We start from the raw sequence: 57,671 nt of genomic DNA on the forward strand, positions 1-57,671 counted from the left end.
TTCCCGCAAGATCCGCCCTTCCTGTGCCGTCGATTCCAGCTTCTGAGCGACGGCACAGGCCTCGCTGACAATGTGCACGAGTTCCTCACGCTGAAGAAATGAAATGTCTTCGCCCACAAAATCGATTCCTGCCTCTACATGGGCCAATACCGTCAAGAGAGAGGCTCGAGTCTGTTCCACTTCACGCGCAAGATCGCCTCGCAGATGGCGCTGAGCGATGTTCAGACCGGCCGTCGATGTCGCCCTGATGGTGTCGAGCACCGCTTCTGCTTGTGAGAGGTCTAATCGTCCGTTGAGAAAGGCTCGCTTCGTAAATTCGCCAGGCTCCGCCATCCTTGCACCGGACTCTACGCAGACCTTGCAGACCAGCCCGAGTACCAATGCGCCGCCATGAGACTGGATTTCTACGACATCTTCTGCGGTAAAGGACCGCGGAGCCTTCATATAGACTACGAGTGCTTCGTCGAGGAGGTTTATTGCGGTCGTCCGTACCTGACCGAGTCTGAGGTCTTTCCGTTCGACCGTTGCAGGGATCACAAGATCGGCAAGATGAAGCGCATGAGAGGAAACCGATGAGAGGGGATGACCGGAACGTAATTGAACAATTCGAGAGGCTACGTGGAGGGCTTGAGGACCACTGAGGCGAACGATCCCTATGCCGCCTTCTCCTGCGGGAGTTGCAATGGCACAGATGGTATCCTCGAGTCCTCCCTGCATGGCGACTCTTTCAAAGTGTGACCGCTCCTACGCCGCGGCCCGTGGTGAGGATGTTATGTTAGGACTTTGTCCCGCTGCTCAGCTCCGGGCCTGTCGTAATGAGTGTCTTATTACGAAATAAAAACCGATCCGTGAATACTTGCTGGGAGATGGTCAGGACATTGTTTGTCAGCCAATACAACACAAGGCCGGCAGGAAAGTTCACGAACAGAAAAGTCATAAACACCGGGAGCACCAACATGATCTTCGCCTGTGTCGGGTCCATCGTGGTGGGCGTAATCTTCTGTTGAATGACCATCGTCACTCCCATGATTACCGGCAGCACATAGTAGGGATCCTGCACCGACAAATCGGTAATCCAAAGCACGAAAGGGGCTTGGCGCAAATCGATCGTCATATAGAGAATGTTAAACAGCGCCACGAAGACAGGCATCTGTAAAATCATCGGCAGACAGCCGCCAACAGGATTTACCTTCTGGTCTCGATAGAGCTTGATCAACTCTTTGTTCAGTCGGTCTCGGTCGTCTTTGTATTTTTCCTGCACGGCAGCGACCTTTGGTTGGATCAGCTGCATCATTTTCATCGACTTGTAGCTCTTGTACTGTAACGGGACAAACAACAGTTTAATCGCCATCGTCAGCAGGATGATGGTGACCCCATAGTTGTAGGTATAGTCATGGATGAATCGCAGCACGTAGAAGATCGGTTTGGCGACGGACTTCACAACCGTCCAACTGCCGAAGATGAACCATCCGAAATCGATGGTATCTTCCAAACCCACATTTAAGGACCGAAGGGTGTCGTATTCCTTGGGGCCCGCATAGAGCTGAAGCGCGATCGAGGATCCTGCGCTTGGCGCCGGCATCCGGACACCGGCTGAGACAACCTTATCGCCTTCCTTCTTGGCCAAGGCAGATGTCGCCTGTTTTGGCATCAATACGGAAAGGAAGTACTTATCCTGTAATGCGACCCACTGTACTGAGCCTTTCCGTTCAAGCTCCGTATCCGGAGTTTCTTTTTCTGCTTTGTCGTCAACCAGCGAAGCCGACCCGATCAAACCGATGAACCCTTCGCCCCATTCCACGATGCCGAAGTTCGTCCCCAATCCCACATCGTAGGATTCGGTCACGCCCTCCAGGGCAACCGAGATATCCACGACGTAACTATCGTGATGAAAGGTCAACCGCTTCTCTACGCCGAGATGAGTGACGAGGTCGTGAAACTGCATCGTGACATGCCCGACGGGATGTGAGGCATCAAGGAGGGTGAAATCCTTTTCGATAGAATAGAGGCCTTCTCGAATCGTCTTTTCAATGTCCGCGTTCGCAACAGTAATGGAGAGAGGGCCTCTGAACTTCCCCACTTGATACACGAGTTGTACCGGCTTCTCTTCAGGCGCTGCGGTATGGTACCGCTTCAGTTCCCAGCTTCGAATGACGCCACCACGATTTGATAGACCGACTCGGACCAGGTCCGTTTCCACCGTGACCGTCTGTTCAGATGTAGCGAGCACCGCATCTGACGAAGTAGCACCAGGTTTTTGGCCTGATTGGGGTGGGACACTCACGTCGACCGAGTTGTTGCCCTGTCCCGTCGCGGGAGTTGATTCTGTTTCGATGGAAGACGAGGAACCCCGAACGGAAGAGTTCTGAATAGGAGGCGGCTCAGGGAGCCATCCCATCTGCTTGAGAAGCAGATCGTAACCCAAGATGATCGCTAACGACAGGACGAGAAAGATGACGACGCGTTTTTCCATGACCAATTAGTATCCGATGTGAACGACCAAGATCCTGTTACTTCACAGGATCCATTCCTCCGGGATGAAACGGGTGGCACTTCAGCAGACGGCAGGCCGCAAGCTTGAGGCCACGGAGCACTCCGTATCGACCGATCGCAGTAGTCGCATATTCAGAACAGGTTGGATCGAAGCGGCAGGCAGGACCCAGGAACGGCGAGACCCAATAGCGGTACCCAGCGAGCAGAGTCAGGCAGCACTGGCGCACACTAGTTCTCATGGGTCCGCAGCAGCCGTTGGCGTTGGAGTGTCGACAGCCATGCTTCTTTCAACACAGCAAATGGCTGCACAATCGAATCCCGCTTTGGGAAAACCACAAGAGCTTGTCCCTGAAGCAATTGACCTTGCACCTGGCGCGTGAGTTCTCGAAACAGGCGCTTGACCCGATTCCGGCTCACGGCTCCCCCAAATCGCTTCCCCACCACAATACCGACACGACTCCCACTGACATCAGTCGGGCAAATCATCATGTTAAAGAAGGCGGTCGAAATCCGACGACCGTTCTTCTTGGCATACTCGATGTCGCGGCTGCGTTTCAGGAATAGAGCCCTGTCACCTCCACCCTGTAACATCACGATCATCCTGGGAGAAGGCCACGGTGCACAAGAATTCCCTTTCGAGACCAGATCTCCGGACTCGATCATGACCGCCTACCGTCATCCTGTAGCGGGAACGTCAGTGTTGGGACACGTACCGAGGGGCAAGATTCCTCGCAAAGCCGAGCTGGAGCTCTAGTCAACCTATACGGTTAAGCGGGCTCGACCCTTCGCGCGACGACGAGCAATGACTCTACGGCCATTTTTTGTGCTCATCCGTTTACGGAATCCATGCTCACGTTTTCTTTTGAGGTTCGATGGCTGCGCAGATGTAAATGACATAACGATCACTCCTTGCCTAAGAAGACTCACAGATGAACGGGGCATTATAGAGATGGGGTTGCACCCTGTCAAACTCCTTGCCTATCAGAAACTGACGATTTTTTATCAAACCATAAATGAGGGCATGCGATCTCATTAAAAGGAAGCGTTGCCTTCCCCTTGTGTATTCGGGAGCTACATATTTTAACTGAGGCACTTTTGTTGAAGTACGGGCTAGACCGCCCCATAATTCGGCAATGATCTAACCATGTCATGTATAAGTCATTGTAAGAAATGAGCTTTTCAATATCTCTCTTCGCGACTTCACTGGCATTACCCTTGCGATTTCAACAAGGTTCTCAGCATCTTGTAGGCAAAGACCTAGACCGCAATCGAACATCATATGACCGCTGGCTATCAGTCGGCAATTTGAGGAGGAGAAAAACCATGAATTCACGATCCACGATGGTACCAGTCCTGTGCGCCCTTCTGATGCTCACGGCCTGTGCGAAGCCGCCGACGGAACAGATCGCGGCAGCAGAAAAAGCCGTGTCAGAGGCGCAACAGAGTGGCGCCTCAACCTATGTCGCCGACGAATATGCCAAAGTTCAAGGCACGCTCGCCGCGCTCAAGAAAGAAGTAAGCGATCAAGACGGCAAACTCGCAATATTCCGAGACTATGGCAAAGTCGAACAGCTTGCCGTGGCAGCGAAGAGCGATGCGGAACGACTCAAAGCGGAGGCGACGCAGAAAAAGGACGAGGCCAAAGCCGCTGCACTTCAGGCACAGCAAGTCGCCCAAGAGGCCGTCGCGGCCACACTCGCGTTAGTTGCCAAAGCGCCTACGGGAAAAGATCGCGCTGCATTGGAATCAATCAAGGCCGATGCTGAGGCTCTTAAGGCATCCCTCAATCAGGTGCAAATGGCCATCGACACCGCAGACTATCCGGTCGCACAAACGAAGGCGGTCGCCATTCACGAGAAGAGTCAGGCTGTCTCGCACGAAATCGAGGCGGCGCTTGCCAAGATTGGAAAAGGAAAGCCCTCTGCGGCGAAGAAGAAATAAGTTAGACTGATCATATGCCTGGTTACGGTCTGCGAATAACATCGATCGTCTTGGGGTGGGGAGCACTGGCATTAGCCGGTTCGCTTCCCGGCTGCGTAGAGGCCGTGCCCCAAGACGCGATCGAGGCGGTTGAAAATATTGATCGAGACTTAATGCAGCTGCGGGCGGCTGAGTTTTCGCCGAACGACTATGCTCAGTTTGCGCACCAATGGATGGCGCTAAAAAGTCGGGTTCAGGCCGACGAAGATCTGATCCGCTGGCCTTGGGAGCCCAATGACTTAGAAATTGCTCTTCGTCGGCTACAAGAAGAAGGGGCCCACACGGTTACTCGCCTCACAAAAGAGCGCGAAACATTGCGTCATTCAGCTGAAAACAAGATTGCTCAGGTTGAGGACCGGTCACGGATGATGACCATGCAGGTCAGCGGCATTGATAGCCGGCTCGTTCTGGGACAAAAACCCGTCGAAACCGATCTGCTTATGAAACAGGCCCATGCCTTCTATGAGCAAGGGCAATACGATCGCTCCCTCGACGCAGCGGACCGGGCTGCTCAGAATTTGGCTACCCAAGCGGTTTTGCTGAGCCATGAATTAGGGCGATATGCCAATCGAGATCAAATCGTTGGCTGGCAGCAGATGGCCAAGGACACCATCACCTGGTCACGCATCCATCGAACCTCGGCTATTGTGGTGAGCAAGGCCGATCGAGTCTTGACCCTCTACAGAAACGGGCAAAAAATCGTATCCTACCCAGTCCGCCTTGGATTTAATGGTATTCGAGAGAAACGATACCAGGGCGACGGTGCCACCCCGGAAGGTCGGTATCGGGTCAGCAGCAAGCGTGGACAGGGGCAGACACAGTTTTATCGCGCCTTGGTGCTCGACTATCCCAACGAAGAGGATCGACGCCGTTACCGGCTCGAACGGAAGACGGGACAGATCCCGGCATCGCGAGCTATCGGAGGGCAAATCGAAATCCACGGAGTCGAGAACGAATTGATGGCCCAAACTCTGGGGTGCGTCATGCTCGACAATCCGCAGATGGTTCTGCTCTTTGATCGGGTCGAGAAGGGAACGCCGGTGACCATCGTCGGTGCCTTACAGGAGCAGAACTCTGTGGCTCAAACCTTAGAGATGCTCGGTGTTCAAAGAAAAGAAACCTGAGGCAGATCCATGAAGCGCGTCCTCCTGTCTCTGTGGTATGTCGTGATGAGCCTCTTCCTCGTCACCCTTGTGCAGAGCAGTGGCCTGCCGCAGTCGGATGCGGTAACCATTCAACCCACCGCGGTAGATCATGCTGGATCTCAGGCACTCCACGCGCGCTATAAGTCGCTGGTCAAACAACTGACTCAGCTGATGCCGACGCAACCCTATATTCTTGTCGATACGGCCCGGAATCATCTCTACATCAAACGGGGTGATCAGGTGCTGCTGGATGCAGTGGCTTCCACCGGCAGCGGTACGATTCTCGATAAGCCTGGCGATTCAAAAGGACAGTGGATCTTCGATACCCCGCGGGGAGAATTTACCGTACAATTCAGATTGACCAATCCCGTCTGGGTGAAGCCGGACTGGGCTTTTATTGAAGAAGGGCTCGAGGTCCCCAAGAGTCAAGCCGACCGTCTCGAATCGGGAGTGCTCGGCGAATATGCTCTCGGATTCGGGAAGGGCTATTTTATCCACGGTACGCTCTATACCCGCCTCCTTGGTAAAAATGTGACGCATGGCTGTATCCGACTCAACGACGAGGATCTAAAAAGTGTGTATCGGCTTGCCAAGGTCGGCACACCGATCTTGATTTTCTAACCGGCCTCGCACTGGCGCAGTCCCCCTATGATTTTTCTCTGCGCAGTACTCTCCATTTTCCTCTCCCTTACGTCGGTAAGCTGGGCTGCTGAACCAGACGTAATCCCTACAGTAGACATAACCGATCCCGTCGCGCTCCAAGAAGCCACCCGCGTGTTAGAAGAAGAGATCAAGCTTGCGGCCCGGCCACAGACCTATGTGTTCATTGACCTCGCGTCCAACGTTATCCTGATCAAGGGCCGGGGCGTCGAACTCCACCGCATTCCAATCGAAAGTTGGTCGGCCTCACACCTCGATCAATTTATGACCGCATACCGACTACGCGAACGTCCTCCGGTGAATCGTCGAAAAATTGATCCCGCGGCCGGAGCGGAACAGGAGCCCATCTCACTTGGGGATATACCGACAACGTTTACACTGCTGTTCTCACCCCCGCTGAGGATCCTCGTGTTCTCGAATACCGATGGCGATCCCTGGCAATGGACCATGCAACGAGGGCGCGCATGGTGGCGGAGGCTCACAGTATGGGGAAACATGCTGAGGACGGGAGACCCAACTCTGTCTCCCCCGTCCCTTGACCTCACGGTGTCTCACGAGCATGCACAATCTCTCGCCTGGACGGTCGTAGAAGGCATGCCCTTTCTTATCCGTCGATCCACGACGCCATAGGTGAGGTCTTATGTTTGTGTTTCACTCATCCGATATCTAAGATGTACGGAAGGGTTATCATGAAGGTTAAGACTGATCGATCGTTTTCCTTGGAGCTGCTATCCCTGGTTGCCGCGGCACAGGTACGGCTCACTGCCGGCCATGCGGTCGAGCGGCTATGGGCGCGAGACCATCGACTATGGAAACAAGACCCTACCGACATCACCAATCGTCTCGGCTGGCTGACCGTCATCGACGATATGAAAGATCGAACCGAGGAATTGCGGGCCTTCGCAACCTCGGTGAAGAATCGCGGCATCCGCGATGTCGTCCTGCTGGGAATGGGCGGCAGCAGTTTGGGACCGGAAGTGCTGCGGGCTTCGTTTGGATCAGGCCGTGGCTTCCCGCGCCTGTGGGTCCTCGACTCCACGGTCCCGGGATGGGTTGGACAGGTCACGAAGGCGATCGACCCTGCTCGAAGTCTGTTCATCCTCGCGAGCAAGTCCGGCGGAACCATCGAGGTCATGTCCCTCTTCGCCCACTTTTGGGATCTTGTGCAGAACACCACAGGCCATCAAGGCGGGAAACAATTTATCGCCATTACCGATCCGGGCACGGGGTTAGAAACACTCGCAACGGAGCATCAGTTCTTGCGCATCTTTACCAGCCCTCCGGACATCGGTGGGAGGTACTCGGTTCTGTCCTATTTCGGATTAGTCCCGGCGGCGTTGATGGGTATCGATGTGGCAGAGTTGCTGGCACGCGCTGCAATGATGGCTCGAGTCTGCCATGTTCAGTCTCCGCTCGAACACAACCCCGGCGCCGACCTTGGCGCGACGATGGCCGCACTCGCCCAAGCGGGACGAAACAAAATCACACTCATTACCTCACCTCAGATCTCGGCATTTGGTTTGTGGGCGGAGCAGCTTCTCGCAGAAAGCACAGGCAAGGAAGGAACCGGCCTGATCCCCGTCGCACATGAACCAATCGTCTCGCCGACCGCCTATGGCACCGACCGGCTCTTTGTGTATCTCCGGCTCAAAAACGATCTCAATCGGCCGCTCGACCACCAGGTCGCCAAACTCGCGCGACAGGGACATCCGGTCCTGACCTTCACGCTCAAAGACCGCTACGATCTCGCGACAGAATTTTTCCGGTGGGAAGTTGCTACAGCCGTCGCAGGCCATCTGTTGGGAATTCACCCGTTCGATCAACCGAACGTCCAGGAAAGCAAAGACAACACCGCCCGCGTGCTGAAAACAATTGAGTCTACCGGCACGTTACCAAAACAGGTCACCGTCACTCCGGCGAAAGCTGCGGTACAGCTGCAGCGACAATGCCGTCCCGGTGTCTATGTCGCGATCTTGGCCTATACGACGCCTTCCCTCAAGATGGAGCAGGCCATTCGTTCGCTGCGGAGAATGCTTGTCTCCCGTCACCATGTGACCACGACGGCCGGTTATGGACCGCGCTATCTCCATTCGACAGGCCAGCTCCATAAAGGAGGCCCGAGTAGCGGAGTATTTCTGCAGCTCCTGGACCAGATGAGTCCCGATATGGCTATCCCGGGAGCAGCCGTGACCTTTGGCACCCTCGCTCGCGCGCAAGCAGCCGGCGACATACAGGCTCTACATGCGCACGATCGACAAGCCATCGTCCTGCCCCTGGGCAAGAACCCGATTGCCACGATACAGGCGCTTACGAAATCCCTTGCGCCTCATGCTCCAACAGGTCGTTCCGCCACGACCCGTACCGGAACCGGCCGCGCCCGTCAGAACTAGGATGCATGCCGTCCCCGACATCCGCATCTCACAGAACAACCACACCTGGGCTGTCGCAGCAGCAGAGTTTGTGCAGGCGGTGGGTCACGAGGCTATTCGCGCGAAGGGACAATTCCTCATCGCGCTCTCCGGCGGCAAGACGCCGGAAATTCTGTACCGGGCGCTTACCTCCCCTTCTTACGCCGGGCGATTCGATTGGTCCAGAACCGTATTTTTCTTTAGCGACGAACGGTGCGTCCTTCCAGATGACCCTCGGAGTAACTACGCGCTTGCGTACAACACGCTGTTCACTCCTCTGCACATTGCGCCCTCACAGGTCTATCGTATGGCAGGGGAATCACCTGACCCGCGGGCGGCGGCCTTTGAATATGAACAGCAGTTGAGGCGCGCTACCAAGACGACAGCCCTGACTCAGCCACGTCTGGATCTTATCCTCTTAGGGTTGGGAGAGGATGGCCATACGGCTTCCCTCTTTCCCGGAACACCACCTCTGCAGGACCGTCAATGTGCAATTGCAGTCACCCAATCTCCGAAAGATCCACCGACCAGATTAACCATGACCCTAGGTGTGATCAACCGGGCGAGTGTGATACTGTTTCTCGTCGCGGGAGTCGGCAAAGCCGGAGCCGTGAGAGCCATACTCGATCCGAAGACCGAGGCTGAACGACAGCTCCCGGCTGCGTTGGTCAGACCAGAGGACGGGCGCCTTGTCTGGCTTCTCGATCAAGCGGCTGCCGCGGAGCTTCCGATGGATCGATAGTGGACGATTCCACATGAGGACTCGATGATTGTTGCCGGTGATATTGGGGGCACGAAAACTCACTTAGCGCTGTACGACTGGAAGAAGGACCGCGTCGACCCTGTCCGACTAGAGTCGTTTCACAGTGCCGACTACACCTCCCTTGAGGACATGCTCACGGAATTTCTTGTCCCGCCGAAACCTCCGACACCGATCGACGAATACGAAGCCGGGAAGGACGGCGCTGCCGAACCAGAAGAAGAGCGTCCAGCGGAGGTCCCGCTGAAGATCGAGGCGGCCTGTTTCGGTATTGCCGGCCCCGTCATTCAGAACCATTGCCAAACGACCAACCTCCCTTGGGTAGTCGATGGCGCAGTGCTGGCGAAACGTTTCGAGATCCCGAACGTGCGGCTCCTCAACGATCTCGAAGCTATGGCCCACGGCATCTTGCTACTCCGAGCGGACGAAGTCGAAGTGCTGAATGCCGGAACTCCTCCGCCGCACAATCAGGCGCTTGCCCTGATTGCAGCGGGAACCGGATTGGGTGAAGCTATCCTCTTCTGGAACGGCTCCCGCTATCAACCGATGCCGTCGGAAGGCGGGCATGCGGACTTTGCGCCGAACAACGATAACGAGATCGGACTCTTGCATCATTTGCGTGGCCATTATATGCACGTCAGTTACGAGCGGGTGCTGTCAGGTCCAGGCCTGCATGCCATCTATGACTATGTTCGTGACAGCAGGAAGAATGAGCCCACCTGGCTTTCAGAGCAAATCAAAGCCGGTGACCCGGCGGCGGTGATTGCAGAAGCCGGGCTCAAAGGCCAGGCGGAGATCGCTAAGCAGGCACTCGATCTGTTTGCCTCTATCTACGGCGCCGAAGCCGGCAATCTTGCGTTGAAAGCGATGTCACTCAACGGCGTCTATCTGGGCGGCGGCATCGCACCGAAGCTGCTCGCGAAACTCAAGGACGGTACGTTTATGAAGTCGTTTACCAATAAGGGCCGCTACAAGCGTTTGATGAGTTCAATCCCGGTCAAGGTCGTGATGAACCAACATACTGCCTTGCTCGGCGCCGCCGCATTTGCAGCCCACCTTGCACGGCAGACCTCATAATGGCCACAGATCTCGATTCGCTGAAACGGGCGGCGGCGTTAGCTGCCGTTGAATATGTTCGTGATGGGATGGTCGTGGGACTCGGGACCGGTTCAACGGCAAAACATATGATCGTCGCGCTGGGGGCCAAGGTTCGTTCTGGCATGAGACTCCGCGGAGTGCCCACGTCCAAGGAAACGGCTACGCTCGCCAAGCAACAGGGGATTACGCTCATCGATGCCGATAATGCCTGGGTGATCGATGTGGCGATCGACGGGGCGGACCAGGTCGACCCCGGCTTCAATCTCATCAAGGGCGGCGGCGGCGCGCTCCTGAAAGAAAAGATCGTGGCGGCTTCGGCTAAACAGTTCATCGTTCTGGTCGATCAGACCAAACGAGTGCCGGTACTGGGGGGATCATTTCCTCTTCCGGTCGAGGTGATCCCCTTCGGCTGGGGCAGTACGGCCAGAGAAATCGAAGCCCTGACGAAGAGTCCGGTGGTACTCCGTGAACGGGACGGATCGCCCTTCAACACGGAAGCAGGCCACGTGATTCTGGATGTCCATCTCCCACGGATCGACAATCCGCGAGAACTGGAGATCGCCTTGAACCTCATTCCAGGCGTCGTTGAGACCGGTCTCTTTGTCGGACGAACAGACCTGCTCATCGTGGGCACCGCCAACGGAGTTGAAACATATCCTGCAACGAGGACATGACCGAGCCGCTCAGCAGACGGCAACCGTACAGCGCCTCACCGCACATGTCAGATTCATTCTGGCCCTTCCACTCGCACCATTCTTCAGCTCGTGCTTCTAGAGTCCCTTTGCGAATACGATGACCGAACGACCGAAAGGTGAAACGATGAACCAGGCCTCTTCTCCAGGCGTGCTTGATCCATACCGGCTTCCCAGGCATGTGGTCCCGACTCGATACGATTTGAGATTGGAGCCAGACCTGGCGACCGCGAGATTTGCTGGTCAAGAAACCATTACCGTCACGGTCCATCGGCCGACCTCTGACATCGTCCTCAATGCCATAGACCTGGACATCGCTTCGGCGAAGATTGAAGGAGAATCAGGTCCAGCGAGAGGGGCGACGATTGCCTTGGATGCAACGCTCCAACGCTGCCATCTCACGTTCGCCGAGCCACTCTCGCCAGGTAGATGGAGACTGACAATTAGTTTCTCAGGCACCCTCAACGACAAACTCCGAGGTTTCTATCGCAGCACCTACAAAGATGAGAATGGGGTGACACGCAATATGGCGGCGACACAGTTCGAGGCCACTGATGCCCGCCGAGCCTTTCCCTGTTGGGATGAACCGGACTTTAAAGCCGTCTTTGCGACCACGTTGGTTATCGACCCAACCTTGACCGCTGTTTCCAACAGCACGATCGCATCTGAAACGCGTGAGGGTGGGAAGAAGACGGTGCGGTTTGCGGACACCATGAAAATGTCGACGTACCTGGTTGCCTTCATCGTGGGGAAGATCGAGCCGACTGAACCGACTATGGTAGGCCAGACTCCGCTTCGCCTCTGGGCCGTTCCCGGCAAGGGGCATCTTGCGCGATTTGGGCAAGACATTGCGGCAGCGTCGCTCTCATTTTTTGAGCAATATTATGGAATCCCTTATCCAGGGGACAAGTTGGATCTGCTCGCCATTCCTGACTTTGCCTCCGGTGCCATGGAAAACCTTGGGGCTATCACCTATCGTGAAACGGCTTTACTGGTCGATCGACAGAGCGCCACGCATAGCGAACTGGAACGTGTGGCCGATGTGGTGGCCCATGAAAACGCGCATATGTGGTTCGGAGACTTGGTTACCATGTCCTGGTGGAACGGTCTGTGGCTGAACGAAGCCTTTGCCACATTTATGGAAATGCTGGCCGTGGATGCCTGGAAGCCGGAATGGAAACGATGGGACAGCTTTGGCGTCTCGCGCGCCGCGGCGTTTTCTGTCGACGGATTGCATAGCACCAGACCGATCGAATATCCGGTGCAAGCGCCCAAGGACGCCGACGCCATGTTCGACGTGTTGACCTATGAAAAGGGCGCGTCGGTACTGCGCATGTTGGAGCAACATATCGGTCCAACGGTCTTCCGCGACGGGGTCCGGGATTACTTGCACGCACATGCCTACGGGAATGCGGACACGAACGATCTCTGGGTTTCGCTGGGCAAGATCGCCAAACAGCCGGTGCCGGAACTCATGAACGGATGGATTTTCCAGCCAGGGTTTCCGCTCGTGACCGCCCACGTGAGTCCGTCGTCCAAATTGACCATCACCCAACAACGGTTCAGCTATCTGGGCGATGAGCCATCCAGTCCATCATCGGGCCAGCGGTGGCAGATTCCCCTCCAGCTGCGCATTACAATCGGCGGTAAGAGCCGTACCACCCGCATGCTTCTGACGGAGAAAGACATGACCATTCCCCTCCCGAAAGACTGGGAATCTGTGCTGCTGAATGAGGGGGGCCATGGGTTCTATCGAGTGTGCTATGCGCCGGATCTGCTCAGTCGTCTTCTGAACGGTGGCATGGATCAGCTTGCCGCTACCGAGCGGTTCAATCTGATCAACGACGCCTGGGCCACGACCGTCGCAGGTCTCATGCCCCTCACGGAATATCTGGATCTGACCGCCCGTTTCACTGCGGAGCGGGACAAGAATGTCTGGGCTGTCTTGTTAGACTCCTTTTCATCTCTCAACAAGGTCATTGCAGGGGAGGATCGACCAGCCCTGGAAGCGTTTGTTCGTGCGCGCCTCGGTCCCGCCGTGGCAGAGTTGGGGTGGGTCCCTCGGAGCGGCGAGAGCGAAGGGACGAAGCAATTACGGGGTGAGTTGATCGGGGCGCTAGGAAAACTTGGCAACGATGCCGCGATTCAAGCTCGCGCAGCAGAGCTGTATGTGACTTACAGGCAGGATGCGGCAGCAGTCGATCCCAATGTCGTGCCCGCGCTTGTTGCGATCCTCGCGCATAGAGGCGATGCAACCAGGTACGAGGAATTTAACGCATGCTTTCTTAGCGCCTCTACACCTCAGGAAGAACGGCGCTATCTCTTCTCGCTCGCGGCATTCCAGTCTCCGGCATTGCTTGAACGCACACTCGCCCGCACCATTAGCGGAGAAATCCGCACACAAGATGCGCCGTTCCTCGTCAGCGCCATCCTAGGCAACGTGTATGGCAGAGAATTGGCCTGGGACTTTGTGAAAATGAACTGGGAGAAGATGGACCAGTTATTCCCCAAGCAAGGTTTGCGTCGCATGTGTGGGGGGATTGTCAACCTGGCAACCCTAACACTCGAACGAGATGTGCGAGAGTTCTTTGCCTCACGGAAGATCGATCTCGGTGGGAAAACCTTGGAACAGTACCTGGAGCAGCTACGGGTTACGGTAAACGTGCGGGAACGGGATGGGGTCGTGCTACGTCAGTATCTCAAGGCCGTTGATGAACGATCGTAAAAGGCGAGGGGGCAGGGGCAGCTGTGACCCATTCACAATAGGGCTGACAGGACGTAGGCTGATGTCCACCTTCGCCTCACGCCCCCCCTGAATGAGGGCTTGTTGTGTGGCAGAAGGTGTCGGTACACTATCTCCTCTGTTGAATGGACTGACATCGTCTCTCAACGGCGAATCACGGGAGTGTTGACCGACCATGCGCACTGCGAACTGTCCGAAGTGCGGGACCGCGAAAACAAAATTGGCCCCTCGATCAGGAGTCACAGAGCGACTCCTTAGCACCTTGACCATCTACCCCTTTCGCTGTCAGCTCTGTGCCCATCGGTTTACCACCTTCCTCGGCAAGCTCACAACGAACCCTCGTCGAAACTATGAGCGTGTGCCTGTTCAGTATCCAGCACAGGTTCGGCCCGTTCACGATCCGACCCAACGGGTCGTGGTTGAAGGGACCATGGTGAATTTGTCGCTGCGAGGATGCCGTATCAGAACGAATCAACGACTCCCGATGGGATGCCACGTGATGCTGGAGCTTCAGTCTGGTGAGTATGATCTCCCCATCATGATCGATGAGGCGATCGTGCGGGCCCGCTTTACCGACGGTGTTGGTCTCAGGTTTTCAGGATTTCTCCATTCAGAGGAACGCCGTATTCGCCGTATTCTCGACCTGCGCTTGCCAGATTACGCAGTCTGATTGCCTGCCCGTTTTCTTCACACGAGCCAATCGGTCCGCTGGCTCGCCCTACGCATGCACGAACAACAGGGACATGCCCTTGGGTGCACCTTACTCATGTCGAAGTACGGCGAGCGGCCGTTGGCCTAGAATCCGATATGTGCTGGCAAACCCTACGACCAGCGTCAATAACATGGTCAGGAAGAGCCCGATGCCAAGCACCCGTGGATGCAGGCTCCAGGGGAGATCGAACAGATATCGCAACACCGCCCATGACAAGACTGTCCCGAGCGACAGACCAATGAGCCCCGCCACGGTGCCTAACAAGACATACTCGATGGCAAACGCACGCCCTATCAGACCGCGAGTGGCGCCGAGCGCTTTCAGGATCACCGATTCATAGAGGCGCCGATATCGTGTTGCGGCGAGCGCCGCTGCCATGACCAACCCGCCGGCCACGACGCAAAATAATGCGACTGCCCTGATTGCCAGAGACAGGCGATCGAGTACCCGCGCAAAACTATCGAGTACGTCGCCGATATGAATCGCGCTGACGTTGGGAAATAAGGCGACCACGGCCTGTTGCAGCGGCACTTCTTGATCCGGCGAGACCCGCACGGTCGCCACATAGGTAAACGGCGCCCCTTCGAGCGCTCCGGGAGAGAAGATCATGTAGAAGTTTGTCGAGAAATTCCCCCACTCGACTTTCCGGATACTGCTCACTTCTGCCGACAGGGTGGTCCCCTGAATATCGAGCTCCACGAGTGAACCGATCTCGAGACCCAAGTGCATGGCGGCCTCTTCCTCTACTGAGACGTGAGGGGTTGAGAAGACCTGCCCAGGTTTCCACCATTCCCCTTTGACGAGCCGATTATCTTTCGGGAGCTGTTCGAGAAAGGTCAACACATATTCCCGGGTGAGGTACCATTGTTTCCCCCGTTCTTCTTTTCCCTCTGATCGCTTCTCGTCCTTCTGAATTCCCTCTTCTGCGGTGACGATGTGCCCATTGATTGCATGGAGACGTGAACGCACCAGTGGCGTCAGTTCAGGAATTACCTGTCCGATCTGGCGACGTACCAGCGATACGAACTCCTGTGCTTGATCAGGCTGAATATCGATAAAGAAGAAGGTTGGGGCATCCGCCGGTCGACTCTCCTGCACTTGGTGAAGCAACGCCTGCTCCACCAACGTCACCGTGACAATCATCATGGCGCCGATACCGATGGCGACCATGATGCCGGCTGCCTGCCCTCCTGGCCGCACGACATTGCCAACGGCATAGCGAAGGCTCAAGACGCGAGGCAACGGCATCCAGCCCAGCAATCGCATGAACATCCGCGCGCAGACGAAGAGGAGGACGATGGCGAAAGACAATGCTCCGAGAAACAGGAACCCGATCGACCATGAGCCGGCTTGCCATACCGAAAGCGCGCAGAGCCCGAGGATGATTCCTGCGGCCGTGCCAACATTTAAGCGATCGGTCAGCCCCCATCTCACCCACCATTGTAAAGGAGCGGTCTGCTGCTTGACCGCCGCCTGTTCAGCATCACGCCGAAAGATTGCACCAGGGTGAATGTCTCGAGTTTTCAAGAGAGGCCAGAGGGTAAATAGTAGCGTCGACAACAGTCCCAGCGCTGCCCCTTTCATCAAGGGCCACATCGAGGACCACGATAGTTCTGAGGAGACGCCCAATTGGTCGAGGAGGTCGGACGAAAATAGACCGGTCATAAGGGGAGGGAGTATCCGTTGAAGCCCGATCCCCAAGAGGATTCCCGCGAAGCTTCCCACTGATCCTAAGATGATTGTTTGCACCACATAAGTCGAGACGACCATGGTCGAATCGGTGCCAAGCGCTTTCAAGATCGCGATCGTTCGCAGTTTGTCACGCAAGAACGCGTGAATCGAGGTCCCGACCCCCAGTCCGCCGATGAATAGTGCCGTGAGACCAATCAGCCCGAGGTAACGGGAGAGCTGGTCGAGAAATTGTCTCAGCTGTGGCTGGGCCGTGCGATAGCTGGATATGCGCACGGAGTCTGTCGCCAGCCGACCACGCAGTTCAGTGAGGAGCGGTTCCAGCGGTATGCCGGGCGGTATCTTCACGAGATACCGCTCTCGTACCCGGCTCCCCGGCTTGATCAGCTCCGCTGCCCGTAGCCCCTCCTGGGCAATCATCACCCGTGGGCCTAAGCTGAACGCATTGGCCATTCGATCCGGCTCGGTCCTGACTATACCGGCAATTAAAAATCTCACGTGACCGATCTTGAAATCATCTCCCACGGAGAGGCCCATCCGGATCAGCAGCGACTCCTGCACCACGGCCCCAAAGCAGGCCTGTCCGCCACAGCGATGTTCATCCGGGTGGAGTAGGACATCGAGCGATTGCGCCATGTCGAGCCGGATCGCCCCGTACAGGGGATAGGCCGATTCGATTGCTTTGAGTTCGATGATCTGAGTCGATTGGGCTTCGGAGGGCTGTTGAGTGGTGCGCGCAGCCATGGCGATGAGTTCGCTCACATGGGTGAAGACGATGTTTCGCTCGCCCAGCGAGTCCAGGACCGTCTGGCCGGCAAGACTCAGGGGATGTGTCAGACGAATTTCGAGATCGCCGCCTAATAGGCCGCGCGCTTCTTTCGTGACGGCGCGATCTACGTTCAAGCTAAACAGCGATACCCCGACCAAGGCTCCGACGCCGATCGCAATGCAAGCGAAGAAATACAGAAAGTGGCGCCACGCGCCTCTGGTTTCCCGCCAGGCCATTTTGAAGATGAAGGGGTTCACCGTGGTGACTCTACGACCGGAGGCTCTGAGTCATTGAGGCTATCGGATTCGATGCGACCGTCGCGCAACGCAATGATTCGTTCCATCGAAGAGGCCATGGCTCGATCGTGCGTGACGAGGACGAGGGTGGTGCCGAAATCGCGATGAAGCGACAGAAGCAGACTCATGATGTGTTGCCCTGTGGCCGAATCCAAATTGCCGGTTGGTTCGTCCGCTAACAGGATCGGTGGGCGACAGGCGAAGGCTCTGGCCACAGCCACCCGCTGCTGTTCGCCTCCCGACAGTTGGACGGGATAATGGGACAAGCGACCAGCAAGACCAACAGCCCCTAACAGGTCCGTGGCACGAGCCTGCGCTCCATGTATCCCAGCCAACTCTAATGGCACCAGGACATTTTCCAGGGCCGTGAGGGTGGGAATGAGGTGAAAGGATTGGAAGATATAGCCGATGTGATCGCGGCGATATCGCGCCAAGGCGTTCTCTCGCATTGTAGAGATCTCGACTCCGTCTATCGTGATGGATCCAGACGTTGGCTGATCCAGCCCCGCGATGAGGCCTAGCAAGGTGGACTTGCCGCTTCCCGATGGACCGACGATGGCCACGCGTTGCTTGTCAGGGATTGCGACGGTGATATCATCAAGGATCGTGATCTGATGCCCGCCGCCGGCCAAGCGCATCGTGAGGTGATCGAGTGTGATCATGTTCGTCAGGCTCCTACCATATCGTCTGCGTGAAGCCTGTATTATACTCAACAAATATGCGTCACTTATGGCTACTCACAAAACTATTATTCTGCCTGTCCCTCATCGTCTTCTACGGGTGTGACCGTGCCAATGCACCCTCTTCTCCCTCTTCAAGTGCTCATCGTGAAGGCGTTGGGCAACAGCTGGGAACCGACGTCACGGCACAGCCGGGTCGATCGAAGGCCCAAGTCTCTGCCGGCCGCCCACGGATTGTCGCCTTCGGCAACAGTCTGACGGCCGGCTTAGGTGTGGCACAGCATGAATCCTACCCCGCCCAACTACAGCAGAAGCTCGACGTGGTCGGCTATTCCTATCGGGTCATCAATGCGGGAGTCAGTGGTGAGACGACGGCCGGTGGACTGAGGAGGGTACCATGGGTCCTGAATAGTAAGCCTTCGATCGTCATTGTAGAGTTAGGCGGCAATGACGGGCTTCGTGGCCTCAGTCTTCAAGAGACGAAGGGCAACCTTGAGCGGATCATTCAGCAATTTCAACAGTCGTCGGTCACGGTTGTCTTAGCCGGGATGAAACTCCCCCCTAATTATGGTACGGAGTATACCGCCGGATTTGAGGCGCTCTATCGCGCGTTGGCGAACCAATATCATCTCACGATGATTCCATTTTTTCTCGATGGTGTGGCGGGCTCCTCTCTGCTCAATCAAGCAGACGGTATTCATCCGACGGGAGAGGGCTATCGCGTAATTGTTGAAAAGATCTTCCCAGCGCTTGAGCCATTGCTCCAGCGGAACCGGTGACCGGGGCTCATGAAGAGGAAAGCAGGGGGGAGAAAGTCCCTGCCCAATACAAACGACATCGGGCAGGGACCGAACTCAATTGATCTGTGTATGGCCTAGGACTTCTTGAGGAAGGAGTCGTAGAAGCCGTAGGCAAGAATCAACCCGATCAATGTGTAATATATGGTGGAGATCCCGCTATAGTCTGGCGCGCCTTCACCCTTCGTTTCATTCGCCAGAACATAGGTGACGCCAGTCAACAGGACCATGCCAGCCGCTGCGAGAACCTCTGCGCCGATCTTTTTCATCACTCGACCCTCCCTTCATCAATAGACGAACAAGGGCCGCATTATACTGAAATTGACTGGCAATTCGCAATGGTTTTGGTTACGAGGGTAGAGAACCGGAGAGGGTGCGAACGGTATGGGCTAGGAGGTGCCGGAGGGCTTGGTCAGCGCCTTCAATGCCGTTGAGACTTCCCTGAATGAATTGGCAAGCTTGTCGAGCTGTGCCCCTTTTGATAAGACCTCACCTGCCAGAGACTTCAGCTGACTGTCATAACTCCCGACCTCGGACGCCACCTCAGAAACCTTCGCCAGCATCTCCTTGCAAGCTGATAGTTCTTGCTGCAGGCTCTGAGTGCTGGCTTGGGTGGCCTTGATCTCTTCCATGGAGGCTTGCAGCTGTTGCGTCAAGCGGCCGACATAGGCCTCTCGGTCCCGCATATCGGATTCCAAGTTGATCCGCACATCTTCGCTCTCGCGGCGGCGTTCCTCTAAATTGCGAATGGCTTGAGTCCAGGGAGCCAGTTCGCCACCGAGTTTTGGCGAATCAGGCAACGGTTGGCCTCGCTCCAACGCTTTGATCGTAGGTTGTAGCCATTCGATGAAGGCCATCACCTCGCCCAGCTTGAAGTCTGTTGTCGTCGCGAAATTTGGTGTGGTCGCACCATTGCTATGCGGAGGGGCCTGTGCCGACTGCGGGGCTGCGGATGGCTTCGTCTTCTTTTGTTGACCGTTCCTTGGCTGTGCCCACCGATGATACTCCAGCAGAACTGCGATGCAATGGCGGCACATGGGCTCTTCGGGCAGTGAGCAACTGCACTTGGAGATGAGATGCCCCTCCTTGAGACGGATCGTCTGTTCGTAGAGGCCGGAATTCCCAATGACGGCGGACGAAATCTGCGCGTCATCGGCCTCGACAATCCGAACGCGATTCTCGGAGAGGTACTGACTGCCAATGTGAAAGGCATTGCGATCGACCACTGCCTGGATCATGGGAGGGTCCAGGAGGCTTAACCGCTCAGCAGAGCAGGGGATCTTATTTCGCATGCGCTGTGTTCCCAATCGCGAATGACTCCAACTGATGTTCCCGCGTAGTCTGAGACGGGTCGACTAAACTGTCAAGAGTTCGTCGGTTTTTCACCGGCAGTCATGATGCCTCGAGATTCTCCGTCGTTATCAACGTGCCATCCTCAGAAATCAGATAGTGCAGTCTCACGTCAGACGAAGGGCGATTCGTTAGATCTTCGAGTGGGAGCCGTCGCAGAAAGGCGGCTTCTTCGTGTGTTTACAGCCACAAAGTGAGACTTGTTTTTTTTCTTCGAAATGGACTTCCATCGGTGAGAACTCAGTCCCCGTATGGGATCCATCGCAAAACGGTTGTGTCTTCGAGCGACCACATCGACACCAATAGACGGTTCCCGGACCAACTTCTAACGTGCAGGGAGTTCGCTGGGCAATCACTGGTTTTTCAGACATCACTTCTCCTTATATTATATGTGAGAGGCGACCCCCACGAAGTGCTCGGTGCCACTTACGACTCATGTTTCTATCGGCATCGGCGTGGCGGCCCCTGTGCACTGACAGGAGTCAGCCAGAGATAATCTGCAATTTTTTCACGGATCATCTCTTGTAGTTCCTCGATACGCCCCACCTCGAACGACGTCATATAGACGCTCATTTGGCGGACTGGATCAGTCAGGCGGCGGATCACTCGCTTTGGAACCGGAAGGTTATGCTGAATATGTCCGCCTCCGGTGTAGCTCACCAGCGGTCCGGCCATCAGATCAGTTCCCGAGCGAATCCGGTTGAGGCGATTGACTAAGGTCTTGGCCATTCCTTCGTCTCGGACCATGGAGGCTTCATACATTGTCTGATAGAGGCTATCATTCCCGCCGCCATGACAGGCCTGGAGTTGTTCGAGAATGCGGGCTCGGTAGACCGGATCATCGACGATGGCTTCGTCCTTCATGCCCCATTCCGACATGACCGAATCAGACTGTGCCTGAGCCAATCCATGTTGGGCGACGCTTCGGATCAACGCCTTTGGGGGATTCATGGCGCTAACCGTCCAATGTTGCTCCTTTGCCAACAGGACCAACGGCTCATAGTCCTCGTAAGAACCTCCCCAGTTTTGTGTCCAGCGGACGGCCTCGAGGAATTCCTGTCGGGCCGGTACGGAACCGGAAAGATACAAATCCAATGCTGCTTGGCCGTCCCAGCCGAACATTTCCATGGCCAAGACCGGTGTGCGCCCCTCCGTCTTCAACCTCCGGAGCAGCGTTATTGCTGCATCAATGTGAAATCGATTGTGATGCTCCTCGCCCAGATAGATGATGTCCTGCTGCAGTAACAGCGAGTTCCACTGGTCGAGAGATACCGGTTGACCCGTCGCCGTGTCGATGATTTGCCATTCCTGGAACGGAGTACGGTGGTTATCTTGCGAGGAGACAGAAGATATGCTTCCGTCTCCACTCGCGCAGGCCACGGAGCCCCACAAGACCCCAACGACCAATAGCAGTTGGCACATAGCAAAGATCGCGTGCCTCGCGAACGGTACAGCAGTGTTAGGCATGATCTCTACCTAACATAGGTCTCGCGATGCGGCAAGACGTGATCCTTGACGCTCATGGTTCAGGTCGTTATGCTGACAGACATTCGCCAGCTGAACATCGACTGATCTACCAACACGAACCTCGCACCAACCAACTCATGAATTCCACCGCACAGGTCCTTGCAGACTTCCGTTCACAGGTCACACAGCTCTTGCAGGAACGAGAGAAGGAGTGGGAGGCCTCACGCAAACTTGTTGAGGCGAGTCGGCTCACTGCGACGTTGAAACGGTTGATTGAGGAAGCTCATCGTGCCGATCTGTCTGTCACTATCCGCGATGCCATTACCGTGGCGCTGGGAAATGCAGAAGCCGCACGGATTCAGGATCTTCCCGGCCCCCGACTGAAGGAACTCACAGGCCTACCCCCGACAAAAGCCGTGCGGGCTTTGTGTGTATGGCTCGGTGTTGTTGAGGGTCCGACGTCCCAATGGCCAATGACCTCTCTGCGGAGCGAAGAGATTGATGCATTCGCTCATTCCCACGAAAATCCTTTTGACTTGTTGCTCGATGCGGATGTGGCGTCCCTGCTCGATGTGGGTGCTGGCGACCTCTCGTTTGCCACTGAACTGGTCGAGCAATATGTGGCTCCCCTTCAACAGCGACAGCGCGAGTTGATTCTCCATGCACTTGATCGCCTTCAGCCAGGCTCACAGCTGGGCGGCCCACTCCATCCGGAACGGGAGCGACTCAACGGCTTGCGGTCCCGGACCGGGCTCTCGTTTCAATTCTTTGGAAACCACGACATGTTTGATCTGGGTAACCTGGATCAAGCCGGGAAGCTTGCACCACGCTATACAATCGCAACCTGCTGGGCTCCTGCGACCCCCACATTTGCCTACGAACCGACCAGATTATCCGATCAGACCATCACGCAAGAGCTCCATCGAACCAAAGGCACGTTCCGGCAAACCCATTACGTAGGAGAGCCGGCCCTGGAGGTTCAGCATGGGGACCGTGCATTGCTCTTTCCTCCCTGGAAGTTTGAGATTCGAGGTCCCCTGGCCCTGCTCGACTTGTTGTCGCGCCGCGGCCTCCTCTGTGTCCTTGGAGCCGTGGATACCCAGGTCTTCTGGGAAGTCCTCGCACAACTTCTCGACGAGGCCCGCTATCGACCGGACAATCAGCCGTTCACAGCAGCGAATCTCCCGACGATTTTCGGCGTGATCTTCGAGCGACTCTCGAGCCTTGCGCAAGGCGAGACCCTGAACCTCTCAGATTGCAGCCCCTTACGAAGGCAGATTCCACGCGTGCTCCCCCTTCTCCCGATGCAGAGCCCGACCTATCGTTTCCGCTCCGTTCATATTCGCCGTGGAGCCGTCTTCCCAGGCATCCCTTCCAGTAGTACCGCCCGGCGGTTTTCTGACATGGTCGAGGAGACCCCTCCTTGGATGCTGATCCTCGTGCCGGAATAGACCGAGAATAGAATCGTCCCACCATCGCAAACCCTTATGCGTCACCGTCTCCAGACTGGTCGATGCAAAAACTCACGTGAAAATTGACCGTCTCCAGACCCTTTGTTAGACTTCGATCGTGTCAGATCACCATGCACGCCTGAATCACCAGGACCACTAATCTCAACATGAGTTCAGCTCACACCATCCGGGCAATCCAGGACAATATTGGGCTGGTCATCAAGGGGAAGACCCATGTGATTGAAATGGCGGTGGTCTGCCTTCTGGCCCGTGGCCATCTTCTGCTCGAAGATGTGCCGGGGGTCGGTAAAACCACGTTGGCACACAGCTTGGCTAGGTCACTCGACTGTTCGTTCAAGCGCATTCAATTCACCAGCGATCTCTTGCCCTCCGACATCGTCGGCGTCTCCATGTTCAATCGGCAAAAACAGGGGTTCGAGTTCATACCGGGTCCAATCTTTGCCAATGTTGTACTGGCCGACGAGATCAATCGCACCACGCCGAAGACTCAGAGCAGTCTTCTGGAAGCGATGAGCGAGGCACAGATTTCCGTCGATAATCAGACCCATCCGCTTGAGCAGCCCTTTATGGTCATCGCGACGCAGAACCCCGCCGAATATCATGGGACATTTCCCCTTCCGGAATCTCAACTTGACCGGTTTCTGATGCGCCTCTCTATCGGGTACCCCTCACTTGAGGAAGAGCGAAAGGTCCTCGACCGTCCGCATTCGTTGCATCCGGCTGAAGCATTGGAAGCGGTATTGACGGCTCACGAAGTATTGGCATTACAGGCCCGCGTCGATCGGGTACATATGGAAGAGAGCTTGACTGATTATCTGCTCGCGATTGTGCAAGCAACCCGTCAGAGTGAACTTCTTTCTCTGGGCGTCAGCACCCGAGGGGCACTAGCCCTGAGCAAGGCTGCCAAGGCATTGGCGGTCGTCCGGGGACGCGACTATTGCCTTCCTGACGACATCAAGGAGCTGGCGCCGATCGTGCTGTCCCACCGTGTCATGCTGAATCGGACCCACGGGATGCGGACCCAGAGCTTCGAACAGGCCGAACGCATGGTCCTCGATATTGTTGAGACAGTTTCCGTCCCCGTATAGCCTGTCACGGATGGACGCCTCGGCCAACTGGATGAAGTCCCGCGTGAAGCATCCACTTCTCACCCTCCGTGTCTTTTCGGTCTTCTCGTCCCTGCGAGGTCTGTCCCGTCGGCGGTCGATTCGACTTACGTCTGAAGGGACCAGGTTTCTTCTATTTACATTCGGGATCGGGCTTGCCGCCATTAACACCGGGAACAATCTATTTTATTTACTGCTGGCGATGATGCTCAGCCTCATCGTGATATCCGGACTGCTCTCCGAGCATTGTCTCCGCCGATTGGAAATCCGCCGGCATGTGCCCGATCTCATCATGGCCAATGAGCCGGCCACCCTCACGCTCTCAGTCGCCAACCGGCATCGGCACCTGCCCAGCTTTTCCCTGCGTTTGCTCGATGTTGTCGAAGGCCAGGATGTCGACCGAGGACTCGCCATTCACCTCCTCCCTGCACAGAGCTCGATGCTCTTGTCCTATCCATTCCTGGCGACAAAACGGGGCTGGATTCGGTTTGAAGGCATCCGGGCGCAGACGCTATTTCCATTTGGGTTATTTCTCAAGAAAGGGTTTTACGCAACGGAAGCTCATCTGCTTGTCAGTCCTCCCATCAAGCCACTCGCCCTGCGATTCATGGATGAATTGGTCAGCGAAGGACAAGGCGAGTCCCTCTCACGACGAGGACATGGGACCCAACTCTACAACTTACGTCTGTATAAACCGGGCGATGACTCGCGATCCATTCATTGGATGACAACGGCCCGCACATCCCAGCTCATTGTGCGGGAAACCGAAGCAGAAGATCAGCGTCGCATCCTGGTCATTCTTTCGATCGTGGCTCCCGACGAAAGCGAACCGCTATTCGAACGAAGTGTGACATTCGTCGCATCGCTCCTCTGGCAACTGACAGAACGGGCTTACCCCGTGCGACTGATCGTTGGGAGGGAGGACTCGGGGCTCGGATCGGGATCCGCCCATCTCTTTGCGATGCTACGCCTGTTGGCGCTTTGCGAACGGCATCCACCTGAAACGAGTGAGGCCAACCAAGGCGGCGAGCACCTATTGCTCCCCCACGAAGCCGATCGAGGTCACACTGTGGCGGTTGTCCCCTGGTCGGAGCAGGCGGCATCTACAAACACGGCACAGGCCGATCGAGTGCTCCACGCGGCGCAACTCGAAGAATTAACCCATGCCTTTTGATCAAGCCTTTAAGCTCAGCTCCGTCCTCCTCGCCATCATCGCATTCAGCGGACTGGTGTTTGCGCAAAGTGTCCCCTTCTGGATCGCCCTTCCGACGGCGATCATCCTCATCGTCACGTTGTGTGATGCGGGAGGGATTTCTTTTGTTCGGCGGGCGATGGCACGGGTCACTGTCTCCCCAGCCATTTGGAACGTTCTGTTGATCGGCGCCTTTGTCATATTTCTGATCGATCTGACGGTGGTATCACAAGATCTTCTCCCGGCTGGTATCCATTTCTTGGTCATGTTACTGGGCATCAAGTTGCTCACCCTTCAACAGCGGTGTGATTATCGGCACCTCTATGCCATCGGCCTCATGGCAATCCTGGCCTCTGCCGCACTCACAACCGATGCGTGGTATCTGCCGATTTTTCTGCTGTATCTGCTCGGGGCGGTCTGGACACTCTTGCTGTATCACTTGACCCAGGAAACGGTCGAAGCCTCTGCCGTCGTCACACCCACGAGCACGTCAGCCTGTCACGCAACATTCCCGAGCAGGATCACTCACCGCTTCTTTTGGTTGACGAACGGAACCGCCGTCATGACGGTTGGTCTGACGCTTACCATCTTCTTTGTGATCCCTCGTATCGGGGCCGGCGTGTTACAAAAAACACATGGAGAAGCTCTGCGGACGACGGGGTTTTCCGATCGGGTTGACCTGGGGACGATTGGGTCTGTCAAACAGGATCCTCAGATCGTCATGCGGGTTGAATTGCCTGACCAACCCACTGTTGAGAAAGATCGCCTCTACCTGAGAGGCCTCGCCTACGATCAATACAATGGACGATCATGGAGCCACAGCGGAACCCGTCGCCGTTCATTGAGTCTCGTGGCGGAGGGGGTGTTCCTTGCTCGTCCAGCTGGCAGCCGTCTCCCGGACAGCCTGTCCGTGCCGATCCGCCAAGATATTCTGCTGGAAACGCTCGATACCCCAGTCCTGTTTGCCGCTCCATTCGCGGAACTTGTGAGCGGCGATTTTCTTGCCGTACAGGTTGATGCCATGAGTGGCCTCCACTTGCCGCTCCCTCCTTCTTCTCGTGCCCGATACTCCGTCACCTCTCAGGTCCCGCAGCTCGTCGCAGGCGACCGGGCCGCGATGGCTCTGGCCTATCCAGACTCAATTCGTTCCCGCTACCTCCAAGTTCCCGTAGAATCACAGCAGGTTGCTGGCCTAGCGCATCGGGTCGTTCAGCAGGTCTCGACCCCATTTGGACAAACGCTCGCGATCCAGCAGCATCTTTTGGAAAACTATCGGTACAGCCTTGAGGCCGATACGGCGACACTGAGTCATCCGCTCGATGAATTTCTATTCGTACGTAAGACGGGATACTGCGAGCATTACGCAACGGCGATGGTCATGATGCTACGCACGATAGGGATTCCTGCGCGACTGGTGACAGGATTCCTGGCCACAGAATGGAACGAGTTTGGAGGGTATTTCACTGTGCGTCAGCGGGACGCGCATGCCTGGGTTGAGGTCTACTTCCCGCAATCAGGCTGGATCACGATGGATCCCACACCCAGCGTCAGTGCAGCGGTCGGAACCTCTCGATGGGAGTCTATCCGAAGATTTGGGGAATCCTTTCGATTACAGTGGGATCGTCTGTTCGTGCGTTATAGCGGGAAGGATCAATTGGCAGTTGTTCACGGAGTTCGAGAAGGCAGTGATGCATTGCGTGAGAGAGTGAGTGTCTGGGTTTCGGCGTTGAGCGTCCCAATAGGCCATGTACTCAATCGGCTGGCGCGCATGTCCCGAATCGTCCAGCCGGGGGTGTTGGACCTTATTACGGGAATGGTGGTGGTCGGCTTGGCCTTGCTCACACTTATGCTCCGGGACAGGATAGGCCTCTGGGCCAGTATGCATCTCTCGATTGCGCCCTCACAGCATGCGATCGTACAGCTCTATGCCCGCATGCTTCGTACGTTGGAGAAGAAGGGTATGGCCAAGCTTCCAGCCGCTACTGCCGCTGAATTTTCCAGACAGGTGGAGCGGAAATGGGGGGCGGCCGGGCCTGTGGTGGCGGACGTGACCGCCCTCTATTGTCAGGGACGATTTAGTCGCGTCCCTCTCCTACCGGAAGAGCTTTCCCGCGCAGCCGAACAAGTAGGACGACTGCAATCCCTCCTGCGTACAATTCACTAACAAGCCAAACTACTAGACTGATTTTCACGACTTTGATTAAGCATGGCTAGGACCGTGTGTCCATTACACGTTCCCTCCCGGTAAGTACCCTGCCCGCCTGCTGGACGTCCTGCGCTTCCTCATCTGGGATGACCTCACAGTACATCAGTAAAATAGCGAAGCGGTACCTGTGTCGGCAGGCTGTTGAATAGTTTCGACGGAGAGTTAGGTCTATCAGAGAATTGTGAAAAAGAAGGGGTGTTGAGGCCTGAGCATTTGTTGATGGAATATCTTTGAGGAAGTATCTAAAACGTGACCGACAGTAAAATTGGAGCGGGAAACGAGATTTGAACTCGCGACCCTCGCCTTGGCAAGGCGATGCTCTACCACTGAGCTATTCCCGCCCAATCACAGTCGGTGCAAGGGGTGGGATTCTACTGAGTAGGAACGAGCCTGTCAAGCGACCAGAACAACATCGTTCTTCCTCCGTTACCTTCGTTACAATCACTCTGAAGTGCTACCGAAAGGTAACGCTCGATTTATTCATGCAAAGCATTGATTTATTAGGAATTGGTAAATGTCGGTAGCTCGTGGTTGAGAATGTGATACGGCAAGTACCCACATGCGAATATCCGTCGCGATTTAAATAGCTAATAAAATGTAATATTTATATTATTTTCCATCAACTTATACTGATTTTCTTCAGACGGATTGTTTTCAGGGTTTGGTGCGAATATTGCGAACTTAGGAGGCCCATGATGCCTGGCATTCATAATAAATCGACAAGTTCGGCCGATACGTCGTTCGAAAACTATTCGATTATTCTGTTTTCTTGCATCGCTCTGAAGGAAGGGGGGTGGTCTGAACTTTCCGCTGTGCGTCAGTGAAGTCGCGTGGGCTTATTGAAGCCCTCAACTCTTAGGAGGTGTCACCAATGTTTTTGTCACGTAGGCAGTTCTTAAAAGTCTCCGTGGGAACCGTCGCCGCCGTCGCGGTCGCGGACAAAGTCCTGGCGTTGACCGCGCTTCAGCCGGTCATCGAAGTGGGCAATCCCTTGGGAGATTATCCGGATCGGTCGTGGGAGCGTGTCTATCACGACCAGTACCGATACGATTCGTCGTTTACCTGGTGTTGTTCTCCGAACGACACGCACGCCTGCCGCATCCGGGCCTTCGTCCGGAACGGTGTGGTCATGCGGGTCGAGCAGAACTATGACCACCAGACCTATGAAGATCTCTATGGCAACCGCGGGACGTTCGCGCACAACCCGCGCATGTGCTTGAAGGGGTTTACCTTCCATCGCCGCGTCTATGGCCCCTATCGCTTGAAGGGTCCCTTGATGCGGAAGGGCTGGAAGGAATGGATGGATGCTGGCTCACCGGAGCTGACGCCGGAAACGAAGCGGAAGTACAAGTTCGATAGCCGCTTCCTGGACGACATGCTGCGTGTGTCTTGGGACACGGCCTTCACCTATGCCGCCAAGGCGATGATCATCATTGCCACGCGGTACAGCGGTGAAGCCGGTGCCCGTCGTCTGCGCGAGCAGGGCTATGCGCCGGAAATGATCGAAATGATGAAGGGTGCGGGAACCCGGACCTTCAAGCATCGTGCGGGTATGCCGGTCCTCGGCATCATCGGCAAGATGGGCAACACCCGGATGAACGGCGGCGTCAACGCGTTGCTGGACACCTGGATTCGCAAAGTCAGTCCGGATCAGGCACAGGGCGGCCGTTATTGGTCGAACTACACCTGGCACGGCGACCAGAACCCCGCCCACCCCTGGTGGTGCGGTGCCCAGGGTTCCGACATCGACCTCTCCGACATGCGCTTCTCCAAGCTGAACACCAGTTGGGGAAAGAACTTCGTCGAAAACAAGATGCCGGAAGCGCACTGGAAGTTGGAATGTATCGAACGGGGCGCCCGGGTCGTGGTCATCACGCCTGAGTATAACCCCACCGCCTATCGTGCCGACTACTGGATGCCGTTACGGCCCGCGTCGGACGGCGCCATTTTCTTGGGTGCCATGAAGATCATCGTCGATGAGAATATGCACGACGTGGACTTCTTGAAGGGGTATACCGATTCGCCGGTGCTCGTTCGTACGGACACCCTGCAGTTCCTCGATCCGCGCGATGTGGTGGCGGATTACAAGTTCCCGGACTTCTCGAAGAGCTATTCGGGCCGAGTCCAGTCATTGAAGCCAGAGCAGGTTGAGCGGCTCGGCGGCATGATGGTCTGGGACCTGAACAAGAAGGCAGCTGTTCCGCTCCATCGTGAGCAGGTTGGCTGGCATTATCAGAACAGCGGTATTGACGCGGCCCTCACCGGGACCTACCGGGTGAAGTTGCTCAATGGCCGTGAAATTGACGCGATGCCGGTCTGGCAGATGTACTTGGTACACTTCCAGGATTACGATCTGGACACCTGTCATCAGATCTGCCGGACGCCGAAGGACCTCCTGGTCCGTTGGGCGCGTGACTCAGGTTCGATCAAGCCTGCCGCCATCCATAACGGCGAAGGTACGAACCACTATTTCCATCAGACCATCAATTCCCGCGGCGCCGCGATGGTGCTCATCGTCACCGGCAACGTCGGGAAGTTCGGTACCGGGCAGCATACCTGGGCCGGTAACTACAAGGCTGGAACCTGGACGGCCACGCCTTGGTCCGGTGCTGGTATTGCCGTGCACACGGGTGAGGATCCATTCAACATCACGTTGGATCCGAACGCGCACGGGAAGGAAATCAAAACCAAGTCGTATTACTACGGCGAGGAAGTCGGTTACTGGAACCACGGCGACACCGCCCTGATCGTCAGCACCCCGAAGTACGGGCGCAAGGTGTTCACGGGTAAGACGCACATGCCGACCCCGAGCAAGTTCCGTTGGGTGGTCAACGTGAACGTGCTCAACAACGCCAAACACCATTATGACATGGTGCGTAACGTCGATCCGAACATCGAGACCCTGATCACTCAGGACATTGAGATGACCTCGGACGTGAACCACAACGATATCGCCTTCGCGGCGAACTCGTGGATGGAGTTCACCTATCCGGAAATGACCGTCACGGTTTCCAATCCGTGGGTGCAGATCTGGAAGGGCGGCATCCGGCCCTTGTACGACACGCGTAACGACCTCGATACCTTCGCAGGCGTGGCGGCCAAGTTGTCGGACATGACCGGTGACAAGCGTATGCGCGATTACTTCAAGTTCGTTTACGAGAACCGCGTGGACGTCTATGCGCAGCGCATGCTCGATGCCTCCAGCACCTTCTACGGCTACAGCGCAGACGTCATGCTGAAGTCGGAAAAGGGCTGGATGGTCATGGTGCGGACCTATCCGCGCACCCCATTCTGGGAAGAGACCAACGAGTCGAAGCCCATGTGGACGCGGACCGGCCGGTACGAAAATTACCGGACTGAGCCAGAGGCGATCGAATACGGCGAAAACTTCATCTCTCACCGTGAGGGCACGGAAGCGACACCGTATCTGCCGAACGCCATCATGACGAGCAACCCGTACGTCCGTCCGGACGACTACGGTATTCCGATCACGGCGCAGCACCATGACGACAAAACGGTGCGGAACATCAAGTTGCCGTGGCAGGAAATCAAGCGGCACAGCAACCCGTTGTGGGAGAAGGGGTACCAGTTCTACTGCGTCACTCCGAAGACCCGGCATCGGGTGCACAGCCAATGGTCGGTGAATGACTGGGTTCAGATTTACGAGTCGAACTTCGGCGATCCGTACCGCATGGACAAGCGGACGCCTGGTGTCGGCGAACACCAGTTGCACATCAACCCGCAGGCAGCGAAAGACCGCGGCATCAACGACGGCGACTACGTCTACGTAGACGGTAATCCGGTGGACCGGCCCTATCGAGGCTGGAAGCCTTCGGATCCGTACTATAAGGTGGCGCGCCTCATGATCCGCGCTAAGTACAACCCGGCCTATCCGTACCACGTGACGATGTCGAAGCACGCACCGTACGTGGCCACGCCGAAGTCGGTCAAAGGCCACGAGACGCGCCCAGACGGACGCGCCATCGCGGTGGACACCGGTTATCAGTCCAACTTCCGGTACGGGGCCCAACAGTCCTTTACCAGAAACTGGTTGATGCCGATGCACCAGACTGACTCGTTGCCGGGCAAGCATGCCATCGCTTGGAAGTTCAAGTGGGGCTATCAGGTCGACCACCATGCGATCAACACGGTGCCGAAGGAATGTCTCATCCGCATCACCAAGGCGGAAGACGGCGGCATCGGAGCTCGTGGTCCATGGGAGCCGGTCCGGACCGGATTTACACCGGGCCAAGAGAACGAGTTCATGATCAAGTGGCTCAAAGGCGAACACATCAAGATCAAGGTGTAAGGGTCGCACAACTTTCACCGTGACGATGATGTATAGCTGATGAGATTCACGAATTAACTGATCATGACTACAAGGAGGATTGACAATGCCTGAAGTGTATAACTGGCAACTGGGACGAAAGATGCTGTATCCCTACGAGGAACGGCATCCGAAGTGGCAGTTTGCCTTTGTGTTCAACATCAACCGGTGCTTGGCCTGTCAGACCTGTTCGATGGCAGACAAGTCCACCTGGCTCTTCTCGAAGGGTCAGGAATACATGTGGTGGAACAACGTGGAAACCAAGCCGTACGGCGGGTACCCACAGTTCTACGATGTGAAGATCACCCAGCTCATCGAGCAGGTGAATCCGGGCGGCCAGGTGTGGAACGTCCGTGTCGGACGCAAGCACCATGCGCCGTACGGCGTGTTCGAAGGCATGACCATTTTCGACGCGGGCGCCAAAGTGGGCCAGGCGGCGATCGGGTACATTCCGACGGACCAAGAATGGCGGTTCGTGAATATCTATGAAGACACGGCGACCTCGATGCGCGCCCTCGTGGAAGGCATCGACAAGACCGGGTTCTCACGGGACGAACCGTGGAAGATGACGGGCAGCAGTCTGCCGGAGCATGAAACGTTCTTTTTCTATCTCCAGCGGATTTGCAACCACTGCACGTATCCTGGCTGCTTGGCAGCCTGCCCGCGGAAGGCGATCTACAAGAGACCCGAAGACGGGATCGTGCTGATCGACCAGAACCGGTGCCGCGGGTACAAGAAGTGCGTGGAGCAGTGCCCATTCAAGAAGCCGATGTATCGTGGAACCACACGCGTGTCTGAAAAGTGCATCGCATGTTATCCGCGCATCGAAGGTAAAGACCCGTTGACGGGCGGCGAGCCGATGGAAACGCGTTGTATGGCAGCCTGCGTCGGAAAGATCCGGATGCAGAGCCTGATGCGCATCGGCGAAGACGGCCTGTGGGCGGAAGACCGGTGGCACCCGCTCTACTACGCGATTCGCGTGGAGCAGGTGGCGCTTCCACTGTACCCACAGTGGGGCACCGAGCCCAACGGCTTCTACATCCCACCGCGGCACAGCCCTCGTGGCTATGCACGGCAGATGTTTGGCCCGGGCGTCGACAATGCCATCGAGAAGTATCTCGTGCCCAGCCGTGAGCTGTTGGCGGTCCTCCAGTTGTGGAGAGCCAGCCAGCAGATCATCTTCCGGTACGATGTCATTCCTGGTCCGAAAGTGTTTGAGACCCAGATCCACGGGAAGCGTTTCGAGATGTACAACGATACCGTGTTGGGCTTCAACAAGTCGGGCAAGGAAGTGGCGCGTATTCAGGTCGAAGAGCCGATCTACATTCGGCCGGCCGAGCGCGTAACCTGGCTGTAAGTCACAGCTAGGGTCTCGTGTCAGCAAGGGGGGCGGAGTGCCAAACGGCACTTCGCCCCTTCTGTTTGAACAGGCCCCTTGAATCGTCGACGGCCTTTCGGCTCAGGCCTTGAATGCTCCTTTTGCGCACTTGACGCGCCATAGGTGGTCCAGTAGAGTTATAAAAGTATTTGAACGGTCTTTCATTACAAGCTAGGATACCATCGGCGTGACCTCTCCTCAGCAGCAATCAACTCCATTTGCTGCGCAAGCCATACCCTTCGGCGAGTTTCTGGCTTCAGGAAAACTCCCGGATGGCTACCTCGCCAGCGAATATATCGCTCAGCAATTTGTCGAGCGCCTCGTCCACTATGTCCTCAGTGTCCCGACCGGCAGTTACACCATGGCTCAATTGAGCCATCTACTGGAACAGTTGGACCCGCGCGCACAGGTGTTTTTCTTCAAGCGTCTTAAGGAAACCAGCCCCGAGAGTCTGAAAGATTTCGCCCCCCTCTATTACGGTTTCATGAATGAGTTTCATTCCCTCCTGTTTACCTAGTGCTATAACTTTTTCCTTGTCGCCTGAGCTTTCTCATGTATAATCGAGTGGTTAATAACTTGCGCAAAGGAGCGACATGAATCCTACCCTACAGCGAGCCGTGACCAGCTTTTACAATTTGATTTACGAGGCCCAGACATTTGCGACCACGATGTCACGGATTGACACGGGTGAGCAGGAGCATTATTCCGGACGCATCGAAGGGTTGAACTGGGTCCTTGATCGCTGCCAAGAGCTCGAAGACATGGATGCGAATTTGACCCCCTCTTCCCTTCAGCGGGTGCTCACAGAGGTCAAGTCAGACCTCGATCACGAATTGTCAGTCCAGCGCCGAGAAAAGGGGCGTCGGGCAGATGGCCGGGAGGAAGCCCTCAACTTTGTTGCCGATTATCTGTCGAGCCTGATTACAGCAACTGAGATAGAGTCGGCCAAGACGCCAGCGGTATAACGCTGGTGCGTTCGATACTGGTCCCGCGTGCCAGTTTCACTCCTCGCTTCCCATGACACCTGGGCAATCATTACAATGATGCGAGAATGGATTGTTTTCGCACTGTGCATGGGGATCGGGGGTCATATCGCTCTCGGTGTTGTGTTGCACGCTCCAGACCTCTGGCCATGGAGTACGGCCTGGTTCTACGGCTTGCTAAGCGGGGTTGCCGTGTATGGGCTGGTGCAAGGAGGACGGGGAATCTGGAGGCTGCTTCGGCCCTGTCCTAAGCTTCCGTCGAAGAACAGCCCCAACGCCTCCTGGTGAATCCGCCGCTTAACATTCGCGCTCTCGTTATTGACCTCCATAGGCCTACCCGAATACAATTCCTTCATGCAAGGACCTCCGCGTAAATCAATCGGTCAAGCTTGGCCGCCAGGCATGTCCCCCAGGATGACTCGGCCTAAACAAGGCGTTCCTCAACAGGTAGACCAGTTCAAATCGCTCAACGCTTCCCTGCTCTACTGCCCTCAGTGCCGCGTGGCTACTCCAACACGCGAACGACTCCTCCTTGTTCTCCCGACCGGCAACCTATACGAGTATCTGTGTCAGCATTGTGGTGCGTCGACCGGATCCAAAACCGACCATCAATAGATAGCTGTGGGTATAGTCGTGGGTCGGCATCGACGATCAAGGTCGCGAGGAGATCCTTCCCCTTATTACCAGGGGAAAATATAGTGTAGAAAAGTGAGAATACTGTCGTGCAGAAGAAGGAGTTTGTGAAACAACCTGGCTAGATCACTCCCTCCAGAGGAATGCCTTCTTCGATGAGCATGACCGGGATGTCTTCTCGGATAGGATACAGGATCTTCCTGTCGCCTCTGACTAAACCCCCGTCGAGTGGTTCGGTGACCGGTTTACTTGCCTTATTTTTTAATTGCCCACGGGTGACGGCCTCATTTAACTTGGCAATCAGGGCGTCATCAGCCAAGCTCACATCCTGCTTCGTGTCCGGGCAACAGAGAATGGCGAGAAGATCCTTGTCGATGTTGACCGGACGCCTTGCTTCCGCATGATCTGCCATAACGCACCCCTCTTGTGTGGCTCAAGTGAATCCTATATTTTTACAATAGATCACCGATATCGAAGAGATCAAGTCCTGTGTACGTCGCACTGTGGTCATACGGATTCTGTTAGGCTAGTATCTTGCTGAACGTCTGTGAGGGAGCCAGCGGCGATGTCGAAGACTATATGGCAGTATTCCATAGCTGGCCTGCTGGTCCTTGTGCCGGCCTGGGCAACGCTCATCATATTTTCCACATTATTCCATACTCTTAATGAATTGATTCATGATCTTCCCTGGCATATCGGCGAGGTCCAGACCCCCGGATTCAGCGTAGTCTTGTTTCTGTTCCTCGTTGTGGTGATTGGGATGATCGCCACCCATGTCGTTGGGCGGCGTGTAATCACCAAGACAGAGCGATGGATCGAGCAGATTCCCCTGGTCCGTAGTGTCTATGTCACCCTCAAAGGGATGACCGATCTGCTTCATTTCCGTTCTCGCTTTGGGCGTAGCACCGTCGTGGTGTTCCCATTTCCTCGAGACGGTCTCTGGGCAATCGGTTTTGTCATCGGGGCTGCACCGTTGGCGCTCCAAGTGGCGCCAGCCAGTTTACTCATGGTCTTTGTGCCCACGGCGATTCATCCCTTCACCGGTTTTCTCGCGTTTATCCCGCAGCCGCAGCTTCGACCCATTCATCTATCAGCGGAAGATGCCATTAAAATGGAGTTCACGGCTGGACTATACAAGCCGGAAGCTGGATGGCTCCAAGCTCCGAAGACGAGGGCCTAATCCCATGTCAATCGTTGACCACCTGAACGTCCGCCTTGCCACACGAGGAGATGCAGAAAAAATTGCGTCCTTCAGTGCCGCTATGGCCTTTGAGACCGAAGGCCGCCGCCTCGATCTTGAGCGGCTATCAGAGGGAACGAGGGCCCTCCTGGAATCTCCTGATCGAGGATTTTTCATGGTCGCCGAGCTGGAAGAAAGTGAGAACCGCCAGCTGCTGGGCCAGCTCATGATCACTTATGAATGGAGCGATTGGCGGAACGGCTCGTTCTGGTGGATACAGAGCCTGTATGTGGACCCCGCCTGGCGTCGCCAAAATGTGTTTCGCCGGATGCATGAAGCCGTCATGGCTAGGGCCAAGACAAGCCCGAATGTGTGCGGAGTTCGTCTCTACGTCGAGGAGAGCAACAGCTTGGCCCAGGCCGTGTACCGTCGAGTGGGGCTCACTCCATCATCCTATGCCATCTTTGAAACCGACTTTGTTCTGGCAGGCCACAAAGGATTAGAGGATCGTCCTCACGAAGCTTAACCAAGGAGTACTCGTGGTATCGTTCAAGCCAATGATTGGTATCATCATCGTCCTCGTGATGACCCTCACCCAAGGTTGTGTCGTGACCAGGGGGACAATAGGCGAGCCGCTTCAAGAAGACGCCATTTCTCGCATCAAAAAAGGCACGACGACTATGGCAGAAGTTGTCTCAATGATCGGCGCGCCAGATCGCATTGTCCGGGGCTACGAACGCGAGATCTTTCACTACTATTACTACGATGGGAAATCGCCCGCGATGTTACTCATATTACTCAATTTCATTCGGATGGATATCAAGAGCGATAACCTCTATGTGTTTTTCAACCGAAATGGGATCGCCGAGGAAGTGGTCTACGGAAAACGAACTGGCCGCACACAGTTCCGATTGTGGCCCTTTGGTGACTAACGTGGCAGCATGCTTCCCCTCCATCAGGCTCGTCATCGGCATGCTGTCTGTCCTTCTCCTCTGTGCCGGATGTAGCGTCCGCCGAGTGGTCTTCAACGACGTTGTGACTTCAGAACAGGTCAATTTTATCCGTATCGGAGAGACGACGATGCTCGAGCTGGCTGACCATATCGGAGCTCCGGATGAAGTTGCAGAATCTGAATTCGGCGTCGTGGCGCTCTACAATTGGAGCGATACCAAGTCCGCAGCAGTCGACTTCGGTGCCCTCGCCCGTCTCATTTTGCCGTATGCTCCAACGATGACCCTAAACAAGACTGGAATCACTCCCGAACAATTCCAGGTGATATTCGATCCTCAGTGGGCCGTGCGCGCCTACGGATTTTCACGACGAACCACGGATGAGCCAATCGTGTGGTTTTGGCCCTTCTAGGCCAGCGCCTCGCATCATGAATTGCCGGACGTCTATGCGCCAGCTATAATCGCCCTCATGAGTCTTCTATCTGGTTCAGATTCAAGCACCCCCGACCCCTCCTATATTCCAGCCGATCGCGATTCAGAGTTTCTCCAGCGGGAAGAACTCCGTTCCGTCCGCATTGGGCTGGAACTCCTAAAGCCCGAGTTGATCCAACGTGAAGAGGGCATACAATCGACCATCGTCGTGTTCGGCAGCGCAAGACTGCAAGAACCGACTGCGGCGAATGATGCACTCGAGGCAGCAGAGAGGGATGCGGCTCAAGCCCCGAACGACTCGACACAGCAGCAACGGGTCGCCATCGCGCGACGACAACTCACACTCTCCAAATACTATGACATGGCTCGTGAGTTCGGGCGCCTGGTCTCATCAACCTGCCAAGTCGATGGCCGCTGCGACTATGTGATTGTGACCGGCGGAGGGCCCGGCATCATGGAGGCCGCCAATCGTGGCGCGGCAGACGTGGGAGCCAAATCAATCGGTTTGAACATCACCCTCCCGCATGAACAACGCCCGAATCCCTACATTACGCCAGGGCTGAATTTTCAGTTTCGGTATTTTGCGATCAGGAAAATGCACTTCTTGATCCGTGCCAAGGCGCTCGTTGCCTTTCCAGGAGGATTCGGCACGCTCGATGAGTTATTCGAAACGCTGACACTCATCCAAACCGGCAAGACGAACAGCGTCATGGTCGTGCTAGTCGGGCGCGACTTTTGGGAGCGCGCGATCAACTGGCAATGGCTTGTCGACAACGGACTCATCGCACAACAAGATCTTCACCTATTCCACTATGCTGAAACCGCCCAGGAAGCCTGGGATCTGATCGGACGTCATAATGGCGTGACACCATCATGAAGCTCTCCTTTCACGGCGCAGCGAGATCCGTCACGGGCAGTCGCCACCTCGTGGAACTCCCCGGACGACGGCTCTTGCTCGATTGTGGGCTATTTCAGGGACGCCGAGAAGAGGCATTTGAACAGAATCGAGACTTGGGTTTCGATCCCAAGTCAGTCAATGCCGTCTTGCTGTCTCATGCCCATGTCGACCATTCCGGCGCCCTCCCGGTTCTTCCACAACATGGATTTTCGGGGAAAGTCTTCCTCACCAGAGCCACCGCCGACTTAACGCAACTCATGCTGGAAGACTCAGCGCACGTGCAAGTGAGTGACTGCAGCTACGTCAACAAGAAGGAGCACCGGAAGGGAAGAGCCTCTGTCCGGCCACTCTACAATACCGACGACGTTCGCAAGCTGGTCCGCCGTTTCGAAGGCATGCGGTACGGAGATCTGCTCAAGATCTCTCCACGTGTGACCGCAAGCTTTCATGACGCAGGCCATATCTTAGGGTCGGCAGCCATTCGAGTGAAATATACGGCGCGGGGCAATACAACCACCCTGCTCTTTAGCGGAGATCTGGGCCGCTCCAACATGCCGATTCTCCGTGATCCTGAACCACCGCCGCCATGCGACATCTTAATACTGGAGTCGACCTACGGCGATCGCCTGCACGAAACCGACCGTGAGCTCATGAAACAGAAGGCGCTAGACCTTCTCACCCATGCCAAAACCCACAAGAGCAAGATTATCGTCCCGGCATTCGCCGTTGGACGGACTCAGGACTTGGTCATGCGAATCAAGGAACTCGTCAGTGAGGGTCGCCTCGATCCCATTCCGATCTATATCGACTCACCTCTGGCCTCGCGAGCCACGGAGGTCTTTCGTCGCCACCCGGAATGTTACGACGAAGAAACGACCAAAACGTTCACCTCCTCTGGAGACCTCTTCGCGTCCCGCTATATCCATTTTGTCTCCTCGCCGGAAGAGAGCATTCGCCTGAATAAGATGAAGGGCCCTTGCGTCATTATCTCCGCCTCCGGCATGTGCGAGGGCGGTCGTGTCGTGCACCATCTCAAGCATGCGATTCAAGACGAAGCCAACGTGATCGTCTTCGTAGGCTTTCAAGCCGAGCATACCCTCGGACGCAAACTCGTTGAAGGGTGGGATGTCGTGCCGATTTTCGGCGTCCCCACTCCACGTCGAGCGCAGATCGTCACATTCAACGGGCTCTCGGCCCATGCTGACCGCAACGATCTTCTGGCCTATGTCCGGGCCATCAATCCATTACCGGCCAAGGTCTTCATCGTGCATGGCGAAGAGAAACAGGCGTTGTCACTTGGCACAGCCATTCAAACCGAACATCCTGGCATTGACGTCCAGATTCCCCATCGAGGATCCACCCATGACATATAGCCGCAACATGATAGCGGTCCTGGCCTCTGTGTCCATGTTGTGTGGATGTTTGTCGGCAAGCGCAGCCGATGGTCCTGAGCCGCGTCAGCGAGTCCGTGACCTAGGAATAGTCATCGGGCAATATTCGACCGGAGCACAGAACGCCATCACCGATGTCGCAGGGGTCAAAGTCGGACAGGCCACGCTCGTGGTCGGCGAAGGTGCGCTTGTGCCGGGCCATGGTCCGGTACGCACCGGCGTGACAGTCGTCATCCCCCGCGATGACGTCTGGCACAAGAAAGTGTCGGCCGGTTCGTTCATTCTCAATGGAACCGGTGAGATGACCGGCCTTGCCTGGGTCAGCGAATCCGGTTTTCTCGAATATCCAATCGCCCTCACCAATACATTGAACGTGCCGCGAGTCGCCAACGGGGTCATGAACTGGATGATTGCGCGTTATCCGGAGGTCGGCATTACCGACGATACGCTGACGCCGGTCGTCGCTGAATGCGACGATGGACGGCTGAACGACATTCAAGGGCGCCATGTTTCGGAAGCAGACGTGGTCAAGGCGATCGACAGTGCCTCATCCGGAGCGGTACAGGAGGGCACGGTTGGCGCTGGAACAGGGATGGTGTCCTACGGATTCAAAGGGGGCATCGGGACCTCGTCCCGGCGAGTATCAGAGACCGAGGGCGGGTATACGGTTGGTGTGCTCGTCAATGCGAACCATGGCCGCAGGCCCGAGCTCGTCGTAGGCGGCGTTCCAGTCGGCCGGCTCTATGAGGCGGTACCTCCCGTCGCACAGGCTCTGTCACCAGGGCAAAGCGAAGGCTCGATCATCGTCATCATCGCCACCGATGCTCCACTCGATGGCCGTCAGCTCACGCGGCTGGCGAAACGTGCGGCACTGGGGCTGGCACGCACCGGCTCCACCGCGCGGCATGGCAGCGGCGACTTCATGCTGGCCTTCTCGACGGCCAACGTTATCCCGCATTATCCGACAGATCGAACCTACAGTTTGACTCAGTTGGCAGACACCCATATGAACCCGCTGATCACCGCAACCGTTGAAGCGACGGAGGAGGCAATCCTCAATGCCCTTACGATGGCCAGCACCGTTGTGGGGCGCGACGGCCATCGTGTCGAAGCCATCTCCCTCGCCAAGCTTCGTACCATTCTCGATCGACAGCCCAAGTAACTTGCGAAACATGGTCCTGCAAGGCCAGCGGATTCTCTGACTTGCATTTCCCTCTCGCCCCTCGCTATCCTCTTTCGACGCTCTTGCGACTGGAGGAATGGCATGAACGAATATCAACTCGGTGGCGGTTTGAATCTCTTGACTGCATTGGGGAAAACCAATGCGTTCACTGAGTTTTTGAAAACCCGCATGGCCCATGCCTTGGAATCAGAAGATCCCACGGAGCTGCATTACCTCCTGGCGCAACTCGATGACTACCATTCCTACATGTGGCGCTACTACAACAAGCTGGCTAAGGACCGCCCTGAACGGATGGACCCAGGGGTCTAGCTGATCGACGACCATCGGAAAGCCATTCGTAACATGATGATATTGCCCACGAGCACGACTATTCCCTCCACGCTTCAGTTCGCAACCGCAGTCTCGCGCAAGACCGATACGGAAGCTGCCACTCGAGATCTTGCCGATGCCATCTTGATGCAAGTCGGCACGGCCCCTATCGATCTGGCGTTCGTGTTTTTCTCCTCTCATCATGCAGCCAAAACCTCCATGATCTCTGCCATGTTGCAGAAGGACTTGCGGGCAAAGGTCTGTCTGGGCTGTTCCGGCGAAGGGGTGATTGCCGGCGCCGAAGAGATTGAAGCCGCGGCAGCCATGACCATCTGGGTGGCCTGCCTTCCAGGGGTTACCGTGACCCCGCTCCAGCTCTCCGTCTCTCAACTGCAGGACCAAATCCGCATGCCAGGGTGGCCGGAACCGGGACTCGAGGCGTCGACGTTTCTTCTTCTCGCTGATCCCTTCTCGACACCGATGCAGGAAGTCCTTTCCCTCATGACCGACCGGTATCCTCAGGGCAAAGTTGTCGGGGGCCTCGCCGGGGGAGGTCGGGATGCAGGAGAGAATCGGCTCCTCCTCAACGATCAGGTGTTCGACGGGGGCATGGTGGGGGCGCAACTCACGGGACCGATCGCGGTGCGAACCGTGACCTCGCAAGGCTGCAGGCCGATCGGTGAACGGTTTGTCGTCACGAGGGCTGAAGGCAATCTGATCCATGAACTCGGCGGGGTCTCAGCCTTAAAACGGCTCCAGGACGTCTTCGAGTCTCTGGGAGGAGCCCAACGCCGTGATGCCCATCGCGCATTACACCTTGGCATCGTCATCGATGAGCACAAGAGTCATTTCGAGCGGGGCGACTTCCTCGTTCGTAACCTCATCGGAGCGGATCAACAGGCCGGGGCCGTCGCTATCGGAGACGTGGTTCAGGAAGGCCAGACCGTACAATTTCATCTCCGCGATGCAAAATCGGCCAGCGACGACTTGCACTTTCTCCTGGCTGCGGATCGAGCGAAGCACCAGAATCCCCCGCTCGGAGCCCTCTTGTTCAGTTGTTGCGGGCGTGGAGAGGGACTCTTTGGCCAGCCCCATCACGATAGTGGAGTCGTGCAAGAGCGCCTCGGGTCTCTCCCGACGGCTGGTTTTTTCGCGCAAGGAGAGATTGGTCCGGTCGGGGGGCGCAATTTCCTGCACGGCTACACGGCCAGCGTGGTCATTTTCTCTGAACCGGACTCCCGTACGCCACATCCGTGAGCGTCGTGCCTTGAGCGCTCGACCGAGATTGCCGGCCTAGCTGCCGGCAGGAGAGTCTACGCATCGCACTCTATGAGTCTATTGCCGTCCACCTGAATGTTCGGGTGGACAACGATCACGAAAGGAGTAGGTATGCCGCATCAAGAAGCAGGCGCTGAAGGGAATGAAGTGACGACGTCATCGGGGTTGCAGTATGTCGATCTCACGGTCGGAACCGGAGCCACGGCAGAGGCGGGACAGACGGTCATCGTGCATTACACCGGCTGGTTGGAAAACGGGAAGAAGTTCGATAGTTCCGTGGATCGGGGTCAGCCCTTCTCTTTCCCCTTGGGAGCCGGGCGAGTCATCAAAGGCTGGGACGAAGGTGTGAAGGGCATGAAAGTGGGCGGCAAGCGAAAGCTGACCATTCCGTCAAAGCTTGGGTATGGCGCACAGGGGGCGGGCGGCCTGATTCCTCCACATGCCACGTTGATTTTCGACGTCGAACTGCTGGGTCTGTGAGCCACGTCATGCAACGTACCCCACTGATCACGCATCATCAAGCCTGCGGCGCTAAACTCGTCGATTTTGCCGGATGGGAGATGCCGATTCAGTACAGCGGTGTTGTGGACGAGTACCACACCGTCCGCTTCCATGTCGGCCTCTTCGATGTGAGCCATATGGGGCGCCTGCGGGTCGCCGGCTCCGGCGCCATCCCGTTCCTCCAGCGAGTCACGACGAACGACGTCGACAAGATCGCGGTTTCGCAAGCTCAATATTCCATGGTCTGTAACGAACACGCGGGCATCAAAGACGACATCTTTGTCTATCGGCTCGGGTCGGATGAATTTCTTTTGTGCGTGAATGCCTCGAACCGCGAGAAGATCCTGTCGTGGCTCCAAGCACAGCTTGGCCAGGATAAGACGGTTCGGCTCGAAGATCGGTCGGTTGAATTGGCTCAGGTGGCCGTCCAGGGTCCCAAGTCTCGCGAGCTACTCATGAGTCTTGGCGGGACGGCTCTTGAAGGGCTTAAGCTCCATCACACCTGTGAGGGTGCGATCGGCGGCCTGTCTTGCTTGCTGGCCCGAACAGGCTACAGTGGTGAGTTGGGCTATGAGATTTATATCGACGCAGACAAGGTCGGTCGCCTCTGGGACCTGCTCATCGACAAGGGAAAGGCCTGGGGGCTCAAACCGGCAGGGCTCGGCGCAAGAGATCTTCTCCGATTGGAAATGGGCTATCTGCTCTATGGCAACGACATGGGTGAAGACACGACGCCACTCGAAGCCAATGCGGATTGGACTGTCAGCTTCCAGAAAGGCCCATTCATCGGCAGCCAGACGCTCTTGGCGCAGAAGCAGGCCGGGGTCGCTCGTCGTTTCGTGGCGTTCGAACTGGTTGAGAAGGCCGTGCCACGCCACGGATTCAAAATCCTCGACCCCGCAACGTCCCAACCGATCGGCGAGGTGACCAGCGGCAACCTTTCGCCACTCCTTCAAAAGGGCATCGGGTTGGGGTACGTGCCTCTGCGCTATGCGGAACCAGGCACGTCCATCCTGATCGAAATTCGCAGCAAGAACGTTCTCGCACAGATCGTCAAGCCACCGTTCTACAAAAAGCGCAAGGCGTAGTCATGCTCAGGTACGAGGCAATGGGCGAGAGGCGAAAGGAACCGAGATGATGTCGAGCATTTACTTGCATCTAATTCTTCGCCCCTTGCCTCTCGCCTCAAGCCTCTAGCCATGCCTATACAGACCAAACGCATGTACACCGGCATCATCGTGAACGTGAACGTCGACACCGTTACGTTGCCGAACGGTCTCACGGTCGACTTAGAGGTGGTTCGCCATCCCGGAGCAGCCGCGGTGGTGCCGCTGAAAGACGATGGCACGGTCGTCTTGATTCGGCAGTTCCGCCAGGCGGCGGGAGGGTTCATCTACGAAATTCCAGCGGGAAAACTTCACCCTGGTGAAGACCCGATGGCCTGCGCAGCACGAGAACTAGAAGAAGAAATAGGCTACCGGGCCGGCAAGCTGGAGCTTCTTTCCAGTATCTTGACCGCACCAGGGTTCACCGACGAGGTGATCCACGTCTACAAGGGAACCGGGTTGACGGCGGGGAAGCAACAGCTCGATCTGGATGAAGTTCTTGAAGTGATCGAACTGCCCCTACTGGACGCAATCAGCATGATTGAGACTGGTGCGATCAGGGATGCGAAATCGATCGTGGGATTGCAGGCGGTCTATCTTCGGGAGAAGAGCAGGTCAGGTAGGGAAGAAGACACGAAGGGTCTCCCGCTTTAGGCAGGAGACCCCTCAAGACAACTAGCCTCGCCAGAGAAAAGGGATTACTTGCCCTTCTCGTCTTTCTTCTTCTCGTCTTTCTTGTCATCGCCGAACGTATCGGCGTGGCCGCCCTTCTTTTCGTCCTTCTTGTCCTTCTTCTCTTCGCCGTACACGAGGACGTGGCCGCCCTTCTTCTCATCCTTCTTGTCCTTCTTCTCTTCGCCGGCGAAGGAAGGCGCGCTGAACGACACTGCCACTGCCACTGCCATGATTGCCATCAACATGCTCTTCATAGTATGTGACCCCCTGTTAGTGATTGAATATGGTGCCATGATCGGCACTCGCTGGTACTGTTCAGCAAGCTTAGTGCCGGAACTGAAAAAGCTACAACTTTATAACTTTATCAATACTTTATGAACAATCTACAGATTGGAGCCGAAGGGCCACACCTTCGCTTTTCTGTGGCAGGATGGCTGAACAACGGCTAAACCGCCCCAAAACAAGAAAGGCACATCCTGGTCGAACTTGAGATGGAATGAACCAGCGATTTGACCGAAACGATGATCCGCACAGCTGTACATCAACGACCCAAAACTCACCTCCATAAGGGGCTCTCAGACTATATTCAGCCTGGGGTCAGGATCCTCTTCGTCGGCATCAATCCAGGACTTCGCTCAGCAGCCATGGGTCATCATTTTGCCGGTCACTCGAATCGGTTCTGGAAACTCTTGTATGAGTCGAAGCTCGTCTCTGAGCCATTGACCTACCAAGACGATTGGCGCCTGCCAGAGATGGGTCTCGGTTTGACCAACATCATCCAACGACCCAGCGCAGGAATTGATGAGCTCAAACCGATTGAATATGCCACTGGACGAAAGAGGCTTGTTGCTACCGTACAACGCTATCGCCCACAGATCGTCGCCCTGCTGGGGGTGACTATTTACAGGACGCTCTTTCCCGTCACCAGGGGGCAACGAGTGAACTTGGGACTCCAGCTTGCACAATTGGCCGATGTCCCGGTCTTCGTCCTTCCAAATCCCAGTGGACGAAACGCGCATTATTCATACAACGTCATGCTTGGCGCATTCCAAGCCCTCTGTAAGGAAGCTGATTCACTCTGACCGCAAATCGTGCTATCTTCACTTTTCGGAGCGAAGAGGTAGCTCGACTCTCACCATTCTTGTAGGAGTGCCAGATGTTATTAGACGGCAAAACAGGACTGATCATCGGGGTCGCAAACAAGCACAGCATCGCCTGGGCTATCGCGCAATCGGCGGCCAGCCAGGGCGCCAAGTTGTTCTTTAATTATCAGGGCGAGCGGCTACGGGAGAATGTCGAAGAGCTGGTCGCCACGATGCCAGGCGCAAAAGCCTTTCCTTGCGACGTGGGAGACGATGCACAAATTGCCGCCTTGATGCAGAATGTCGGGAAGGAAACTCCGAAGATCGACTTCCTCGTCCATTCGGTCGCCTTTGCTCCGCGGGAAGAACTAACTGGTCAGTTTGTGAATACCACGAGGCAAGGATTCGCGACAGCCCTCGACGTGAGTGCCTATTCGCTCGTTGCCGTTACCAAGGCGGCGCTGCCCCTCATGACCGACGGTGGTTCCGTCGTCACGCTCACCTATCTTGGCGCGGAACGGGTCGTGCCCCATTACAATGTGATGGGTGTCGCCAAGGCCGCCCTCGAAGCCACCGTCCGTTACCTGGCCCACGATCTCGGCCCCAAGAACATTCGGGTGAATGCCATTTCCGCCGGTCCGATCAAGACCCTTGCGGCTCGCGGAGTCTCCGGCATCAGTAAAATGGTGGACCACCACAGAGAATTTGCCCCGCTACGCCGTGCAACCGAGCAAGGCGAAGTTGGCGACACGGCCTTGTTCTTGGTCAGCTCGCTAGGGCGTGGGATTACCGGAGAAGTGATCTACGTCGATGGCGGGTATCATATTCTTGGGTCGCTTGCGTCACCGGACTAACGTGAAGCGTCATTCGTATCTCGTCCGAAGAAAAGAGCGTATAGCGTATGGCTAGGAGTCAGAGCTGGAACTGCCGAAACCAATGATCAACTCTTCTTCACGAGAGACGGTGCTTTTTCCGAGCCATCAGCTATAAGCCATACGCTATCAGCTCCGTCCTCACACGAGATACGCTTCACGGCTTTCACTCCGGTTACTCCAGCGTTCGCCTGAGGGTCTTTAACTTTCCTCGTTTTGTCTTGCTCTCCAACCGCCGCTGCTTCGACCCCTTCGTCGGTTTCGTCGCTCTGCGCTTCTTGCGCGGAATCGCCACGCTCTGAATGAGCTCTTGCAGTCGCGTGAGCGCATCCTCTCGATTCTGCTCCTGACTCCGATGTTGCTGGGCTTTGATCGTAATCAGCCCCCCCTCTGAGATGCGATGATCTTTGAGCTTCAGCAGTTCTTCTTTATAGAAGGGGGGCAGTGAGGAGGCAGCAATATCGAACTGTAAATGAATCGCGGACGACACTTTATTGACGTTCTGGCCGCCAGCACCCTGCGACCGCATCGCATGGATGTCGATTTCGTTATCGGGGATGATGACGTGTGAAGAGATTTGCAGCATCAGGAATATTAGATGTTCAGCCCAGATATTTTATCTAGCGCGCTTAGCGTGCTGAGAATCTAGGTGTGTGAATCAGGTCAAAAGATGCTCTCACTCCCAGACCTTACAAGTGCCGTGGTACTGGCTTGGTATGGGTGAGCCGAGGCCACCCATGTGGCGAGAGTGCACAACCACGAAATCACGCGTTCCCTTTGCATAATCAGAGAACACAGTGGTTACCGCAATATTCCCAAAGCCTGTTTCTTCGATAAAAGTCACTCCTGCGGATGTCACTAACGCGGCGACATCAGAAGCTCCCTGATTACCGATTAGGCGAGCTTTCTTGGCCTTAAAATCGATTGAATCAAATTGCAGAACCACATCAAATTTATCTTCTTTCATAAATGGCTTGCCACTCTTCCAGTCCACGCTTGCGCCAGGCCCCAACGTACATTGAAGACTTCGGGAGCCAACGAGTCGTGAAAATGTATCCTCGGAGGCAGTTGCCAATGACGCGAAGCTTGTAGCAAGGACACACACAACAGCAAATAGTTTCATGAATACCTAGCTTGGTAATTTGTTTGCGATATGCCTCTTTCCGAGAAAGACAGCCTCTACCTGTCCACTGACGAGCAAGTCTACTGCAAAGCTCAACATCTATCCAGCGATGGAGCTCCCCAATGATTGGGAGGTTGACTGTCGACCTTATCCAGTGAACGGGAACTCGCCGAGGGTTTGGAAGGTAGGAAGGCGGAAACTAACCGCTTCCGCGAGGGGGAATTCGAAGAATTCCCCCTCGCATGACCAGGAAAATCGGTCCGAGGGGAACGGAGGCGGATAGCCTCTGCCTGATTGACGTCGGTGAGTTTATCGTTACCGGCAGTCTAGAGGCATGTGCCTATAACGGGATCTAACGAAAAATAAAGCTGAGCAGAAATTTAAGAAAGTTCCGGAAGACGATTGATAATTTTTAACCGCACTTCATCTCCCACCTGCATTTGCACCATCTTGGTTGCGAGGTTCTCGCGAACGCGATGGGCATCTTCCAGTTTGAACTGCACCTGACCGCCGTTTTGTTCAACGAGGTGATACAGCAACAGGGTGGTCAGGTGTTTGAGATCTTCGTCGGTCGTGTGGGCACTCAGATTCAAGATATTCGACATGGAATAGGCCTCACCGTGAGAATTGGTCAGGCTCCTTTATCGCTGACTGGCCGGTCGTATCACAATGCCCCAAAGGAGGGGGAATTGCTCTGGCAGGGGGTTCCATGAACGGGATCGGGAGAAGACTAGCGGGTTATCAAGAAATTACCGCGCCGCGAGAACGCCGTTGGCGGCCTTTATCAATAGCATGCTAGCTGGAATAGGCCTCTATCGGTGGACAGGTACAGATCAAGTTCCGGTCTCCATAGGCTTCGTCGATCCGGCTGACGCTGGGCCAGAACTTATGGTCGCGGACCCAGGAAGCGGGGAACGCGGCCTGCTCACGGCTATAGGGCCTGGCCCATTCATTACCCGTCACCACCTGCGCCGTATGTGGGGCGTTCTTCAGCAGATTGTTCGTGCGGGGCTGGCGGCCCTCGACGATGTCTTGGATCTCGGCATGGATCAACATCATCGCCTCGCAGAACCGGTCCAGCTCGGCTCTGGATTCGCTTTCAGTCGGCTCGATCATGAGTGTCCCGGCAACCGGAAACGAGACCGTGGGAGCATGGAACCCGTAATCCATCAATCGCTTCGCCACGTCCATCGCTTCGACTCCCGCAGTCTCCTTGAACTGACGAAGGTCGAGAATGAACTCGTGCGCGACGAACCCGGACGTTCCCCTGTACAAAATGGGGTAATATTTTTCCAGCCGCTTGGCCATGTAATTCGCGTTCAAGATGGCCACCTGCGTCGCCTTGGTCAATCCGTCCCGTCCCATCAGGGCGATGTAGACCCAGGAAATCGTGACGATGCTGGGGCTGCCATAGGGCGCCGCCGATACCGGTCCGATGGATTCTTGGCCGCCTAACTTCGTGACCGGATGGCCGGGAAGAAATGGGGCCAGATGGCGAGCCACACCGATCGGCCCCATCCCGGGACCGCCCCCTCCATGGGGGATACAGAACGTCTTATGCAGGTTGAGGTGGCACACATCTGCGCCGATGTCGCCAGGGCGGCAGAGTCCCACCTGGGCATTCATGTTGGCGCCATCCATATACACTTGCCCGCCATGGGTATGAACGATCTGGCAGATGCGGCGCACGCCTGCTTCAAAGACGCCATGGGTCGAAGGATAGGTCAGCATGAGGGCCGAGAGCCGATCTCGATACTGGGCCGCCTTCGCTTCAAGATCGGCTAAATCCACATTGCCCTGACGATCGCAGGCAACGACGACCACCGTCATGCCAGCCATGGCCGCACTGGCCGGATTCGTGCCGTGCGCGGATACGGGAATCAAGCAGACGTCTCGATGTGTTTCACCCTGGCTCCGGTGATAGGCCCTGATCACCATCAGTCCCGCATATTCGCCCTGCGAACCTGCGTTCGGCTGCAAGGAGACGGCGGAAAACCCCGTGATCTCCACCAACCAGGACTCTAATTGACGGAACAGTTCCTGATACCCCTTGGTCTGGTCAGCTGGGGCAAAAGGATGTAGCCGTGAAAACTCCGGCCAGGTCACCGGTAACATCTCGGACGTCGCATTCAGCTTCATGGTGCAGGATCCCAACGGGATCATCGAATGGACGAGCGACAGATCTTTCGCTACGAGGCGATGGATATATCGCAGCATCTCATGTTCGGTGTGGTAACGATTGAAGACCTCATGGGTCAGGTACGTGCTGGTGCGGGCGAGATGCGCTGGGAAACCGGTGGTGACGTTCTGGCACAAGTCTCTTACCTGAAACGGCAGACGGTCATGGCCGACGAAGATTTCCATCAGGCGTTGGATTTCGTCCTCCGAGCTCAGTTCATCCAGGGCAATCCCGATCGAGTGGTCCTCATGTCGGCGAAGATTGATGCCGGCTTCGTTGGCCCTGAGCAAAATGGGCTCAGACTGCATCTTCGTCAGTCGAACCCGAATCGTATCGAAGTACTCTTCCGCTCCGACATCGAATCCGAGCTGACGCAGCCCCGCCGACAGGAGCACGGCCAAGCCATGCACGCGCTCGGCAATCCGCCGCAAGCCCTCCGGCCCATGGTAGACCGCATACATACTGGCCATAATGGCCAAGAGGACCTGCGCCGTACAAATGTTGCTCGTCGCCTTCTCACGCCGGATATGTTGTTCGCGGGTCTGCAGCGAGAGTCGGGCGGCCGGTTTCCCCGTGACGTCTTTGGACACTCCGACGATGCGTCCAGGCATCTGCCGTTTGAAAGTCTCAGCCGTTGAAAGGAATGCGGCATGGGGGCCGCCGAATCCGATCGGGACTCCGAATCGCTGGCTGGAGCCTATGGCGATATCGGCCCCGAATTCTCCCGGCGCCTTCAACAGGGTTAAGGCCAATAGGTCGGTGGCCACCACCACCAGCACTCCGGCCGCGTGGGCCCGGGATACGAGCGCACTGTAGTCTCCAACATAGCCGTCGGTGGCCGGGTACTGGAGTAGAATGCCGGCCAGCTGAGGATTGGAGAAGTCGATGGCCTGCGTCCGCCCTATGCGCAGCGTCATACCGAGGGGCTCCGCCCGCGTTTGCATCACCGCAATGGTTTGCGGATGACAATCCTGTGAGGCGAAGAACTCTGTCCGCTCAAGGCCGGACGAACGGGAGACGGCGAGACACATCGCCATGGCCTCTGCCGCAGCCGTGGCTTCATCCAGGAGCGACGCATTGGCTAAGGGCAAGCCAGTGAGGTCGGCCACCACGGTTTGAAAATTCACGAGGGCTTCCAAGCGGCCTTGGGCGATCTCCGCCTGGTAGGGCGTGTACTGGGTGTACCAGGCCGGGTTTTCGAAAATGTTGCGTTGGATGACGCCGGGTGTGAGGCAGTCGTGATAACCCATGCCGATCAACGATCGGTAAAGCCGGTTTTTTGCAGCGATGGAGCGGATGTCTTGCAGCACGGCCTGCTCGCCGCGGTGCAGCGGTAGGTCCAATTCGTTTCGCAGGCGAATATCCGCAGGCACAATGGCCTCGCTCAGCTCCTCCAGCGACTGCAGGTCGAGCGTCGCCAGCATGTGATGAACCTCTGCGTCGGTGGAACCGAGATGGCGATGGATGAAGGTGTCGGTGGGGCTGAGGAAGTCCGGTGTGGCCATGGCGTTCGTCTTGTCCTTCGGAGTAAGTGGCGTCTGTGGAGCGCGCTGGTCTATGGCCGGCCCCCTTTGCGGCCAGCAGAGTATCATGCTCTCCCCCTATTCTCCAAGGGTCGGATCAAGTGTTCCAGACTTGCCTTCAAGCTGAGAGTCACGTATGAGTGCAGGCTATAAGTAGGATAAGGGGCTCGTCGGGCCATCAGAGGACAAGGTATATGAATAAGAGATCGATAGCCTGTACGTCCGAGATAAGAATGGAACGGCCACGAAGGATGCTCAAAAAGTTCGTCAGCAAGGCCGCAGCCGATGAAAGCACCGGAGGCGTAGCCTCGTGGCTACGTTGAGGATGCTTTCGAGGCGAGAACGACGCTGGCGAGCTTTTTCAGCATTCTGCTGGACGTGCAGACACCATGAAACTACACGACATTCTGATTATCGGAGCCGGTCTGGCAGGGATGAGGGCGGCGGTGGCCGCATCGCCAGACCTCGACGTCGCCGTGATGTCGAAGGTCCATCCGGTCCGGAGCCATTCCGTGGCCGCCCAAGGGGGCATCAACGCGGCACTGGGAGAAGACGACTCCTGGGAAGCCCATGCGTATGACACGACCAAGGGAGGGCTCTATCTCGGCGATCAGGATGCCATCGAGGCCATGTGCCGCGAAGCGCCTGAGGATATTCTCGAATTAGAACGCCTCGGGGTCATTTTCAGTCGAAACGAAGAGGGACGTATCGCCCAGCGACCGTTCGGTGGAGCGGGTTTTCCCCGGACCTGTTACGCCGCCGACCGTACGGGGCATGCCATCCTGCATGCGATGTACGAACAGCTGCTCAAGCGGCGTATCGCGGTGTATGAAGAATGGTACGTCACGACCTTGATCGTGGAAGACGGTGTTTGCCGGGGTGTCGTGGCCTGGGACCTGATCCATGGGGGGCTGCATGCGATCAGAGCCAAAGCGGTCATCTTGGCCACAGGAGGCAGCGGACGTGTCTTCCTGACGAGCACGAACGCCGTGATCAATACCGGAGACGGTATGGCGCTCGCGTACCGTGCCGGTGCCCCATTAGCGGATATGGAATTTGTCCAATTCCACCCCACCACCCTGAAGGGTACGGGCATCCTCATCACCGAAGGGGCTCGCGGGGAAGGTGGTTACCTCCTGAATACCCTGGGCGAACGGTTCATGAAAGTCTATGCCCCGCAGCAGATGGAATTGGCGACTCGCTCCACCGTTTCGTTGGCGATCGGGCAAGAAATCCTCGAAGGCCGCGGGGTCGACGGCTGCGTGTTATTGGACTTACGGCACCTTGGCCGCCAGCGTATTCTCGAACGGCTTCCCCAGATCAGGGCACTTGCCATGGAATTCGCCGGTCTCGATCCGATCGAGACCCCCATTCCCGTTCGCCCCGGTGCGCATTATCAGATGGGCGGCGTCCGCACCAACCAATGGACCGAAACGGGCATCGCCGGGCTCTATGCGGCCGGCGAATGTGCCTGTGTCAGTGTACACGGCGCCAACCGGCTCGGAGGCAACTCACTTCTTGAAACAATTGTGTTCGGTCGGCGCGCTGGGGTTCGAGCCGGAGAGTATGTCCGCACCGTTGCGCCACAGGCACTCAAAAATGACCAGCTCATTACTGAGCAGGCTCGCGTTCAGCGTCTGTTGGCACAGGAGGGATCGGTCCGAGCCTGGCAGCTTCGCGAGGAACTCGGTCAGACGATGAGTCTCAATCTGGGCCTCGTCAGGACTCAGGAGTCCATGTCTGCCGCGATCTCGGCCATCTCGGTATTGACCCACCGCGCTTCCTCCATGACGGTGCAAGACAAAGGGCAGGTGTTTAATACGGACCTTGTGCAGGCCTTGGAACTCGAATGCCTGCTCGACGTCGCGGAGACCATCGTTACCAGTGCGCTCGCGAGGCAGGAAAGCCGTGGGGCCCATTACCGGTCGGATTACCCCGTCCGCGACGATCAACATTGGTTGAAACATAGCCTCATCCGTCGGACCCCCGAAGGAACGGCGCTGACCCACGAACCTGTGACCGTCACGCGCTTTCCGCCGACGTAAGCTGCAGGCGATTAGTCGACGGAGCTCTGGTATAATCACGCGGCGAATACTATGCGTATCCTCGTTATTGAAGACGAAACGAAAGTCGGCTGTTTCATCAAGCGCGCGCTTGATGAGGAGAGTTACGCCGTCGATCTCTGTGAAGATGGGGCGAAGGGCCTTCAGATGGCCTTTGCCACGAACTACGACCTTCTGATCGTCGACTTGATGCTGCCGTCATTGCCCGGCCTGGATGTGCTGAAGGGAGTCCGTCAGGCCAAGATTCAAACCCCCATCCTGATTCTGACCGCCCAATCCCAAGTCGATCAGCGAGTCAAGGGTCTTGACGCCGGCGCAGACGATTACCTCACCAAGCCCTTTGCCATCGACGAACTGCTCGCCCGTATTCGCGCCCTGCTTCGCCGCGGCGCGACCGAGGGTTCCGGCGTCCTCCAGATCGACGATCTGGTCTTGAACCCGGCCACGCGAGAGGTGACCAGAGACGGCCAACGGATCGACCTCACCTCGAAGGAATATGCGCTGCTCGAATATCTGATGCGTCATACGGGGCGTGTCTTGACCCGTCCCATGATTTCAGAACATGTGTGGAATCAGGACTTCGACACGTTTACCAATGTCATCGATGTCTACGTGAATTATCTCCGGAACAAGATTGACCGGGGACGCTCGAAGAAGCTGATTCATACGATTCGCGGAAGCGGATATATGCTGAAGGCCGACTGATGCCGCTTCGCGTCCGCCTCACTCTGTGGTATGGCACTGCCCTCGCGCTCATCCTCATCATCTTTTCAACCATCTTGTATGTCATTACCGCGCGAAGCCTCCGCGATGCGGTCGATCAATCGCTGGAGGAAACCGCGGCGGCGGCTGTGCGGTCGCTAGAAGAGCGCGGGTTCCTCCCGCTCATCGACGAAACCGAACTAATGTCCCAGTTCCCCGAACTGGCGCGCATCGACAAGTTCTTTCAGATTTTCAGTCCTTCCGGCACCATCACCATTCGTTCGCCGAACGTCAAACAACAGGAGATGCCGTTGAGCCGCCAGGCGTTGGAAGTGGCTTACTCAGGCCACACGCTGTTCGAATCCGCGAAGTATCCCAAGGAACCACCCTTACGCCTCATTTCTGTTCCCATCATCTATCGGGGCAGTCTGCTCTATATTGTCCAGGTCGGCACCACGATGGACTCGGTCGAGCATACGTTGAACCGCCTCCTGTTAGTCCTATTAGTGAGTATGCCTGTCGCGCTGGCCGTGTCGCTCGCCGGCGGCTGGTTCATGGCGGGCCGTGCCCTTCGCCCCGTCGATGCCATTACGCTGGCTGCGCAACGCATTGCCGGAGGTGATCTGACTCAACGGCTGACGGCCCCGGCCTCCGCCGATGAAATCGGCCGTCTCACGAATACATTCAATGACATGATCGACCGGCTGGAAACCTCCTTTCGGCAGATCCGCCAGTTCAGCAGCGATGCCTCGCACGAACTGCGCACACCGTTGACGGTCATGAAGGGGGAAACGGAACTCGCGCTTCGACGTCCCCGCGAAACGGACGACTACAAAATCGTTCTGGAGAGTAACCTCGAAGAGATCGACCGCATGACGCGGATTGTAGACGAGTTGCTCTTTCTCTCACGAGCGGACATGGGCGAAGTGAAGATGGAGCATCTGCCGGTTCAATTGGATCTGCTCATCGAAGACGTCCATCGGCAAGCCTCCCTGCTAGGGCAGGAACGGGACATTCAGGTCGTGCTCAGCGCTACGACGTCAGCCGTGGTCTTGGGAGACGAACTTCGCTTGCGCGAGCTTTTCCTGAATCTGCTCGATAATGCCGTCAAGTACTCTCGTCCCAGCGGCACCGTCGATATCGCGTTGACGATCTACCAAGGACAGGCGCGAGTGTCGGTGACCGATCACGGCATCGGGATCGCGCAGGAAGATCAGCCACAGATTTTTGACCGCTTCTATCGTACCGATGATGCGCGAGCCCATACCAAGAAGGGCACGGGACTTGGCCTGTCTATTTGCGCCTGGATTGCCGAATCCCATCGAGGACAGATCGAGGTTCAGAGCCAGGTTGGCGAAGGTTCTACCTTTACCGTGATGCTCCCTTTGGTTTCTCCATCGGCATAAGCCACACTATTCATGACGCTTCTGCTGCAAGCGCGGAGACGCGGCTGCGACAGGCAGTCTCGCGGCTCAGCCCTTCGACATACTGCACGAGTATGCCTCAGGGCTTCACCGCTCCGAGTGCCCGTCTCGCTGTGCGTCCGCACGCTTTCGCGACGAACCTTCATGAATAGTGCGGCTTAACCACTTCTAATCCCCTCCTAATCGTCCTCTCATTGCCGACTGATACCTTGTTCAGAGTATCGAACATCGTCATCGGTCTTTATCCCGGTCGATCAATCGCAAGGAGGGAATTATGAGACAGCCTGTTCGTCAGACCCTTGGAACCGCCGCAGCGGTCGCAACATTGAGCGCGCTGTTGATCTGGGGAGGCCAATCGCTCGCTCCTTCCCATGCATCGAGTCCCGCTGTGTCGACGGCGACGCCGGTGGCTCTCACGATGAGCTCCGCGCCATCGAATGGCTTTACAGAAGTGGCGAAAGCCGTCACACCGGCTGTGGTGAACATTACAACCGTCACCGTCGAGAAGATGTCGGATAGTCGAGGCATACCAGACGAATTGCGGGAACGCATGGAAGAGTTCTTTGGCGGACCGGGGGGACCGTCCGGTCCTCGTGGATTCCGCGGGCCGCAAGGTCCTGGTCCTGGCGAGCCACGGGAGCATCGGGGCGGTGGGCAGGGGTCCGGCGTGATCGTTTCACCGGATGGGTACATCCTCACCAACAACCATGTGATTGACGGAGCACGGACCGTCACGATCACGTTGCCGGACAAGAGGGAATTCACGGGGAAGATTATTGGCGCCGATCCCAAAACGGATCTGGCCGTCGTGAAGATCGAGGGACAGAACCTTCCTACGGTCTCCTGGGGTGATGCGACTAAACTGCAGGTTGGTGAATATGTCTTGGCAGTCGGAAATCCCTTCGGGTTGAATTCGACCGTGACACTCGGGATCGTGAGCGCGTTGGGCCGCGGTCGTATGGGCATTACTCAGTATGAAGACTTCATCCAAACCGATGCAGCCATCAATCCTGGGAATTCTGGCGGCGCCTTGGTGAATACCAGGGGTGAACTGGTGGGCATCAACACCGCCATCTTTTCTCAGACCGGTGGGTATCAGGGTGTAGGCTTCGCTGTCCCAACCAGTATGAGCAAGCCGATCTATGAAAGCCTGGTGAAGAATGGGAAGGTGGTACGAGGATTCCTGGGAGTCTCCATTCAGGATCTCAACCAGGAACTGGCCAAATCGTTCAGCCTCAAAGACGCGAAAGGGGCTCTCGTCAGCGACGTGAAGGACGACGGCCCTGCAGGGCAAGCAGGTCTGAAGCAAGGCGATATCATCATCGCCTATCAAGGTTCGCCAGTGGAAGACGCGGTGTCGCTCCAACGGCAGGTGACCAAGACGGCGGTGGGCACGAAAGTCACTATCCGGGTGATCCGTGATGGCCATGAGAAAGACGTGACCGTGACGATCGGCGAGCAACCGGACAGCACAAAAGTCGCCAAGGTTGAGAGCGGCGAGACCGACTATGCTTTCGCTGGAGTGGCGGTGCAGGACCTCGATCGGGAAACAGCCAAGGAACTAGGCGTGAAGGGCAAGGCCCAGGGGGTCGTCGTCACCGCGGTTGAACCGGAGAGCAGCGCAGAAAAGGCCGGAGTGATGCGGGGTGACGTGATTCGTGAAATCAACCGGCAGCCAGTGAAGTCGGTGAAGGAATTTGAGAAAGTTTCGTCAGGACTGAAGAAGGGAGAGAATGTCTTGATCCTGATCGACCGGCGAGGCAA

At 56.4% G+C, this 57,671-nt stretch carries 53 protein-coding genes, 1 tRNA gene and 1 pseudogene (2 of these 55 running past the window's edge); 37 read left to right on the top strand and 18 right to left on the bottom strand.

Features of this window, described 5'->3' with window-relative positions; genetic code table 11:
- The 5 genes from mnmE to rpmH form a co-directional block, all read right to left on the bottom strand.
- Nucleotides 1-717, bottom strand: the 5' portion of a protein-coding gene (gene mnmE, locus Q7U76_15280; protein MDO8357747.1) for a tRNA uridine-5-carboxymethylaminomethyl(34) synthesis GTPase MnmE. The gene continues 711 nt to the left of window position 1, outside the view; the window shows 717 of its 1,428 coding nt (coding positions 1-717); the start codon lies at nt 715-717; its stop codon lies off the left edge, out of view.
- Between the two features lie 58 nt (nt 718-775).
- Entirely contained in the window at nt 776-2,473 is a 1,698-nt protein-coding gene (gene yidC, locus Q7U76_15285; protein MDO8357748.1) for a membrane protein insertase YidC, read from the bottom strand.
- 37 nt (nt 2,474-2,510) lie between these two features.
- Nucleotides 2,511-2,732 carry a membrane protein insertion efficiency factor YidD gene (gene yidD / locus Q7U76_15290; GenBank protein ID MDO8357749.1) on the bottom strand — a complete coding sequence of 74 codons (222 nt, stop codon included), beginning with the start codon at nt 2,730-2,732 and terminating at the stop codon, nt 2,511-2,513.
- A complete protein-coding gene (gene rnpA / locus Q7U76_15295) occupies nt 2,722-3,084 on the bottom strand; it encodes a ribonuclease P protein component (GenBank protein ID MDO8357750.1) in 363 nt (120 codons plus the stop codon). Before rnpA ends, yidD begins: the two co-directional genes overlap by 11 nt.
- Before the next feature lie 168 nt (nt 3,085-3,252).
- Nucleotides 3,253-3,390 carry a 50S ribosomal protein L34 gene (gene rpmH, locus Q7U76_15300; GenBank protein ID MDO8357751.1) on the bottom strand — a complete coding sequence of 46 codons (138 nt, stop codon included), beginning with the start codon at nt 3,388-3,390 and terminating at the stop codon, nt 3,253-3,255.
- Between the two features lie 426 nt (nt 3,391-3,816).
- Between rpmH and Q7U76_15305 the strand changes: the two genes are divergently transcribed.
- The 10 genes from Q7U76_15305 to Q7U76_15350 all read left to right on the top strand — a co-directional run bounded on the left by Q7U76_15305 (nt 3,817) and on the right by Q7U76_15350 (nt 14,649).
- A complete protein-coding gene (locus Q7U76_15305) occupies nt 3,817-4,434 on the top strand; it encodes a DUF4398 domain-containing protein (GenBank protein ID MDO8357752.1) in 618 nt (205 codons plus the stop codon).
- Nucleotides 4,435-4,448: 14 nt separating this feature from the next.
- Nucleotides 4,449-5,597, top strand: coding sequence for a L,D-transpeptidase (locus tag Q7U76_15310; GenBank protein ID MDO8357753.1), 1,149 nt, complete (start codon nt 4,449-4,451; stop codon nt 5,595-5,597).
- A 9-nt stretch (nt 5,598-5,606) separates the two neighbouring features.
- Complete coding sequence (locus Q7U76_15315; protein MDO8357754.1) at nt 5,607-6,239, top strand: L,D-transpeptidase; 633 nt, start codon at nt 5,607-5,609, stop codon at nt 6,237-6,239.
- A gap of 153 nt (nt 6,240-6,392) precedes the next feature.
- A complete protein-coding gene (locus Q7U76_15320) occupies nt 6,393-6,908 on the top strand; it encodes a hypothetical protein (protein ID MDO8357755.1) in 516 nt (171 codons plus the stop codon).
- Nucleotides 6,909-6,967: 59 nt separating this feature from the next.
- Complete coding sequence (locus tag Q7U76_15325; GenBank protein MDO8357756.1) at nt 6,968-8,668, top strand: glucose-6-phosphate isomerase; 1,701 nt, start codon at nt 6,968-6,970, stop codon at nt 8,666-8,668.
- A 1-nt stretch (nt 8,669) separates the two neighbouring features.
- Nucleotides 8,670-9,428 (top strand): 6-phosphogluconolactonase, encoded by a 759-nt coding sequence (gene pgl, locus Q7U76_15330; protein ID MDO8357757.1) that lies wholly within the window; start codon nt 8,670-8,672, stop codon nt 9,426-9,428.
- Between the two features lie 24 nt (nt 9,429-9,452).
- Nucleotides 9,453-10,523, top strand: coding sequence for a glucokinase (gene glk, locus Q7U76_15335; protein MDO8357758.1), 1,071 nt, complete (start codon nt 9,453-9,455; stop codon nt 10,521-10,523).
- Nucleotides 10,523-11,218: a ribose-5-phosphate isomerase RpiA gene (gene rpiA / locus Q7U76_15340; protein MDO8357759.1), complete on the top strand. Its 696-nt coding sequence runs from the start codon at nt 10,523-10,525 to the stop codon at nt 11,216-11,218. Before glk ends, rpiA begins: the two co-directional genes overlap by 1 nt.
- 118 nt (nt 11,219-11,336) lie before the next feature.
- Complete coding sequence (locus Q7U76_15345; protein ID MDO8357760.1) at nt 11,337-13,961, top strand: M1 family metallopeptidase; 2,625 nt, start codon at nt 11,337-11,339, stop codon at nt 13,959-13,961.
- A gap of 193 nt (nt 13,962-14,154) precedes the next feature.
- On the top strand, nt 14,155-14,649 hold the full coding sequence (locus Q7U76_15350) for a PilZ domain-containing protein (GenBank protein MDO8357761.1): 495 nt from the start codon (nt 14,155-14,157) through the stop codon (nt 14,647-14,649).
- A 90-nt stretch (nt 14,650-14,739) separates the two neighbouring features.
- Here the strand turns inward: Q7U76_15350 and Q7U76_15355 are convergent, their stop codons facing one another.
- Nucleotides 14,740-17,406 carry an FtsX-like permease family protein gene (locus Q7U76_15355; protein ID MDO8357762.1) on the bottom strand — a complete coding sequence of 889 codons (2,667 nt, stop codon included), beginning with the start codon at nt 17,404-17,406 and terminating at the stop codon, nt 14,740-14,742.
- The gene (locus tag Q7U76_15360; GenBank protein MDO8357763.1) at nt 17,403-18,107 is read right to left on the bottom strand and encodes an ABC transporter ATP-binding protein; all 705 of its coding nucleotides are present in this window, start codon (nt 18,105-18,107) and stop codon (nt 17,403-17,405) included. Before Q7U76_15360 ends, Q7U76_15355 begins: the two co-directional genes overlap by 4 nt.
- A 56-nt stretch (nt 18,108-18,163) precedes the next feature.
- Between Q7U76_15360 and Q7U76_15365 the strand changes: the two genes are divergently transcribed.
- Entirely contained in the window at nt 18,164-18,904 is a 741-nt protein-coding gene (locus Q7U76_15365; GenBank protein ID MDO8357764.1) for an arylesterase, read from the top strand.
- A gap of 95 nt (nt 18,905-18,999) precedes the next feature.
- On the opposite strand, the gene Q7U76_15370 is transcribed toward Q7U76_15365, so the two are convergent.
- From Q7U76_15370 to Q7U76_15385, 4 genes are all read right to left on the bottom strand, one after another.
- The gene (locus tag Q7U76_15370; GenBank protein MDO8357765.1) at nt 19,000-19,191 is read right to left on the bottom strand and encodes a hypothetical protein; all 192 of its coding nucleotides are present in this window, start codon (nt 19,189-19,191) and stop codon (nt 19,000-19,002) included.
- A gap of 120 nt (nt 19,192-19,311) precedes the next feature.
- On the bottom strand, nt 19,312-20,214 hold the full coding sequence (locus Q7U76_15375) for a hypothetical protein (protein ID MDO8357766.1): 903 nt from the start codon (nt 20,212-20,214) through the stop codon (nt 19,312-19,314).
- A gap of 189 nt (nt 20,215-20,403) precedes the next feature.
- Nucleotides 20,404-20,643, bottom strand: coding sequence for a CDGSH iron-sulfur domain-containing protein (locus Q7U76_15380; GenBank protein MDO8357767.1), 240 nt, complete (start codon nt 20,641-20,643; stop codon nt 20,404-20,406).
- Between the two features lie 70 nt (nt 20,644-20,713).
- Nucleotides 20,714-21,694, bottom strand: coding sequence for a ChaN family lipoprotein (locus Q7U76_15385; GenBank protein MDO8357768.1), 981 nt, complete (start codon nt 21,692-21,694; stop codon nt 20,714-20,716).
- 182 nt (nt 21,695-21,876) lie between these two features.
- Between Q7U76_15385 and Q7U76_15390 the strand changes: the two genes are divergently transcribed.
- The 4 genes from Q7U76_15390 (at nt 21,877) to Q7U76_15405 (ending at nt 27,673) form a co-directional block, all read left to right on the top strand.
- The gene (locus Q7U76_15390) at nt 21,877-23,190 is read left to right on the top strand and encodes a hypothetical protein (protein ID MDO8357769.1); all 1,314 of its coding nucleotides are present in this window, start codon (nt 21,877-21,879) and stop codon (nt 23,188-23,190) included.
- Nucleotides 23,191-23,357: 167 nt separating this feature from the next.
- A complete protein-coding gene (locus Q7U76_15395; GenBank protein MDO8357770.1) occupies nt 23,358-24,299 on the top strand; it encodes a MoxR family ATPase in 942 nt (313 codons plus the stop codon).
- 43 nt (nt 24,300-24,342) lie between these two features.
- Nucleotides 24,343-25,491, top strand: coding sequence for a DUF58 domain-containing protein (locus tag Q7U76_15400; protein ID MDO8357771.1), 1,149 nt, complete (start codon nt 24,343-24,345; stop codon nt 25,489-25,491).
- The gene (locus Q7U76_15405; GenBank protein ID MDO8357772.1) at nt 25,481-27,673 is read left to right on the top strand and encodes a DUF3488 and transglutaminase-like domain-containing protein; all 2,193 of its coding nucleotides are present in this window, start codon (nt 25,481-25,483) and stop codon (nt 27,671-27,673) included. Before Q7U76_15400 ends, Q7U76_15405 begins: the two co-directional genes overlap by 11 nt.
- A 308-nt stretch (nt 27,674-27,981) precedes the next feature.
- Here the strand turns inward: Q7U76_15405 and Q7U76_15410 are convergent.
- A tRNA-Gly gene (locus tag Q7U76_15410) sits at nt 27,982-28,056 on the bottom strand.
- Nucleotides 28,057-28,586: 530 nt separating this feature from the next.
- Between Q7U76_15410 and Q7U76_15415 the strand changes: the two genes are divergently transcribed.
- The 4 genes from Q7U76_15415 (at nt 28,587) to Q7U76_15430 (ending at nt 34,385) form a co-directional block, all read left to right on the top strand.
- Nucleotides 28,587-32,024: a molybdopterin-dependent oxidoreductase gene (locus Q7U76_15415; protein ID MDO8357773.1), complete on the top strand. Its 3,438-nt coding sequence runs from the start codon at nt 28,587-28,589 to the stop codon at nt 32,022-32,024.
- Nucleotides 32,025-32,109: 85 nt separating this feature from the next.
- A complete protein-coding gene (locus Q7U76_15420; protein ID MDO8357774.1) occupies nt 32,110-33,399 on the top strand; it encodes a nitrate oxidoreductase subunit beta in 1,290 nt (429 codons plus the stop codon).
- A 208-nt stretch (nt 33,400-33,607) separates the two neighbouring features.
- Entirely contained in the window at nt 33,608-33,937 is a 330-nt protein-coding gene (locus Q7U76_15425; GenBank protein MDO8357775.1) for a hypothetical protein, read from the top strand.
- A gap of 76 nt (nt 33,938-34,013) precedes the next feature.
- Nucleotides 34,014-34,385: a hypothetical protein gene (locus Q7U76_15430; protein MDO8357776.1), complete on the top strand. Its 372-nt coding sequence runs from the start codon at nt 34,014-34,016 to the stop codon at nt 34,383-34,385.
- Nucleotides 34,386-35,157: 772 nt separating this feature from the next.
- Here the strand turns inward: Q7U76_15430 and Q7U76_15435 are convergent.
- Complete coding sequence (locus tag Q7U76_15435; protein MDO8357777.1) at nt 35,158-35,448, bottom strand: Trm112 family protein; 291 nt, start codon at nt 35,446-35,448, stop codon at nt 35,158-35,160.
- Between the two features lie 153 nt (nt 35,449-35,601).
- Here Q7U76_15435 and Q7U76_15440 point away from each other — a divergent pair, with 153 nt between their 5' ends.
- From Q7U76_15440 to Q7U76_15495, 12 genes and pseudogenes are all read left to right on the top strand, one after another.
- A complete protein-coding gene (locus tag Q7U76_15440) occupies nt 35,602-36,216 on the top strand; it encodes a DUF502 domain-containing protein (GenBank protein MDO8357778.1) in 615 nt (204 codons plus the stop codon).
- A gap of 4 nt (nt 36,217-36,220) precedes the next feature.
- Nucleotides 36,221-36,742 carry a GNAT family N-acetyltransferase gene (locus Q7U76_15445; GenBank protein MDO8357779.1) on the top strand — a complete coding sequence of 174 codons (522 nt, stop codon included), beginning with the start codon at nt 36,221-36,223 and terminating at the stop codon, nt 36,740-36,742.
- A gap of 31 nt (nt 36,743-36,773) precedes the next feature.
- Nucleotides 36,774-37,148, top strand: coding sequence for a hypothetical protein (locus Q7U76_15450; GenBank protein ID MDO8357780.1), 375 nt, complete (start codon nt 36,774-36,776; stop codon nt 37,146-37,148).
- A gap of 40 nt (nt 37,149-37,188) precedes the next feature.
- The gene (locus Q7U76_15455; protein MDO8357781.1) at nt 37,189-37,578 is read left to right on the top strand and encodes a hypothetical protein; all 390 of its coding nucleotides are present in this window, start codon (nt 37,189-37,191) and stop codon (nt 37,576-37,578) included.
- Between the two features lie 57 nt (nt 37,579-37,635).
- Nucleotides 37,636-38,475, top strand: a complete 840-nt coding sequence (locus Q7U76_15460; protein ID MDO8357782.1) for a TIGR00730 family Rossman fold protein — start codon at nt 37,636-37,638, stop codon at nt 38,473-38,475.
- The gene (locus Q7U76_15465) at nt 38,472-39,869 is read left to right on the top strand and encodes an MBL fold metallo-hydrolase (GenBank protein MDO8357783.1); all 1,398 of its coding nucleotides are present in this window, start codon (nt 38,472-38,474) and stop codon (nt 39,867-39,869) included. The genes Q7U76_15460 and Q7U76_15465 overlap by 4 nt, the downstream gene beginning before the upstream one ends.
- Nucleotides 39,859-41,049, top strand: a complete 1,191-nt coding sequence (locus Q7U76_15470; protein ID MDO8357784.1) for a P1 family peptidase — start codon at nt 39,859-39,861, stop codon at nt 41,047-41,049. Before Q7U76_15465 ends, Q7U76_15470 begins: the two co-directional genes overlap by 11 nt.
- Nucleotides 41,050-41,151: 102 nt before the next feature.
- Nucleotides 41,152-41,379: a hypothetical protein gene (locus tag Q7U76_15475; protein MDO8357785.1), complete on the top strand. Its 228-nt coding sequence runs from the start codon at nt 41,152-41,154 to the stop codon at nt 41,377-41,379.
- Between the two features lie 33 nt (nt 41,380-41,412).
- The gene (locus Q7U76_15480) at nt 41,413-42,636 is read left to right on the top strand and encodes an FIST N-terminal domain-containing protein (protein MDO8357786.1); all 1,224 of its coding nucleotides are present in this window, start codon (nt 41,413-41,415) and stop codon (nt 42,634-42,636) included.
- A gap of 153 nt (nt 42,637-42,789) precedes the next feature.
- Nucleotides 42,790-43,137, top strand: a pseudogene (locus Q7U76_15485) (FKBP-type peptidyl-prolyl cis-trans isomerase).
- Nucleotides 43,138-43,145: 8 nt separating this feature from the next.
- Nucleotides 43,146-44,246, top strand: coding sequence for a glycine cleavage system aminomethyltransferase GcvT (gcvT, locus tag Q7U76_15490; protein MDO8357787.1), 1,101 nt, complete (start codon nt 43,146-43,148; stop codon nt 44,244-44,246).
- A gap of 111 nt (nt 44,247-44,357) precedes the next feature.
- Entirely contained in the window at nt 44,358-44,918 is a 561-nt protein-coding gene (locus Q7U76_15495; GenBank protein ID MDO8357788.1) for an NUDIX hydrolase, read from the top strand.
- A gap of 44 nt (nt 44,919-44,962) precedes the next feature.
- Here the strand turns inward: Q7U76_15495 and Q7U76_15500 are convergent, their stop codons facing one another.
- A complete protein-coding gene (locus Q7U76_15500; GenBank protein MDO8357789.1) occupies nt 44,963-45,193 on the bottom strand; it encodes a hypothetical protein in 231 nt (76 codons plus the stop codon).
- A 267-nt stretch (nt 45,194-45,460) separates the two neighbouring features.
- Here Q7U76_15500 and Q7U76_15505 point away from each other — a divergent pair, with 267 nt between their 5' ends.
- Both Q7U76_15505 and Q7U76_15510 read left to right on the top strand, forming a co-directional pair.
- The gene (locus Q7U76_15505) at nt 45,461-46,021 is read left to right on the top strand and encodes a mismatch-specific DNA-glycosylase (GenBank protein ID MDO8357790.1); all 561 of its coding nucleotides are present in this window, start codon (nt 45,461-45,463) and stop codon (nt 46,019-46,021) included.
- 74 nt (nt 46,022-46,095) lie between these two features.
- A complete protein-coding gene (locus tag Q7U76_15510) occupies nt 46,096-46,875 on the top strand; it encodes an enoyl-ACP reductase (GenBank protein MDO8357791.1) in 780 nt (259 codons plus the stop codon).
- 193 nt (nt 46,876-47,068) lie between these two features.
- Here Q7U76_15510 and arfB read toward each other — a convergent pair whose 3' ends face one another.
- From arfB to gcvP, 4 genes are all read right to left on the bottom strand, one after another.
- On the bottom strand, nt 47,069-47,479 hold the full coding sequence (arfB, locus tag Q7U76_15515; GenBank protein ID MDO8357792.1) for an alternative ribosome rescue aminoacyl-tRNA hydrolase ArfB: 411 nt from the start codon (nt 47,477-47,479) through the stop codon (nt 47,069-47,071).
- A 90-nt stretch (nt 47,480-47,569) separates the two neighbouring features.
- Nucleotides 47,570-47,860, bottom strand: coding sequence for a hypothetical protein (locus Q7U76_15520; GenBank protein MDO8357793.1), 291 nt, complete (start codon nt 47,858-47,860; stop codon nt 47,570-47,572).
- Nucleotides 47,861-48,396: 536 nt separating this feature from the next.
- Nucleotides 48,397-48,621, bottom strand: coding sequence for a hypothetical protein (locus Q7U76_15525; protein ID MDO8357794.1), 225 nt, complete (start codon nt 48,619-48,621; stop codon nt 48,397-48,399).
- A gap of 190 nt (nt 48,622-48,811) precedes the next feature.
- Nucleotides 48,812-51,700 (bottom strand): aminomethyl-transferring glycine dehydrogenase, encoded by a 2,889-nt coding sequence (gcvP, locus tag Q7U76_15530; GenBank protein ID MDO8357795.1) that lies wholly within the window; start codon nt 51,698-51,700, stop codon nt 48,812-48,814.
- Between the two features lie 407 nt (nt 51,701-52,107).
- On the opposite strand from gcvP, the gene Q7U76_15535 reads away from it, so the two are divergent.
- From Q7U76_15535 to Q7U76_15550, 4 genes are all read left to right on the top strand, one after another.
- The gene (locus Q7U76_15535) at nt 52,108-53,763 is read left to right on the top strand and encodes an FAD-binding protein (GenBank protein ID MDO8357796.1); all 1,656 of its coding nucleotides are present in this window, start codon (nt 52,108-52,110) and stop codon (nt 53,761-53,763) included.
- Between the two features lie 51 nt (nt 53,764-53,814).
- Nucleotides 53,815-54,486, top strand: a complete 672-nt coding sequence (locus tag Q7U76_15540) for a response regulator transcription factor (GenBank protein MDO8357797.1) — start codon at nt 53,815-53,817, stop codon at nt 54,484-54,486.
- Nucleotides 54,486-55,889: a heavy metal sensor histidine kinase gene (locus tag Q7U76_15545; protein ID MDO8357798.1), complete on the top strand. Its 1,404-nt coding sequence runs from the start codon at nt 54,486-54,488 to the stop codon at nt 55,887-55,889. The genes Q7U76_15540 and Q7U76_15545 overlap by 1 nt, the downstream gene beginning before the upstream one ends.
- A gap of 292 nt (nt 55,890-56,181) precedes the next feature.
- Nucleotides 56,182-57,671: the 5' portion of a DegQ family serine endoprotease gene (locus Q7U76_15550; GenBank protein ID MDO8357799.1), read on the top strand. It continues 28 nt past the right edge of the window; the window shows 1,490 of its 1,518 coding nt (coding positions 1-1,490); the start codon lies at nt 56,182-56,184; the stop codon falls past the right edge of the window.

The sequence above is a fragment of the Nitrospirota bacterium genome (assembly GCA_030645475.1).
Classification (GTDB): Bacteria; Nitrospirota; Nitrospiria; order Nitrospirales; family Nitrospiraceae; genus Palsa-1315.

Bases quoted from the DNA above. Each gene is read 5' to 3' on its own strand.
- Q7U76_15375 (MDO8357766.1), bottom strand. From the start codon at position 20,214: ATGCGAAATAAGATCCCCTGCTCTGCTGAGCGGTTAAGCCTCCTGGAC.
- Q7U76_15455 (MDO8357781.1), top strand. From the start codon at position 37,189: ATGCTGTCTGTCCTTCTCCTCTGTGCCGGATGTAGCGTCCGCCGAGTG.
- Q7U76_15480 (MDO8357786.1), top strand. From the start codon at position 41,413: ATGATGATATTGCCCACGAGCACGACTATTCCCTCCACGCTTCAGTTC.
- glk (MDO8357758.1), top strand. From the start codon at position 9,453: ATGATTGTTGCCGGTGATATTGGGGGCACGAAAACTCACTTAGCGCTG.
- Q7U76_15325 (MDO8357756.1), top strand. From the start codon at position 6,968: ATGAAGGTTAAGACTGATCGATCGTTTTCCTTGGAGCTGCTATCCCTG.
- Q7U76_15470 (MDO8357784.1), top strand. From the start codon at position 39,859: ATGACATATAGCCGCAACATGATAGCGGTCCTGGCCTCTGTGTCCATG.
- Q7U76_15535 (MDO8357796.1), top strand. From the start codon at position 52,108: ATGAAACTACACGACATTCTGATTATCGGAGCCGGTCTGGCAGGGATG.
- Q7U76_15435 (MDO8357777.1), bottom strand. From the start codon at position 35,448: ATGGCAGATCATGCGGAAGCAAGGCGTCCGGTCAACATCGACAAGGAT.
- Q7U76_15385 (MDO8357768.1), bottom strand. From the start codon at position 21,694: ATGTGCCAACTGCTATTGGTCGTTGGGGTCTTGTGGGGCTCCGTGGCC.
- gcvT (MDO8357787.1), top strand. From the start codon at position 43,146: ATGCAACGTACCCCACTGATCACGCATCATCAAGCCTGCGGCGCTAAA.
- Q7U76_15310 (MDO8357753.1), top strand. From the start codon at position 4,449: ATGCCTGGTTACGGTCTGCGAATAACATCGATCGTCTTGGGGTGGGGA.
- Q7U76_15360 (MDO8357763.1), bottom strand. From the start codon at position 18,107: ATGATCACACTCGATCACCTCACGATGCGCTTGGCCGGCGGCGGGCAT.
- Q7U76_15450 (MDO8357780.1), top strand. From the start codon at position 36,774: ATGATTGGTATCATCATCGTCCTCGTGATGACCCTCACCCAAGGTTGT.
- Q7U76_15405 (MDO8357772.1), top strand. From the start codon at position 25,481: ATGCCTTTTGATCAAGCCTTTAAGCTCAGCTCCGTCCTCCTCGCCATC.
- Q7U76_15415 (MDO8357773.1), top strand. From the start codon at position 28,587: ATGTTTTTGTCACGTAGGCAGTTCTTAAAAGTCTCCGTGGGAACCGTC.
- Q7U76_15495 (MDO8357788.1), top strand. From the start codon at position 44,358: ATGCCTATACAGACCAAACGCATGTACACCGGCATCATCGTGAACGTG.
- rpmH (MDO8357751.1), bottom strand. From the start codon at position 3,390: ATGTCATTTACATCTGCGCAGCCATCGAACCTCAAAAGAAAACGTGAG.
- Q7U76_15445 (MDO8357779.1), top strand. From the start codon at position 36,221: ATGTCAATCGTTGACCACCTGAACGTCCGCCTTGCCACACGAGGAGAT.
- rpiA (MDO8357759.1), top strand. From the start codon at position 10,523: ATGGCCACAGATCTCGATTCGCTGAAACGGGCGGCGGCGTTAGCTGCC.
- Q7U76_15500 (MDO8357789.1), bottom strand. From the start codon at position 45,193: ATGAAGAGCATGTTGATGGCAATCATGGCAGTGGCAGTGGCAGTGTCG.
- Q7U76_15390 (MDO8357769.1), top strand. From the start codon at position 21,877: ATGAATTCCACCGCACAGGTCCTTGCAGACTTCCGTTCACAGGTCACA.
- Q7U76_15460 (MDO8357782.1), top strand. From the start codon at position 37,636: ATGAGTCTTCTATCTGGTTCAGATTCAAGCACCCCCGACCCCTCCTAT.
- Q7U76_15475 (MDO8357785.1), top strand. From the start codon at position 41,152: ATGAACGAATATCAACTCGGTGGCGGTTTGAATCTCTTGACTGCATTG.
- Q7U76_15510 (MDO8357791.1), top strand. From the start codon at position 46,096: ATGTTATTAGACGGCAAAACAGGACTGATCATCGGGGTCGCAAACAAG.
- Q7U76_15545 (MDO8357798.1), top strand. From the start codon at position 54,486: ATGCCGCTTCGCGTCCGCCTCACTCTGTGGTATGGCACTGCCCTCGCG.
- yidC (MDO8357748.1), bottom strand. From the start codon at position 2,473: ATGGAAAAACGCGTCGTCATCTTTCTCGTCCTGTCGTTAGCGATCATC.
- Q7U76_15345 (MDO8357760.1), top strand. From the start codon at position 11,337: ATGACCGAACGACCGAAAGGTGAAACGATGAACCAGGCCTCTTCTCCA.
- Q7U76_15520 (MDO8357793.1), bottom strand. From the start codon at position 47,860: ATGAAAGAAGATAAATTTGATGTGGTTCTGCAATTTGATTCAATCGAT.
- Q7U76_15305 (MDO8357752.1), top strand. From the start codon at position 3,817: ATGAATTCACGATCCACGATGGTACCAGTCCTGTGCGCCCTTCTGATG.
- pgl (MDO8357757.1), top strand. From the start codon at position 8,670: ATGCATGCCGTCCCCGACATCCGCATCTCACAGAACAACCACACCTGG.
- Q7U76_15315 (MDO8357754.1), top strand. From the start codon at position 5,607: ATGAAGCGCGTCCTCCTGTCTCTGTGGTATGTCGTGATGAGCCTCTTC.
- Q7U76_15540 (MDO8357797.1), top strand. From the start codon at position 53,815: ATGCGTATCCTCGTTATTGAAGACGAAACGAAAGTCGGCTGTTTCATC.
- arfB (MDO8357792.1), bottom strand. From the start codon at position 47,479: ATGCTGCAAATCTCTTCACACGTCATCATCCCCGATAACGAAATCGAC.
- gcvP (MDO8357795.1), bottom strand. From the start codon at position 51,700: ATGGCCACACCGGACTTCCTCAGCCCCACCGACACCTTCATCCATCGC.
- rnpA (MDO8357750.1), bottom strand. From the start codon at position 3,084: ATGTTACAGGGTGGAGGTGACAGGGCTCTATTCCTGAAACGCAGCCGC.
- Q7U76_15370 (MDO8357765.1), bottom strand. From the start codon at position 19,191: ATGAAAAAGATCGGCGCAGAGGTTCTCGCAGCGGCTGGCATGGTCCTG.
- Q7U76_15365 (MDO8357764.1), top strand. From the start codon at position 18,164: ATGCGTCACTTATGGCTACTCACAAAACTATTATTCTGCCTGTCCCTC.
- Q7U76_15430 (MDO8357776.1), top strand. From the start codon at position 34,014: ATGAATCCTACCCTACAGCGAGCCGTGACCAGCTTTTACAATTTGATT.
- yidD (MDO8357749.1), bottom strand. From the start codon at position 2,732: ATGAGAACTAGTGTGCGCCAGTGCTGCCTGACTCTGCTCGCTGGGTAC.
- Q7U76_15440 (MDO8357778.1), top strand. From the start codon at position 35,602: ATGTCGAAGACTATATGGCAGTATTCCATAGCTGGCCTGCTGGTCCTT.
- Q7U76_15420 (MDO8357774.1), top strand. From the start codon at position 32,110: ATGCCTGAAGTGTATAACTGGCAACTGGGACGAAAGATGCTGTATCCC.
- Q7U76_15380 (MDO8357767.1), bottom strand. From the start codon at position 20,643: ATGTCTGAAAAACCAGTGATTGCCCAGCGAACTCCCTGCACGTTAGAA.
- Q7U76_15525 (MDO8357794.1), bottom strand. From the start codon at position 48,621: ATGTCGAATATCTTGAATCTGAGTGCCCACACGACCGACGAAGATCTC.
- Q7U76_15465 (MDO8357783.1), top strand. From the start codon at position 38,472: ATGAAGCTCTCCTTTCACGGCGCAGCGAGATCCGTCACGGGCAGTCGC.
- Q7U76_15505 (MDO8357790.1), top strand. From the start codon at position 45,461: ATGATCCGCACAGCTGTACATCAACGACCCAAAACTCACCTCCATAAG.
- Q7U76_15395 (MDO8357770.1), top strand. From the start codon at position 23,358: ATGAGTTCAGCTCACACCATCCGGGCAATCCAGGACAATATTGGGCTG.
- Q7U76_15350 (MDO8357761.1), top strand. From the start codon at position 14,155: ATGCGCACTGCGAACTGTCCGAAGTGCGGGACCGCGAAAACAAAATTG.